Here is a 57,671-nt window from a genome sequence, read left to right as displayed (position 1 = left end):
CTGGAACAAAGGCTTGGACGAAAAAGCCTTGTGCTTTCAACCAGCGGTTCTTCTCCTGAAACCAGTCAGCATCCAGTCCTGTTTCTGGTCGGGGGTAATAATTGTGCCAAGCTTCCAAACGAGTAAAATCAGCTCCATACGTCTGCAGCTCTCGAATGTCTTTTTCCGTTAATGTACTGGCATTCAAACTAATGGTCATTTCTTTTGAAAAAGCAGCGATTTGTTGATTGTCGATGGCATAGTCCATTCGTAAACCAGTGACACCGATCTCCCTTAGTTCCGCCAGATTGTCGATGGAAAAGCCCGCTTCTGCTAAGGCGTTTCCAGAAATATCTACCATTAAAGACAGCTGATGGTCTTTTGCGAAACCTCCCAAGTCCGTCAGACGCTGCCGATAGGTACTGCGATCGTCTTCTGGTATGTGCATGGAGGTGAAAATCCCTTTAAAGCCTGATGCCATCGCAGTCATCTGCTCAAGTTCTGCTGCCGTCAAGTCTTCGTTCATAAATACAGAAAAGCCGAACATCTCTTTGCCTCCTTGGTGAGTCACTATCGTGATACCGTTTTCTATAAAAGCATTATAACTGATTCTCTTCCTGTTCGCAACTATATTTCATAATTAAATCATCAATATAGAAATATCGTTTCATTTAATAAGAAAGCTTTACCGTTTAAACTTTCTTATGCCCTTCTTTCTGCACTTGTGGTACACTTTATTAGGAACGAAACTTGCTTTCGTCATTTTTACATAGTAGGAGGAATCACATCATCAATGATTACAATGGATGATATTATTCGCGAAGGCAATCCAACCTTGCGTGAAGTAGCAAAAGAAGTACCATTTCCTTTGAGCGAAGAAGATATCGCACTAGGAAAAGAAATGATGACCTTTTTAGAAAACAGCCAAGACCCAGTCAAGGCAGAAGAACTCGAATTAAGAGGTGGTGTTGGTCTAGCAGCTCCTCAATTAGATATTTCAAAACGAATCACAGCGGTCCTCGTCCCTAGCAGCGATCCAGAAAAAGCAGAACCTGATTTTAAAGATGTTCTTTACAATCCTAAAATTCTAAGTCATTCCGTGCAAGAAGCTTGTTTGGGTGAAGGCGAGGGCTGCCTGTCCGTGGACCGTGAAGTCCCTGGCTACGTGGTACGCCATGCCCGGATCACGATCAGCTATTACGACATCAACGGCAAAAAGAAAAAAGTTCGTTTAAAGAACTATCCTGCGATCGTCGTTCAGCATGAGATCGATCATTTGAACGGGGTCATGTTCTACGATCATATCAATCAACAAAATCCTTTTTCATTGAAAGAAGGCATTTTAGTCATCGACTAACTAAAAAGTCTCTACCGACATTTTGCGGCAGAGACTTTTTTTTCTTCTATATTATTGAGTATCCTCTGGATATCTTCCTTCAAGGTTTTGGCGTTAATTGCCTTTTGCTAGGCTTTCTTGATGATCGGCTTTGATTTTTTCTAATAACGCCGGTTGTTCAAAAAGATCTAACGCGGTCAGCGCTAAAAGTTCAGCCGCGATAGCGATCGACTGCAAGCCTTTTTCACTCTTGGCAGCGGCTTTGAATTCTTCCGAATGACCCGCAATGTAGTCATCTGAAATCGAAACGGTGGGTTGGATCGTCGGGATCACTTGACTGACATTGCCGACATCAGAAGAACCAAGACTTGTTTTGGCTTCCGTATCGATCTCATCGGCAGGTACGCCCGCTTCTTGGGCATGGGCAAAGAAAATCTCATCAAAACTTGGTGTCACGATCACATCATCGACGGAGTTTTGGAACAAGCCGAATTCATAGGTCGCTCCCGTGGCTAAAGCGGCTCCTTTGACGATGTTTTCGACTTTCTCGTAGACATCGTTCAAGGTCGCTCGATTGGCTGCTCGTAAATAAAAACGACCGGCTGCATATTCTGGCACGACATTGGCTGCCACGCCACCATCGGTGATCACACCATGAATATTGACGTCTTTTGGTAAGTGCAGACGCAATCCATTGATCCCGTTAAAGACTTGCAGCAATGCTTCTAACGCGTTGATGCCTTTTTCTGGTGCAGCTGCCGCATGGGAAGCTCGACCATAGAACTTGATATCCACTGGATCATTGGCTAATGACGCTGTCGTTTTGCCATAGCGATGGGCTGGATGGACACAAAGAGCGGCATCGACATCATTGAAGAACCCTTCACGGACAAAACTGCCTTTAGCGGAACCATTTTCCCCACCTTCTTCTCCTGGCGTCCCATAGACTCGAATCTCCCCGCCTAGCTCATCGATGAAAGGTTGCAGGGCACTGGCTGCTAAGACGGAATAAGTCCCGAAGAGATTGTGCCCACAAGCATGACCGATCCCTGGTAACGCATCGTACTCAGCTAAAAAGGCAATCGTTGGGCCCGGTTTTCCACTGACATAGCGGGCATCAAAGCCGGTACGATGTCCTGCGACATCCTTTTTAACAGCAAAGCCTTCTTTTTCTAATTGGGCGATCAGGGCATCGGCTGAGTAAAACTCATAGTTGCTGACTTCTGGGTGATTATGGATATCTAATGCCAAGGCTTGATAAGCGGCTAAACGCTCTTGGATAAATGGTTTAATCGTTGCTTTTGTAATAGTTGCTGTTGTCATAATCAAATCTCTCCTTTTTCTTACATGGTTTTTTTCAGTGTTTTTATCAAATTACATAGCACTTATTTTGCTCCAAAGGTTTCCCAAGCAGGAACACTTGATCCTTTTGACGTTTCCTCGATGACTTTTTTCGTATCCTCTGTTTGGTAAGCAGCAACCACTTTTTGGTAAACTTCATTGTCTTCATCTTCTTTACGGGCGGCAATGATGTTGACGTAAGGACGGGCCGTTTCATCAACAGGCTCTAAAAAGATTGCATCTTCGGTAGGCACAAATCCTGCATCTACCGCCATGCCGCTATTGATAACAGAAACATCGACATCGGAAAGTGCCCGGGCTGTTTGCGCTGCATCAAGTTCCGAAATTTCTAAATTCAAACGGTTTTCAGTAATATCCGCGACCGTTGGTGTTTGTCCGGCTGCTTCATCCACTTTGATCAATCCAGCTGATTGTAACAAGAGCAATGCCCGACCACCATTGGTCACATCATTCGGGATCGCAACTTTAGCTCCTTCAGCCAAGTCGTTGACATCCGTCACTTTGTCGGAATAAATGCCTAATGGCGCGTTGACTGTATTGCCGATCGATACGAGATCGGTACCAAATTCTTTATTATAATTGTCCAAGAAAAATTGGTGTTGGAATGAATTGAGGTCAATGGAACCATCAGCTAATGCTGCGTTGGGTTGATTGTAATCAGAGAATTGGACATATTCTAAATTGATGCCTTCGTCTTTTAAACGATCTTTGACATCATCCCAGACATCGGTGTCCGCGCCAATCACTCCTAATTTCACAGTGACTTCTTCTTGATCAGTGGCTGCGGCACTGCCATTGTTTCCGCATCCTGTAATAAATAATAATGCTGCCCCTAAGACGATTGATTGTACGATTTTTTTCATTTTTTCTTCCTCCATAGACTTGCTTGTTTTTTTATTTGTACGTAAGTGGTGGTCAGTGTGATACTCGTTTAATGAGTAGGTTGCTGACAAATTGACTGATAAAAACGAATACTAAGATGATCAAGGTCGCCATGATCGTGACATCGGTCTGGAATCGGTTGTACCCGCGGGTGATGGCTAAGTTACCTAAACCGCCAGCGCCAACTGCTCCTGCCATGGCGGTCAATCCGATCACATTGATCACGGTCAATGCAGAGACCCGAATGATTCCCGCCACGCCTTCTGGCAAATAGACCCGAAAAATGATGCCGAAAGGACTGGTGCCCATCGCTTCGGCTGCTTCCACGACACCGGGGTCAACTTCTAGCAAGGCAATCTCGATCTGCCGAGCAAAGAAAGGAATGATCCCAGCAATCAGAGGAACCAATGCTGCTGTTTCGCCGATCGTCGTTCCCACAAGAAATCGGGTAAAGGTTCCTAGCAACGTCAATAAGATAATAAAAGGGATCGAGCGGACCACATTGATGACCTTATCGAGAAATTCAAAGAGTGGTCGATTTTCTAAAATTCCACTCGGTCGAGTCACTACCAGGACGATCCCTAACAAGATGCCTAAGATGCCCGCGATCAAGGAGGTCCAAAAAACCATATACAAGGTTTGGATCGTTGCTGCGACAAATTCATCTTGGATCGCAACAACATTGGGAAAATATCTTTCTAATAAGGCAGCCATCTAAAATCCTCCTTTAATCACATTGTTTAATGGTTCTGCATGATTTTCTTTTAAAATATTGGTGTACACTCCTTGAGACTTCAAATATTCTAAGGCATGTTTGCGCTGTTGGTACTCTCCGGATAAGCTAACGACCAAGCTGCCGATCGGCACTTCTTGCAAGATCTCCACGTTACCGTAAAGAATATTGGTGGTCACTTTGTAGCGACTGTACAATTGGGCGATCAGTGGTTCATTGGTTTGATCCCCCACGTAGGACAGCTCCACCAGCCATTCATTCGGTGCCAAGGAAGAAAACTTCGAACTGCCGAGGATCGTTTCTAAGGCTTGGTCGATGTGCGTCGCCGTTCGGATGAAATCTTTGGTCAATGGTTTTTCTGGTTGGCTAAAAATCTGAACGCTCGAACCTTGCTCAATAACTTCACCGTCTTCCATCACTGCCACTTTGTTGCAGATTTCTTTGACAACTTGCATTTCATGGGTAATGATCACGATGGTCAAACCGAGAGTCCGATTTAATTTTTTCAACAAAGCCAATATCTGTAAGGTCGTTTTCGGATCAAGGGCGCTAGTTGCCTCATCGCACAGCAAGATCTCTGGATCATTTGCCAAAGCTCTGGCAATGGCGACCCGCTGCTTTTGCCCTCCAGATAGTTGGCTAGGAAACGCTTGGGCTTTTTCTTCCAATCCAACAAGCGTCAGCAGCTCGGTTACTTTTTGATGACGTTCCTGTTTGGACCGTCCCCCATATTTCAAGGAAAAATCCACGTTATCAAAAACATTGCGGCTGTCCATCAAGTTGAAGTGCTGAAAGATCATTCCGATCGTTTTCCGTTTTTCTCGCAGGTCTTTCGCAGAAAGTGTGGTCAGCTCCGTGCCGTTGACGACGACGCTGCCGCTGCTTGGGCGCTGCAATAAGTTGATCACACGGACGAGTGTACTTTTCCCGGCGCCTGAGTAACCCACGATGCCGTACACGTCCCCTTTGTCGATCTCGATCGATACGTTTTTGACCGCTTGGATCGCGGGTTTCTTTGATTGATTGAATGTTACTGATATATCTTTTAATGAAATCATCGTCTTCCCCCTAGTTCTTGTCTTTTTCAATAAAAAAAGGCATCCTCAAACAAGTCACCTGTGACTTGTTTGAGGACGCCTTTTTGCGTGTTACCACCTCAGTTTAAGCTGTACTCGCATACAGCTCCTTTTCGAGTACGATCATACTCTAGCCAGATAACGGTCGCTACCGTCGTCGCCTTGCAAACTACTGCTCGGAACGAATCACTCCTTGGCCATTTTCTAAAAGTCGTTTGATGCTTCTTTTCAGCTACCGAAGCTCTCTGTTGAAAAAACGTGCTTTTGTACTTACCAATTCTTCGTGTGTGGTGCTATTTGATTTTTGTGTATAAAAAAAGTCCTTTTACCAGCGTTTGCTAGTAAAAGGACGAATACTCGTGTTACCACCTTTTGTTTAGAAGGTTTCCCTTCCCTCAACCCAACGTCTAGCCGTGCTAGAGATTGGTGCACTTTGTAACGGTAGTGCGCATCCGTGATTGCCTACTTATCGACAATCAATCCTCCAAGGCCATTTTTCATCGCTTCTGACTTGACTCTTTCCACCAACCAGAGTCTCTCTTTAAAGTATCCGCGGTTACTTTCCTTCTCAACAGATTCATTATTCTTGTTGAGTTGTACTTTACTGGAAAATGAACGTCTTGTCAACAAAAAATCACAATTTTTTCATCTAAGTGTTCCCCAAGACTGCCGATAGCGTCCTTGCCAGAATGGTTTACGCCTCAATTTTGATAGAGCATGCCTTTTTCTGCTAACTGTTGTTTGGCTTTTTCCAGAGCCGCAGGATCGGTATAACGCAGCGTATGCAAGTGCACCCCGTTGGTTAAATCAGAGAGCAAGCGGGCTTCTGCATGTTGGGTTTTGTTGATGAAATCAGTCACGTCTTGGTCTGTTTGAATCTGCAAATTGCCAGTGATCTCTCCATAGATTTCATGTTCAACGATGACATCGACCACTTCCACGCCACAAGCGACAAAAATCCGCAATTCTTCTTCGGTTTGTTCAGGCCGATGCTGCACCGCTAGCTTGCTGACATGCCCCGCCTCATTCAACAGTGCTTGCAGTCGATAGCCGCGAGCAGTGGCCGCGATCGCTTCACCGGCTGCTCGCAGCAAGGCAATGTCCCCAACGATGATTTGGCGACTGACTCCTAGTGATTCTGCCAGTTTGCTGGCACTGATCGCTTTGTCCGCTTGCTTCAATGCCGCTAAAATCGTTTCTCGACGTGTTGCTCCATCCATACTCATTCCTCCAATTGATTCTCTTGATAGGTTTTTGAGTGTTTCATAATTGATTGAAACATGGCTAAAATCGTTTCCTCATAGGCTTGATTTGAAATCGCCTGCCGAATATTTTCCAGCACTTTCTCTTCACGATTTTCATCTAAAACCGGCAACTGACTACTTTTCTTCAATTGCACGATTTCATTGACTGTACTCATGCGTTTTTCTAAAAGATGCGTGAGCTGCCAATCAATGTCATCGATCGCCGCTCGCTGAACAGCCAAAGGATCTTGCTGGTTGTTTTCTTCTTCCAAGTCGATCGTCTTGATGACCCGTGCCGGATTTCCCGCCAGCACAACATTGTCTGGGAATGATTTTGTGACCACACTGCCAGCCCCCACCACGACATTGTTGCCTAAGCGGACCCCTGGCAAAATCGTGGCCGCGCCACCGATCCATGCGTTGTCGCCAATCACGATCGGTGCTCCTAATTCTAAGCCGCTGTTTCGTTTGACCGGATGTAATGGATGAGTCGCCGTAAACAACCGAACATTGGGTGCCAGCATACAATTGTCACCAAAGGTAATCGGGCAAACATCTAGTAACACACAGTCGTAGTTAGCATAGAAGTTTTTGCCGACAGAAATATTGTAGCCATAATCAAAGCGGACATTCGGTTCGATATAGATTCGACCAGTCACAGAGCCGAAAGTTTCTTTTAGTAACTGCTCTTTGATTTTTGTATCAGTTTCTTGGTTGATCAGGTTCATTTGTTCACGGGCATATTTCCGGTCTGCCACCAATTCTGGATCTGGGGAAAAGTACAATTCGCCAGCAATCATTTTCTCTTTTTCGGTACGTTGTGTCATATCATAAACTCCTTCATTCAATTTTCTGGAAAAACGTTTCGGCTGCTGCGGTCAACATGCCATATTCATTCGGGATCGCCAATGGTTCCTTATTGATGACCAACACCTGCTGGCTGTAATCGACTAGCCCTGCAAAAGGATAGACTTGCAGCGAAGTCCCCACGACCACCGTCAGGTCGGCTTGAGCAACGGCCTGAATGGCTCCTTCAATGGTTTCATCCGTAAATCCTTCCCCATAAAGCACGATCGCCGGCCGAATCTGACCGTCACATCCTGCATGGTGCCAATCCTGCAAATACGCTTGCCAAGGTACCGGATTACCGCATTTTCGGCAATAACAGTTGTACAAGGAGCCGTGAAAATCGATTCTTTGGTGACTCCCCGCTTTTTCATGCAGTCCATCGATGTTTTGTGAAACGACCCAAACTGTTTTTTTCGTTTGCAGCGCAGCCATTTTTTGATGAATGATGTTCGGCTGGGCCTGAGGATGGTAGAGGTGCTTGACGAACTGATAAAATGTTTCCGGTTCGTTTTCTAAACAGTCATGGCTTAACAAATACTCTGGCTGGGCCAGTCCTTGATAGACCCCTTTTAAGGAACGGTAATCAGGAATGCCCGATGGGGTTGAAACACCGGCACCCGTCAAAAAGGTCACGGATGATGCGGCGGTGACCGTTGCGATTGCTTGCTCAATAGATACCTTCATCGTTCTAACTTCCTTTATGGCTTTTCTCTTATTCTAACCGAAAAAGAACCGTTTTTGCGAAAAATCAGCCATTTTCTTTTTTAAAAGCAACTAATGCTTTTTCTTGCGGAATTGCTTATAATAAATGCAATAAATACAAGAAGAATGGGAAAACCAAATGAAAATTTTGATTATCGAAGACAACAATGAGATCAGCGAAATGTTGGCTACTATTTTAGCAGCTGACTATACCGTCCAGCAAGCCTATTCAGGCACGGAAGGTCTGCTGCTTTTTCAGCAAGATGCTTTCGACTTGATTTTGCTAGATCGAATGCTCCCCGGTAAAGATGGGACACAAGTCTTGCAAGAGATTCGCCAAACCTCCACGGTCCCCGTCATTATCTTGACTGCCTTAGATGAACCAGCCGATGTTTCCACCCTTTTGCTGGCGGGGGCCAATGATTACTTGACCAAACCCTTCAATGTCGAAGAATTAAAGGCACGTATCATTGTTCAATTGCGAACAAACAAACAACCCCCTCCAGTTGCCAGCAGCCACTCGTATAAAAACATTCAACTGTTGCCTGACTCGTTTCAGCTGCAACGAGGAGAGGCAACGGTTCAGTTAAAGAAAAAGGAGTTTGAGATTTTTTCCCTGCTCTTAGCGAACCCCAAAAAAGTTTATACCAAAGAAATGCTCTATGAAGCTGTTTGGCAAGAACCTTACTACGGTGAAGAAAACACGATCAATGTCCATATCAGCCATTTACGCAGCAAAATCAAAACACTCGATCCAGATGAAGCGTATATCGATACTGTCTGGGGCATCGGCGTCAAGCTAGCTTAAAAAGGAGGAACCTCATGCATATACTTCAGTTTTTCGCCGCTCTGATCGTTGTGTTATTGTTTGGCTATTGGTTTTTCTTACTATATGATCTAAAAAAGTACCACCAGCAATTAACAAGAATCAGCGAAATCGAAACAAATCAAGAGATCCATTTACAGACCCGCGTCCCCGCTTTAAAAGCGATCGCCTTGTTAAACAATCAGATACTTAGAAAAAATAAGCAGCAACACTATCAAATGCTGCAAGAAAACCAGCAGTTGGAACAAGCCATTCAAAATATCTCTCACGACTTACGCACACCTTTGACGGTCGCCAGCGGCTACACACAACTGCTGCAAGCCGATGCGACCCTCACCCCGCAACAACTACAGCTGCTGGATAAAGTCAGCAGCAACCTAGAAAAAGTCGAAAATCATCTGGAACAGTTGTTGACCTATCAGCGTCTCAAAGACAATCAGCTCGCTTTGACTTTGGAAGAATTCAATCTTTCTCGTTTATTGGAAGAAGAACTGCTCCAGCTTTATCCTTCTTTTGAGGAAAACCATTTATCACTGACGGTTGCGATCCAACCCAACATCATGATCATTTCAGATAAAAAAAGCTGGCAACGAATTTTCCAAAATGTCCTTGGTAACCTGCTGGAACATGGCAGTGAAACGGGGACGATCCGCTTGAATCAGCAAGGAAATCGCATCGTTTTCCAACAGGAAAATCAGCTGAGATCACCGATCCAGCACCCAGAAAAATTGACCCACCGCTTTTATACCGAAGACCTTTCACGGCATAAACAGCAAGCCGGACTTGGTCTGTATATCATCGCGGCATTGACTAATGCATTAGACGGCAAGATCCAATTGGATACAACCGAAGAGACGTTTCGTTTGACCCTTTTTTGGCAGCAGTCCGTTGAACCCCACTAACTCATGGCTATACACAAAAAACACCCAATCGCTCGACCTTCACTAGTCGATACGGTTGGGCGTTTTTCTGCTCTTACAATTCTTGTCTCTTAAACACCAGATGCGCAGCCAAGAGGCAAAGCAATAAACTGATCAGGCTCCCAAGAAAAATGGGTTGGACTGTTTCCCATGTTTGGAAAGTAGTCATGGTCACCATCTCTAACCCGCCTTGAAAGTCCAAGTATTCTAAAAACTTCCAGTTGGGTAAAGAGATTCGGGCAATAGCAAAGGCCATCGGAATAAAAATCGTCGCCAACACGCTGACCGCTGTATTTTTGGTCAAATACAAAACTAGCACTGCAAAAGAGGAAGTCGCTAATAAAATCAGTACAAAACTAACGAAATAATACAACAAGTTTTCTATCTGTGAAAGGTCATTATAACCAATCCCCCCAATAACCGTTCCCGCTACAAAGCTCACCAAACAAATCGCGACGATCTGTAAGACCAGCACCAATGTATAAACCAAGAATTTCCCAAAAAGATAAGCGGGTTTGGAGACACCAACGGTAATGATATTCTTCATGGTCCCTTTCGTGTACTCACTGCCTAAGACCTGCATCACCAATGGCAAGGAGTAATACAGCAACATGGAAGACAAACTGGTCTGGATCGCCAGAAAGCCAGTCATTTCCGTAAGGCTGCCTGCTGTTTGCGTACTATCCCCAAGAGTGACCCCTACACTACCATTGGAAACAACGGATAAAATCACCAACAATAAAATAATTCCTTCTGTGATCCAAAAACTTTTACTTCTTGATAAACGATACAAATCGGCTCGAATAAAATTCAACATCTTAATTTCCCCCTTCACTTGTTACTAACTCTTTGAAATACGACTCTAGATTTTCCCCTTCAAAAGAAATCCGGTCGATAGCGATCCCTTCATAAACCAGCTGACGGACCAGGTCACGAATCAACACATTCTCTTGATAAATATGAATTTTGTGGTCACTGACGACTTTATATTCGGAAATCAGCTGACTCTCTAGCAAGCGGCTAGCTGTGGCTACATCATCCACTTCTAATTGAATAAACCGTTTCGCCATCAGATCGAATTCGTGTTTGGTCATCTCTTTGATCAGACGCCCCTCACTAATGACCCCAAAACGTGTAGCGACTAAGTACAACTCTTCTAAAATATGACTGGAAATCAAAATCGTCATGCCGCGTTCTTGATTCAATCGTAAAAGCAGCTCCCGAAACTCAACGATCGCTACAGGATCCAGGCCATTGATCGGCTCATCTAGTATTAGAAAATCCGGTTGGTTCAATAAAGCGATGGCTAAGCCTAGCTTTTGTTTCATACCCAAAGAAAAATCACGGTATTTCTTGTGGCCAACATTGGTCAATCCGACAAACGCCAATGCTTTACTGACCGCCTCAGGTTCCACCACCCCGCTGATTTTGCAATAATAGTTCAAATTTTGCTCTGCGGTCAATTGGTCGTAAGCAACTGGGGTCTCAATCACATTACCGACCCGTTTCAGCATCTGAGTGTACACTTTGCCGCCTTCAACATCAAACAACTGCAGACTGCCACTAGTTGGTTGGATCAACTGAACGATCGCTTTTAATAGGGTCGTCTTCCCAGCACCATTTCTCCCCACCAATCCATAAATATCTCCCTTAGCGATCGTTAGATCGACATCATGTAGCGCCTGCTGTTTGCCGTAACGTTTGTTTAATCCTTTGATTTTAAGAACATTTTCCATTTTTACTTCCTCCTTGCTTGCTTCTGTGCTTATTCTAGCAAGCAGATCTAAATCAGCTATTAACTAATTATTAATTGATTCTTAACTCGTAGTTTTCTGCAAAAAACAGTTTATTTCTATTATACACAGCTGAAAATGAACCGATCTAGAAAAACCGTCCCTTTTCAGCAAACCAACCAATAGCAGATGATCTTTTCATTACTGCTTTTGCTCTTTGTTTTTTGCCTCACAAAGAAAGAGATTCCTTCATGACAAGGAACAAAAAACGTGGTAAACTAGTCACGAATCAAAGTGAGGTGAAATACATTGGTAGCAGCTATTATTTATTGGGCAATGATCATTATCAGTTTCGGTTGGTTGGCAGTCAGCTTATATTTCTCTATCTTCTATTTAGCACGTAAAGAAAATGGCAATTTATGGGCATTCGGCTTTTTAAATGTCATCACAGCAATCATTCAAGCCATCGTCCTTGTGGTTTACCGTACCTTCGGACAAGATTGGGGCGTTACACAATACTCAAGCCTCATCTATCTAGCACTTGGCTTATTGCTTGCTTTGACAGTCATCCAAGCTGTTTTAGGCCGTGAACCAAAAGCGAAAGTCGCTTAAGGGTTCCAATAGACACTCGTAAAAACGATCCGCTTTCTCTTTGATAAAAATAGGGAAATGGTCGTTTTTTTGTTAAAAAGAATTGACATTTGGGTGCTTTTCTTCTAAACTCTGAGAAGAATCAAATTAAATACGAGTACCCTTTAACATTTAGGTAGAGGTCGCGAGGTTCATTAATCCTGCTGAGTGAAGCAACACGTTTACAGCAGAGCTAGGGAACATCGCCGAAACAAGGTCGGTTTTGCTTGCATCGATTTTGTTGGGCCGCAAATGAACAATTTGCGGACTGTCTTAGCTTGTCTAAGTTGCGCTATGTTTTGTGAAAGGTTTGTCGACGATGACCTGTCAACAGCCGTTTTCCAATCATGGAGTACGGCTGTTTTTTTGCTTTTTCATCCTTACCTGCTTGTCCAACTCGTGAAAGGAAAGAGAAAAAATGAAAAAAAATAATTGGATCTGGGCAGTCTTCGCCCTCTGTCTAACCCTCATTCAGCTGCCCCTAACCGTGCAAGCGGATGACCAAACGCCTGCGGAACAATTCCGTGTCGGTATGGAGGCAGGCTATGCCCCATTTAACTGGACGCAAACGACGGACGCCAATGGTGCCGTGCCGATTTCTGGGGAAGAAGGCTCGGCGTTTGCCGGCGGTTACGATGTCCAGATCGCCAAACGAATCGCTGAAGGCTTAGGCAAAGAATTAGTGATCGTCAAAACCCAATGGGACGGTCTGCCGCCAGCTTTACAAGCGGGGACTATCGATGCTGTGATCGCTGGTATGTCACCAACTGCCGAACGTCGCGAGCAAATTGATTTTACCGATCCTTACTATGAATCAGATTTGGTGGTAGTGGTTCGTAAAGATGGCGAGTTCGCCGATGCCAAAAGCCTCGCTGATCTTTCGGGGGCAAAAATCACTGCCCAGCTGAATACTTTCCATTATACGGTCATAGATCAAATCCCTGAGGTCCAAAAAGAACAAGCCATGCGGGACTTCTCCTCCATGCGCGTTGCTTTAGCTTCGGGTATCATTGACGGCTACGTCAGCGAACGTCCAGAAGGCGTCACTGCCGTCGGGGCAAATCCTGATTTGAAGATGGTCGAGTTCGATGAAGGCGCCGGTTTTGAAACCAACCCAGAAGACGTCCAAGTAGCAGTCGGGATGCGCAAAGGCGATCCCGATGTTGAAAAAGTCAATGAGATCCTTGCAGGAATTTCTGAAGAAGAACGGGTTTCCCTGATGGATCAAGCAGTTTTAGATCAGCCTGCAGATGCCAGCGGAGAAACAGCGGATCAAGGTCTGATCGCTGATTTTAAAAAAATCATTGATGATTACGGCATGCTCTTTTTACGAGGCGCTGGCTTGACCTTATTCATCGCGATCCTTTCAACGATCATCGGATTGATTATCGGTCTTTTAGTCGGTATCTTCCGGACATTGCCGCTTTCAGAAAATCCAGTAGGACGTTTCTTCCAACGCATCGTCAATGGTTTACTGACCATTTATATCGAAGTTTTCCGCGGCACCCCAATGATGGTTCAAGCAATGGTTATTTTCTACGGAACTGCTCTAGCCTTTGGTGTCTCCATGAATCGCACGCTGGCAGCCGTGCTGATCGTTTCTATCAATACGGGTGCCTACATGTCTGAAATCGTTCGTGGGGGGATTTTTGCTGTAGATGACGGCCAATTTGAAGCAGCTCAAGCCATCGGAATGACCCATTGGCAAACCATGATCAAGGTCGTGTTGCCGCAAGTGATGCGCAATATTTTACCAGCTACCGGGAATGAGATCATTATCAATATCAAAGATACTGCCGTCTTAAGTGTCATCAGTGTTGCAGACCTCTTCTTCCAAGGTACATCAGCCGCTGGAACGAACTTCCAATACTTCCAAACATTTGCGATCATCGGTGTGATCTACTTAGTCTTGACCATCAGTGCCACCCAGATCTTGCGCTTTGTTGAACGCAAAATGGATGGTCCCAGTGCGTATGTCAAATTAGAAGACATCAACCCGAACGAATAAGGAGGAAGAACATGTCAGCAATCATTGAAATTGACCATTTAAAAAAGAGTTTTGGCGACAACGAAGTCTTAAAAGACATCAGTTTGTCTGTTAATAAAGGAGAAGTTGTCACGATCATCGGTTCTTCTGGTTCAGGAAAATCTACACTTCTTCGCTGCATCAACTTATTAGAAAAACCAACCAGTGGGCAAATCATCTACTTAGGTGAAAATGTGCTGGAAAAAGGCTATGACTTGCCGAAATACCGTACGCATCTAGGAATGGTTTTCCAATCCTTTAACCTATTCAACAATATGAATGTATTAGAAAACTGCGTGACGGGCCAAGTCACTGTTTTGAATCGTGATCGCAAAGAAGCAGAAGCGACTGCCAAAGAAAATCTGGAGCAAGTCGGTATGGCTCAATATGCCAATGCCAAGCCTTCCCAGCTTTCAGGTGGACAAAAACAACGAGTAGCCATTGCCCGTGCCTTATCGATGAATCCGGATGTCATGTTGTTTGATGAGCCGACTTCTGCGCTAGATCCAGAAATGGTCGGTGAAGTGTTGAAGACCATGAATACGTTAGCTCATACTGGCTTGACAATGGTGATCGTTACCCACGAAATGGGCTTTGCCAAAGAAGTGTCTGATCGGGTCATCTTTATGGATCAAGGTGTCATTGCCGAACAAGGGACGCCTGAAGATATCTTTATTCATCCAAAAGAGCAACGCACCAAAGAATTCCTTTCCCGTGTGTTGAATTAATTTTCTGTCTTGAAACACTTAGCAGTCTTCTTCCGAGCTTTTTCGTCCTTTTTCAGTAAGCTTGGAAGAATTCAATGCTAAGTGTTTTTTTATTGCAGGAGGAGTAATTGTCAGAATTTATCAAAAAATCACAAAAAACCATTGCTATTTGTTAGAAACTTTGTTATTTTTTTTAAAACTAAGGAATTATAGGAGCTTTCATTTATGGAAAAAAAGTTACAGTTTAAGGATTACATGTATGTTGGATCAATGCTTTTCGGTCTTTTCTTTGGTGCCGGAAATCTGATTTTCCCCGTTCACATGGGACAAGAAGCTGGCGCGAATGTCGGCTTAGCCAACCTTGGCTTTTTAGTTACAGGGATCGGCTTGCCATTTTTAGGGGTCATTGCTATTGGCGTTTCCCAAAGCAGCGGTGTTTTTGAATTAGCTTCTCGGATCAATCGCCGCTATGCAATGATATTTACGATTTTGCTTTATTTAGTGATTGGGCCATTCTTTGCTCTGCCTCGTTTGGCTACTACTTCTTATGAGATCGGGATCGCTCCCCATGTTTCATCAGACATGCAAACTTGGTTATTGGCGTTGTTCTCTGCCCTATTTTTTGGAGCTGCCTGGTGGTTTTCACGCAAACCTAGCAAAATCTTAGATTATGTAGGGAAGTTTCTAAATCCCTTGTTTCTGGTCTTACTAGGAGTTTTGCTCTTTTTTGCCTTTTGGCAACCACTAGGAACCATCAGCGATGCGCCGATCTATCCTAGCTATCAAAGCGATGCTTTCTTTACTGGTTTCACAAACGGCTACAATACTCTCGATGCGCTGGCATCTTTAGCCTTCGGGATCATCATCGTCTCAACGATTCGCAATATGGGGGTTGAGAAACCTGCGACGGTCGCAAAAGACACGATCCTTTCCGGCTCTGTCAGCATCGTGTTGATGGGGATCATCTATACCTTACTTTCTTATATGGGAACCAAAAGTTTAGGCCAGTTTCCCATCAGCGAAAACGGTGGGATCGCTTTGGCACAAATCGCCAACCATTACCTTGGCACTGTCGGCAGTCTGCTATTGGCATTGATCGTCATCTCTGCCTGTTTAAAAACCGCCATTGGTTTGATCACGGCCTTTTCCGAAACCTTTGCTGGATTGTTTCCAAAGCAAAGCTACGGATTCTTTATCGCTTTGACAAGTATCTTACCAGCGATCTTCGCTAATGTCGGCTTGACCAATATCATCGAGTTTTCTATTCCAGTCTTGATGTTTATCTATCCACTGGCGATCACTTTGATTTTGTTGGCGATCATCAGTCCATTATTTAACCATCGTGCCAGTGTCTATCGAATGACGACATACTTCACGTTGATCGCTGCAATCATCGACGGCTTAAATGCGAGTCCTGCAGTGATTACCAACAACGCTTTCGTGCAAGGAATCTTGTCTTTTGCGTCAGATTATCTGCCCTTTTTCCAAATCGGGATGGGGTGGGTCGTACCAGCTGCGATCGGATTTTTGATCGGTTTGCTATGGTCGTGGTTCAAAAAAGACCCTGTTTCAGCCTAAATTAGTTAAAAAGATGAAAATAACCTACCTTTTTTTAAAGGGTAGGCTATTTTTTTGATTAAAAAGACTGACAGTTTCGTAAAAAAAAGATACAATAGAGCCACAAAGGAGGATACCTATGTTTTATGAAGAACTTATGATGGACCCGCAAACATTAATTAAATTTAAAATATTCCGGCGTATGCTGACTCTGCAAAACCCTAGCCACCCAATCGCACAATTGGCAAAGGAAATGGAGTTAAGCTACCAACAAGCTTTTATAGAGTTGACTGAGATCGACCAAGATCTAACTGAGTTAACTCCGGATCATATGTCGATACTCGGTCGTGGCGGTAAATTACAGCCTCAGAATATCGCGGTAACGATCGATGAATACCGCTTCTATTTATTGAATAAAAGCGTTCCGTTCTTATATGTTCTTTACATGCTGAATGAAGACAATCCTACGATCACGGATTTTTGTGCAAAATACGATGTCAGTCGTTCAACGGTGTCTCGCAAATTTGAACATCTAAAAAAACATTTGAAGCAATTTCAGCTTCGCTTTACGTACACTGAATCAAACTTAGTGGGCGATGAGCGTCTTGTGCGGCTCTCCCTATTCAATATCATTTGGTTAGGTACTCGTGGAATAGAATGGCCATTTGCGATCGCTGAGAGTGAGACAGAAAAAATGGTGGATCGATTCACGGAGTATTTCCCAATGACTCATTCTTATCTTGGCCGATTAGAGTTGAAGTATTTCGCCGCCTTGATTCTTTTACGAATCAAAAAAGGGAATTTTGCCAAATACGACAAGCGGTACAATTTCCTGATGAAAAATAATCCATATTTCGATTTTGAGCGTTTGACACAAGTCGTTGATCCTGAAGTTTCAATGACAGACAAACAATTAAAAGGCGAATCAGGGTTTATTTATTTGATGGCGCAAATCTTCCCATTCTACTTGAGTCCTGAAGAAGAAGCTTTGCAACAAACCTTGCAATTCTTTTCAAGCAAACAAAACCCAGTTTATCCGTTAGTCGCAGACTTGTTAGCAGAGATGAAAGCAACCTTCTTTGCTTCACAACCTGGCCTGTTAGACGAGCCATTGGTCGTGGGTAATTTAATCAATGTGACTTTCGGCAACTACGTTTTCCGTCAGCCGTTTCCAAATATCTATCGCTTGCTGACACCCTCGATCAATCGCGGGTCTGCTGAAGAGCAGCTGCAGCAAAAAATCGATGAATTCTTAACGAACTATCGCGAAGAATCAGCGGTGGACTATATCAATGATGAAAACCAAGAGCAGATGGCAACGATGTATACCCACGCCCTGCTGCCGTTTTATGATCAAATCCGTTATTCGAATCGTTTACGGGTAGGGGTTGCGTTAGAAGATAATTTCTTAGTCGTTCAAGGATTGAATCAATTCCTACATGACTTGACCTTCGTAGCAGCAGAACCTTATGATCTAAACCAGCAAGAAAATTATGATGTCATCGTTAGTTCCAATCAGTTGATGAAAAAACTCAAACCAGAAAAAATGAGTTATATTTGGGATTATGCGGCAGACGATCGGCAATACATTGATTTGTATCGTACGTTGAAAAACCGTTTTGATGAAAAGAACCTTTCTCTGTAACCAAACCGTTACGGTTTCTTAAGAACTTCCGAAAAGATTTGTCACAGAATATTCATATTTATCTCGTATACTCTATGTATACCAACAAACAACCCTAACTAACACTTTTTCATTTTTAACTCCTTCCCGTCGGCCACCCACCGACGGGTCTTTTTTTACTTATTTTCGCAGCCAGCAAACTTAAACACTTTCCAATCTTTTCTCCACAAAAAATTCATATTTGGACAGTATAGTATACATAACCCAACAAACAACCCTAACTAACACTTTTCATTTTTACTCCTTGCCTGTCAGCTACCCACTGACAGGCTCCTTTTTTTCTTACGGGTTTTGCCGTATACTAAAGGCAGGAGGTGGCCTATGACAACAGCCATTACGACAGTTGACCAATACATTGCAGCAGCTCCAGCAGAACGACAAGCGATTTTAAGAAAGGTCCGTCAAACCATCAAAGCCGTTTTACCTGAAGCGGTTGAAAAGATCAGTTATCAAATGCCTACTTATCATCAAGGAGAAAATATCGTACATTTTGCCTGCGCCAAACAGCATCTAGGCTTTTATCCCACGCCTTCTGCGATCACGGCCTTCCAAGAGGACTTACAACCATACAAGTCCAGTAAAGGGGCGGTCCAGTTTTCTTTTGCACAGCCGATCCCTTACGAACTGATCGCTGTGATGACCGCTTGGCGACTCGCAGAAGTCAAAAACAAGCACGTGTAACTAGCAATTAAAAAACCGCTATGTCTAATGACGCAGCGGTTTTTTTGCTATGCACAGGCTTGTTTACAAGCCGGGTTTTGTATTCAAGGTGCTAACTTTCAGCACATGATGCAGGGGAATAATCCGCAGCTGCTGACGGTCGCTTTGTAATTTCAAGACAACTTGTTCTTTTGCTACCGTTTTGCCGACGATCCAGCCGGTAACGGTTTCAAAACCACCCAATTTCTCTGTTTTTACTTGCAGCACGACCAGATGCTTGGCAGCGGCTGCCTCTTGCAGCGTTCGCCGGATTTCTTTGACTTTCTCAGACTGATTCTTCTTGTCAGCATCATCACTGAAAAAGGTATCCAGCAACGTTGTGGATGTCATCACAATGAGTTTGCCCAATTGTTTGATGGGCGATGGTTTCTTTTCCATTGGACATTCCTTTCTGCGCGTTGCAGCAGTTTCTAAAACCACACATACGTTCGCATTTCCATGGTTCTATTTTAGCAAATTTTTGATAAAATACAAGCGAACACGCCTTATTTTTCAGAAGAAATAACCTCTAGCCAATAAGGAATCCCCTCTTGCAGCAGTTGATAGGTCTCTTCGAAATCTCCTGTATAATAAGGATCTGGTACTTCCTCAGCCTCTTTGCCAGGAACAACACTCAAATACGAACGGATCTTTGCGGTCGTATCGGCAGGTGCTAGCGCTTGAAGTGTTTCAACATTGTTCGCATCCATGCCGATGATCCAATCAAATGTGGCAAAATCCGCTTCAGTGATCTGCCGTGAAATAAGACCGTCACTAGAGATCCCTGCTTGACGCAGTCTTTTTTTGGTTCCGGGATGAGCAGAATGTCCGACTTCCCATGAGCTGGTCGCTGCCGAATCGATCTGCCAATCCAACTTGTGTTTTGCTATTTCTGCTTTATAAATAGCTTCTGCCATGGGGGAACGGCAAATATTACCTAAACAAACAAATAAAACTTTCGTCATCGCTTACTGCTCCTCTTTTTCATAGATTTGGTGGCCAAAAAATTCCACATCCTTCGCCAAACGAAACAATTGCGTCGCAATCTCTAATGGGGTCTCTGGAAAGTCGTTGTGAATCCAATTTTCCAAAATGCCTCCGCAGCCGTAGGAAAAGAATCGGCTATAAAATAGAATGTCTTGTTTCGTCAATTGCTGCTCTTGATCGACCTCCAAGAACAAGCGCTGAAAAAGCGGTTCTGTGATCTGTAAAAAACCGTTCATTAAGATCTCGCGGTCATAAGCCAGTGATTTGCGGTAAAAGGCCGGCGCTTGTTTCATTGCTTTCAGCATGCGCAAGGCGGCTTCTTCCCAGTTATCAAGGGAGACATCTTCTGTCGTCAAAAAAATCAGTGCATCTTGCCGATAGATCCATTGGATCAAAGCTTTTTTATCAGGAAAATGGTAGTAAAACGTCTGCCGATTGACTTGCGCCTTTTCGGCGATCTCCTGTACGCTGATTTTATTCACTTCTTTGGTCTCACAAAGGGTGATCAATGTCTGGCCAATCACAGCCTTCGTTTGTTTCCCATCCATCATAGGGCACCTCTTTTTCTTCTCTTTCTATCATACCAAATTTTCTACTAAAAAAAAATCCTATCAAATGGTCCTTTTTCACAGACCTTATCCGAACACTTCATCAGGGCAATAGATCCCTGTGTGCTTTTTGCATATGGTAGATTTCTGCAAAAAACGCCTGCCTTCATTTGAGGCAGACGCTGCTTTCGATAGTTAAACGGCAAGATGCTCACTGTGCCGTTTTGGTTTGAAATTGTTCTCTGCGAATCACGCTGATTTTTTCAGTAAAATTGGCCCAATCGATGGGTCTAGGTGGTGCTAGCCATAAAATATGGTCGATCCCCAACGCACCATAAAATGGCAGGTTTGAAAGAATCAGGTGCGTATGATCATCTGGGTAACTCTGGAATTGCACATTCAAATCGAGAATTTTTTCAATATTCTTTTTGATCATCTGGTTGTAGGAATCACCAAACGAAAAATCAACACAGACATATAAAGGAACCAAAATCTCTTTTAGTGGAATCGTAGAAACTAATAAAATTAGGTATCTAAAAAACAAAAACTCTTTATTGTTCCATAAGATCGGTCGATTACGACTTTCTTCCAGATAGTTGCGGCAAAACGCAGCATATTCAGGATACGTCTCAAGAAAATATGTGACATCCATGTATTGGTATTCATAACGAGAACTAAAAGAAAACGACAAGAGCTGGTAATGAATCGTAGTCGTTTCGACATGAAGCAGCGCCAACGTGTCAGTGGTTAGCGAAAACTGCTGTTGGACTGCCTGAATAAACTGCTCGTTTAATTGTTGGATATAGGTTTGTTCTTGGTCGATGTAGCTATTGTTGTCGATCAACCAGCCTTCAACGATCAAGAAGCGCAAAATATCTCGTGCCTCACGTTCTAGGACTTCTTGATCGTTGATCGTCAAGATCTCCTGCAACCAACGCTTCAAATCTTCAATGATCACTAAATGTTTTGGCAAGACTAAATCGTTTTCCACACTGTTTTGCATGAAATGTCCTTTAGACATCCGCGCCAAAACAATACCTAGATAATGTTTCTTGCGAATCCGCATGCGGGCAGACTGTTCTGGATTCAGCCAAGTACTTTCATTGAATCGATCAAAGGTTTTTTCTTTGTCCAAGATACCTTTTGGGAAAGGGGAATGGTTCAAATAATATTCCTTCATAAAAAAGAGAAAAATAAACTCCCGAATCTCACTTTCTTCACCCACCAGCTGAAACTCTTTCGTCACTTCAATGTCGTATTCTTTCAAGATCAGTTTAAACTGTTTAAATTCTTTATAGACGGGATTATGACTTAGATAGTGATTGGTAGCAAATTCGTATAAAGAAGACAATTGCTCAAAAAAGCATTCTTTCAACATAGAAAATTTTAACGCTTGATCTAGATAATAGGTCAGTAGTGTGTCTGAAGTTGCCAGCCCGGAGGCATTCAGTTTAATGACCGTCCCATCGGTCACGATCTCAAATTCCTCATTCAATCCTAGTTCATAAAAATCAAGATTCAATTCTTGAACGGTCTTATTGATCAGAAATTCCGACATGGTCAATTGGTCCATCAATGTTTCCTTCGTTTCAGAAAGAGCGACTGCGTTTTCCAAATATTGCAGCATCATCAATTTTCGTTTGTCCGCCTTATTCAAAAATGTCACAAACATGCGTTTTCAAGCCTCCGTTATTTTTTTGGCCATAAAGAACGTTTCCTGAAAATAGATAGCATAAGCTGGCAAGATACGAAGGTTTGTCATCCCCGTCACCATCCGTATTATTTCCCGGCAGTGCTAAATCGACAGCCAAACGATCCGACGCAAAAACATCTTCTAACATGACTCGTTGTGCTAAGTGCTTCTGTTTTTCCAAAAAACTGCTCTCTGGAAATGCGGATTGTTCCTGTTCTTTTTTCGGAACAGGTTCCGGTTCAGGAGCCGGCGATTCTTTGGATTCTTCCTTTTCTGCAGGCGGTTCATCTGCTTTTTCCGTACTTCCTTCTGGCGGATCCGTTGGGACGATTTCTTCTGAGGGGTCTAGCGGATTATAGATAGTCGCAAAAACAACTTGTTCTGTGACAAGATCGATCATTCCAATAATCATGCAGGCACCAATGACAAAACCAAATCTGCGTTTCATTTCTTCACCCTCCTTATCAACAGAGCTTCTTTTTGATGCTCTTTCTACGGCGCTGAACGTTTCAACAGTTTGTGAACGCCAAGCAGACATCCACTAATTATAAATAAAATAACAAATAAAAGAAACCAATTTTTTTCAGATTGTTGTTTCCATAACATTTCTTGTTTTTGAGCCAACACTCTTGCGCCTTGTGACGTACTGCCCATGGTCGCTGTGTTTTGCGACTGCCCGGCAGTTGCTTGCTCAACAGGAATCGCTGTCAGCACGTAGCGTTCTTCTGTTCGAGTAGGTGTGGGACAAGTAATCAATGTCAACTTTGGTGTCTGGTCATCTGTTAGAACCGACAAGTCGGATTCATCTACGACTTTTTTATCGATAATAATATACTGCTGGCGTTCCTCGAGGTAGGTTACGGACACTTCCATCCCCACCTGTGCTTCTAGCAATTGACCAAATAACAAACTTTGTCTACCGAGATGATGCCCTAAAACGACAAAATTGTTATTTTTTAACAAACGTTCCGGAAACATCACGACACCGCCTTTCAGCAGCTGCTGATTGGTTATCCCCACCAATAGCGGCTGCTGGAACTCGATCGCTTCAATTGCAACAAAGCCGTACCCGGTGATCGTTGCCGACTGCGGAGCCAATACATCCCCTAGAGCCGGCATTTGAATCGTTTCTTCTTCTGGAATCGTTGTCGGCAGCTGGGTCGCTATCGTCAATTCGCTTGTGCGTAATTGCCAACTGACGATGCTTTCTTTTAAAAAAGGAAGTGCCAACAAGAGGATACCTGCGATGATCAAGCCATCGATCAAGTATTTCTCAAGGTGCTCACGCTTCATCCGTTTCATTTTTTTTCTTTCGTCGGTACCATAAAAGCAGCAGTAAGGCGAGCAGCAGCAACAGACCGCCGATCAAGAAGTAAAGCCACGTGTAATCTGTTTCGATCGTCACATCTTTCTTATTAAGATCACGAGCAACATCGCCAGTCACTGTGAATTCTTTTTCGAAGCTCCATTTATAGAGATAGCTTTCTTCCTCGCCTTCTTCATTCTCCACTTTGTATTGTCCTTCATCGCTTTTCCCACCATAGGCCACGGAAGTCAACACATAGGTCCCTGCTTCTAAACGTTGTCCTTCCAAGGAAATTGGGTACGAGAAGTTTGAATTAGGTGCCATTTGCATTCGTGAGGTATCTGAAGCATACAAGACGTCACTATCGCCTTTCTTCTTCACTTCATTGATCAACCGTAAGGAATTTAAGTAAGCTGATTCAGGATTTTGCAACGTAACATTGATGGTATTGCGAGCGTTGACTTGTCCCGGTCCAACATCCAGCAGTTTTAGATCCGGCGTGACTTCTGTTGTATTTTGACGGAGTAAAATCGCAACGACATAGGCATACTCATTCTTGATGGCTAACCCTTGGTCTTCTTCACTGTCAGCAGTATCGGTTTCCGCTGTCGTTTCTTTCAAGGTCAAACCACCGGCAATAACCCCTTCAAACGATTCTGAGGGCATACTGATCTTTAAGGGTAAGGTGATTTGGGATTGTTTCGGGATCGTGATCTCTTCCTCCACTTCAATCAAATCAGCCATATCATAAGGCAAGGTTTCGTCCGCTTCGATGTCGTTTTCGCCATATTCCACGACCCCGTTTAGATTCGTAGTAGCAGAAGCGATCACTGGCGCGATGACGACCTCTTGATCGGTGTCATTGCGCAATTGGACTTCTACAGTTTGAACCGCTCCTGGCTCCATTTTCAAGTCAAAATAAGTCTTTTCTTTATCGATTTGATTCTCTGGAATCACTGGATTGACGGCAAAGTTAAATTCAGAAGCGGTTCCTATGGTTGGTACAAAAAAGAAAATACTTGCGAATAGGAGCGCCAAAAGCTGTTTGATTTTTTTCATGATGGATGTCCCTTCTTTCTATGTATTCTCCTTGAACCCTTTCGAGGTTCAAGGAGAAAGCTGGTACTTATGGGTTGGTTGGTGTGTCTGTTAGTAACCAAGTAAATGTGGTGTTGTATTGGCTGGCATATTTCGTCGTTGAGCCTGGAACTTCCAACTCAATGCTATCCATGGCTGCAGCTAAACTATCGCCCCAGCTCATTAAATAGGTCCCTGCCCCTTCGCCATCTTGGGCACTCATCACTAAGGATTGGGCACCATTTGGATTCAATGTGATCGTTGCGCTCACATTTGATGGTTTTGGTGACAATGAAGGAGTTACCACAGTTCCCTTCGTCAAACGAATTTGCGCAGCAGTCAATTCTTGATCTTCCGCTGTTTTGAACTGACCATTTTGGCGAACATTCAATGTCCAACCGCTCTCTGTTCCCCGATTGTCTGTCACTTGGACAAAATTCGGTCCTTCTTGATTATCACCAACTGAATCCACATATTTTTGAGTTTCCGCATGGTAGATCTCTGTTTTTGAGGTGATTTTTTGTGTGCCAAAGTAAAGGCTTGAAGCAAAATCAATCGATAGCGGTCCGTTCGTTCCCGGATTTGGTCCATCTGGGTCCGTTGGATCCACTGGTTTGATTGGATTTTCTGGATCTGGATCCGTTGGGCTGATTGGATTAGTTGGATCCGTATTTGGTTCAAAGGTGATTTGTCCATTTGAGTTGTATTCTGCACTGTCCGCTGCTTGTGCCAGCACTGGTGCTGCTAGGCTTAAGCCTAATACTGAGAGAAATGCTAGTGTTTTTTTCATGTCTATACTCCTTATCCTTCCGTTCCTGGTGTATCTGATAATACCCAAGTCAATGTAGTCGTGTAGCTAACGGCATCTTTTGGGGTGCTGCCTGGTACAGAAAGTGCGACTGCTTTGGTAATATCGGCTTGTACTTCTTGATCATCTTTGTCTATTTCAGTGATCGACTCAACACTTCCCCAAGCGTTGACCCATGTTCCAGCACCTGTTTGCTTTGCTGCAGTCATCACCACTGATTCAGCACCGGCTGCATCCAACGTGATCGTTGCTTCTGCCACGGGAGCTGTGACGCCAACCGCATTTGATTTAACGGCAGGACTTGTTAGGGTGATGACAGAACCTGTCAATTCTTTATTCAAGGTCGTCTCATTTTTAAATTGACCATTTTGCTTCACAGACAACCGCCAACCGGCATTACTACCGCGATTATCAGTTACTTGGACATAATTGGCAGTTTTTAATGTAGAAGCTGTGCCATCATCGTTCAAGTACCCTTGTGCTCGTGCATAATAGACTTCGTTTTTATTAGAGATTTTATTGACACCAAAATCTAAGCTAGAGGCATAATCGATCGATAATGGGCCATTCGTTCCAGGATTTGGTCCATCGGGATCGGTTGGATCCACAGGATTGACCGGGTTTTCTGGATCTGGATTTTCTGGATTGACTGGGTTCGTCGGATCAGTATTCGGAATAAAATCAACCGCCCCATTTGAGGTGTAAGAAGCCGCTTCGGCTGCTGAAACCTCGGTTGCTGCACTCGCTGCTGCCAAGACGGCAAGACTTACAAAGACCCATGCTGTTTTTTTCATTTCTATTTGACACTCCTTTATCTGTTTTACTGAAAATCAGTGATTTTAATTGCTTTCAGGGACATTCTTTAAATTCCAAGTCAATGTCGTCCGATACTCTTTGGCTAATTTTACGGAACTGCCTGGTACGTTTAATTTTACTGCCGTTGACCCTTCCGTTGCATCGTTCCCAAACTTGTAAATCCAAGTTCCCATTCCTTTTCCGACAGGTGCATTGACCAAGGTGATTTCACTATCGGGTACAAAGGTATGACTTGCAGTAACTGTTGGTGCATACTGCATATCGGTGACTGAAGTTGCTGCACCTGAGGCGATCGATAATGAAGCGCCGACTAGCTCTTCGTCATCAGCCGTTTTGAATTGTCCGTTTTGCACAACACTCAATGACCAACCTTCTTGCGTTCCTCGTTTATCTGTTACTTGCACATAGTTTGGTCCAGCAGCGCCAGCTGTGAACTCTTGCAGCTGTGCGTAATAATCTTTTGTTTCAGAAGTAATCAGTTGGTTGCCAAATTGAAAACTTGAAGCAAAATCAATCGATAATGGTCCAGCTGTTCCAGGATTTGGTCCATCTGGATCGGTTGGATCGACGGGATCCACTGGTTTTTCTGGATCGGTCGGATCAACTGGATTGGTTGGATTCGGGTCCGCTTCAAAAGTGATTGCTCCATTTGAAGTGTATTCAGCGGCATTAACGGTTGTTGGTAACAGAGCAGTGCTCATCAATAGAATGCCTGCCGTCAAGAAAAGTTTTTTCATTTTTTGTTCTCCTTTTGATTAAAATGATTCCTGCTGCCAACAAAACGACAAGACCACTGCTTTGATAGCTATTGAAGTGATCTGATCCTGTTGCCGGCAGAATATTGTTGCCTTTTTGATTAACTTGTTTATTCCCTGGCTGTTCTTTTACGGGCTCTTCTGGCTCCTCAACTGGTTCTTCATAGACGCCGAAAAAGGAAGTAATGCCATTGCTGTCATAAGCACCTGCTTCGGCTGCTGAAACGAGCTGAGGAAATATTAATAGACAGCCAGCAATAATACCGATCATGATTTTTTTCATTTGTTTTCCTGCCTTTATGGGTTGCCCGGTGCCGAAACCAGTTGCCAGCTCAAGGTTCCTTGATAGTCCCCAACTTTTTGCTGTTCGACTGGAACGGTAAGCTTGATTCCTTCATTCTGACTTTCGCCCCAGTGCTGATTCACGACGTATGTGCCATTTTCTGTCAATTCCGTTTCCTCGATGATCATTTCCCCACTGGTTATCATCTGTTCTTGACCGTTTGTCACAAAGCGGAAGACATCGGTTAATTGATCTGTCCCATCCGTTAATGGCTGTTGCTCTTTGACCGTCAAGCGCCATGGACTCCGTTCGGACCCTCTCGTATCTTTCACCGCTAGCTCACCTGTGATCGTTGGCCAATAATCTTGTGTTTCTGTGGCAACTTTCTGCTGCCCAAAATCAAAGTCTGTTGGCACACTGCTTAAAATAAGCTCGCCGGCAACTGCGACATTGACGACTTTTTCTGCCCGTTGACTGCCTGCTTCATAATGGTAAGCCGTTGATACATTTTTCAACAGCTCATCTTCCGTTGCTTGCTGGATCGCGGCAAAAGCTTGCGGATCGACAGTCGGTGGTATATTTGCCCGATTATCTGCAAAAATCGTGGTTGCTTGGGTATAGTCTGCCAAAGCGGCTTCATCTGTCAGCGCCGTTGCTTCTGGTAAGGTCAAACGGACATCTTTTGCATAGACGGCAAATTGCCGATCAGCAGAAATGACACTTTCATTTTTGACCACCACCAGATTCACGGTAGTTTCTGCCTGATTCTGATCGTTTTCCCCTACTGAAAAAGTGATCGCTTGTTTGCGGTAGACCGCTGTTTCTAACGGTTCTTGAATCGCAGCTAAGACCTCATCTGTCAGCGTATCCTTAAAGAAAGGACGCCCGCTGGCTTCGAGATAAGTCACGGCTTGTTCTTTGGTCAGCGATTGTGCCTCTTGCTCTGTAAGGATCACATTGCGGGCTTGGACTTCCGCCTTATTTGAGTAGCGGACACTAATATCGTAACTATACTCCCCATCAGGACTCGTCCAGTCAACTGGCTCTGAATCTGGTTGTTCCGTCAACTGCTGATCCGTGCTATCCAGCTTGCTGGATTTGATTTGCCCCGCATAGACCCATGAACCGGACGTTTGGGTTTCTGGTGTAAACGTCAATGTTGGCAATTCCGTTACCGTGTAGGGAATCAATAAACGCCCTTTTTGCACCTGTGTCCCCGCCTGCTCAGTTCCCCATGCTTGCAAGGTCAGCGGCGTATTGTTCTCTTTGACTGCCGTTACATTGTGACTAATGGCGCCAATCCCGTTAGCGACTCCCGGTGTTTCGACTTCGTAGTTAATGATCGAACCTGGTATCGCAATACCGTACCCGTTGGCTGCATTGGTCACATCGTTGTCCCCGATGAAGGTTTTCCCAGTCGCTTTTTCGATCCCGCTGAAGTTGATTGGCGTGATCGCTGCAGCATTAGCAGCAGTTGGATTTATAGTCAGTACTTGATAGGCACTAACCGCTCCAAACCACGTCCCTTGACTGTTGACTCGAGAACCTGCATCATTGGTCGTCGTTTTCAGCCACGTTAAATGATCTTTGTCCGTATCTGGTGTTGCGAAATCTGAAAGATTGATTCGCCCCGTTCCCGGCGGTGACTCAATCGTCCCTTTGTCTTCCACCGTTAACTTCGCGCCTGAAATCAAATTCGTTGCAGAAGAAATACCGATACCGGCATCCTTGGAAAGATGGATGTCACCGAACTGATGATAGGTCGTTGCGTGATTCGCAGCAGTGGCTGAACGGCCATTTTTGATGTCTCCCCCATTGGCCATTAGCTTGATGCCGTTTGTCACATTCAATTCGGTAAAGTTGACGATTCCCAGACCCGTCACAGCGATTGGATCAGTTTGATAAGAAGCTGTCCCATCGACATTTTCACCAAAGCTCATCTTCACTTGATTGCTGCTGTTGGCTACGATCGTGTTCGTAAAGTTGTCTGACGCATTTCCGCCTGAAATCCCATTGATACTTTTGGCTCCTTGAACCCGCATTTCGACATCTCTTAAAATTTGGCTGGAAGAAATATTGGAATAGTACGTGGTGTATAAATTCCCGATACTTGATCCTTCTGCCTGGATATTCATATAAATTTTGCCGCTTCTTGTATTGCTAGCAGTCCGTCCACCATCGCCATAGATCGTTGCACCATTCAGTGCATCTGAGCCCGGCTTTGTGTATATGTTCAATGTAATCGTATTGGAGCTGTCGGTCCCAACGATATTCGTACTGTTAAACGGATTTCCACCTGAGATATTCGTTCCTGAAGGAAGAGCAAACTCACCATCGTAATCTCTCAAATCCAATGTCAAACTAGCATTTCCTAATAACCGTCCATTGTTCGTAACACCGCCTGAAAAACCATTAGACCCTGTACGCGGGGTGCCTGAGAAGTTCCCGCCAAACACTCGATTATCTGAGTTTCCGTTAATGGTGTGGGAAGAAGCGACACCATAAGAAGCACCGAGTGAAGCATTGATCACCCCATCATAAACCGTTACTGCGACATTGCCGGTCACTAATAAGTCATCCCAGCCGCCACCAGATAAAAACCAGTCTACTTGCCCATTATTTACTGTCGTTCGTCCATCTCCGTAAACGCGGCGTCCAGTATACCCTGTTCCTTCTAGCGTATCGACGATCCCCGAATTCAAAGTATTGGAAGAATTCCCCTCAATGACACCTGAGAAGGAGCCACCGTAGGTCCAGCGAGCAACCGTGTTATTTAAGATCGTTTTGGTATTTCCTTTAATATAGATATCCCAAGCCGTACCAGGATAACCACCGCCACCAACGATGTCCCAACCAGAGGCGTTTCCTCTTGTTTTGTTGGTTGTTGAGTAATCTAGATTCGTTGGTCTGGTTCCTGTGTAAGCAATCCCATCTCCACCAGGACTACCATCCGAAGTGATCGTGCCAACTTCAATCGTCGTATTTCCTTCAACATAGCCGCCTCGACCAGCTGCCGTCGAATAAATCGCGCCATTTGAAAAGGAACCACTGACTAGATGAGAAGTGATATCGCCATAAACTTTAAAACTTGCCGCTGCTTCTGCCAGTGCTGCTCGTTGTTCCGGGGTATAATTGTCATACGTCGTCGTATTCGAAGCCCCCATTGAACTTTGAGTCAAGGTACTAACGTTGTTTCCCCCGCCGCCGTTAAAATCACCAATCCCCCCGACGCTCGCACTCGGTCCTGCTTTCACGGTGTTAACGATGTTCCCTGTGATGGTACCAGTATTCCGATTGCCACCTTCAAATTCACTACGTCCAGTGGAATAACTGCTAGCATCTAGGTTAGTCACGATGGCATCCTTAGAACGATCAGAGCCAATGTTGCCATAAAATGAACCGCCTATGAAACGATTGGCTGTGCCTGACCAACCGCCTGCACCAGAGATCGTACTGCGGATGGTGCCACCGATATTTCCATATTGAACGCCACCAGTAAAAGCACTTAAGCGAAAGCTTGTATTGGTCGTCTGGATCGTCGTTTCAACATTTCCTGTCACATTGGCTGTATTGGAAGCATTTGTTCCAAGACCACCGCCATAATAACTGCCTAATGTCCCATTCAAGCGATTGATTGCAACATTCGTGTTCCCATCAATCGTACCAATATTGGCACCTCCTGCAATCGTACTGATGCCGCCCACCGTATTATTTACGACAATCGCTGTATTCCCAGTCAATGTACCACCGCTTTGATTCCCACCATAGATGTTCCAAGTTCCAGAGCCTGTCGCATTTACAGTGATCGTCGGATTTCCAGTAAGGTCGCCATTGTTGCTTCCTCCATAAATAGCTAGGCCATTGCCGGTGGAACCACCGTTCAAGGAAAGACTATGCCCATTCATGTACATTCTCGTCCCCGTATAGTTGAGGTTTCGAATCACTACATCAGAACCGAAGTAGATGTCCGTGCCAAGTGCAACTGTTCGACTACCAGAAGTCAACGTTGTCGCATCTGTGATGGGATCATCGCCATGACCTGTGATGATCAAGCGGCTGACTTTTCCTTGTAGTGCATAGAAAGTCATGTTGGTATTATCAATTGTGGCTGGAATCGTCTTTGAAGTCAGATTCGTTGGCAGTGACAACGATCCACCCGAACCAACATACAAAGCAAATTCTTGGCCATTGCCGTTTTGATACATATCGAACAACGCTTGACGAATCCCTTCAGCACTATTGGTGTATTCTGCATATGCTGAATCATCTCCAGCTGGACTTGGTACAGCGATCACTTTCGTTTTATCGGCTTCTGCAATGATCTCTTTGATCGATTGTTCTGCCAACGAGATGTCCGCCGCTCTTGCCTTAACAGTCGGTTTAAAAACAGCGGTCAAGGTTTGATTCTCCGTGAGAATCAATTCGGTCAGCGCTTGACTTGTATAGACCGTACCGTCTAACGCCCATCCTTCAAAATTCCTATCATCTTCAAAAGCCGGCAGCTCACTTTCTTTTAATGCTTCCCCTTTATTTTTGCTGAACTGGATGCGAGTTTTTCCGGTAGCAAATACATGCTCAGTATCTGTTAGAAAGGTCACCTGGACTTCTTCTACAGCTTCGGATGACTCTTCTGTCTCAGAAGAAGATGTCTCAGTGGTTGCTGCAGTCGAATCTGCCGAAGCAGCTTCGCTAGATTCTTTTATTTCCGTTTGATTGGTTTCTTCCTGATTGTCGGTTGATGAAGCGACCGGCTCAGCAGAAGAAATCATTTGTTCTTCACTTGTTTTTGTAACACTTTCGGCTTGTGCCACTACCATTGCATATGAAAAACACGGACCTGATGTTAGTAGAAAAACAAGTAAAGTTGTTAAAAACCGTTTCACTTTATCCCTCCTATCTTAAAATAATAAACGTATCGCGCAGTGCACGCCCTGTGTTACAACTCTTAGTTTAGCGAGTTGACGAAAGAGAATTATAATTCTTTTTTTCTTCCATTCAAAATTATGATTATAATTGTTTTTTCATAATTCCAATTTTTGTAACTTCCACATCTTACAGCTATTAACTACTCATCAATTAAAAAAAGCTCAAATTATCAAGATGAATCATCGACTCTTTTCAAAAAAATGCTTTTCTCTTTCATAAATCATACAAAAAACGAGGGATAAATCAACACTATAAATTAAATTAAGATGAGAAAAATAAATAGAAAGTTAAAATATTTGACAAAAACTAATGTTCCAAAGGTCTTTTATATAAGCCAAAAATAGTAAGTTAAAAGAACGCTTCCCGTCTTCTCTCCGTAGTTAATGATAATGTTATAATCAAAAAATGAATAAAAAACGTTATTTAAAAATTTCAGCACACATAAAATAACAAAATAAAAAATATTATTTTTTTTATAAATCACTGATTTCGATAAAATAAGTAAAGTTATTTTTGAAATAACGCAAAAAAGAGACTGTGACAAAAGCCCATAAAAGAAAGCCGCAAGAAAGGCTCTATAATTTATGGGACTGATGAGTCAAAATTGATTCTTCAGCCTCATTTTCATTTTCGGTATTAAAAAACATATCGTTCTCTAATATGATTAAATCACGACAAAATAAACAAACTAAGAGGACGATAAGTGGTATGAATGATTCTATCAAATATGAATACAAAACAAGGAAAGTAATATTCAAAAAAATCTGAGCTAGAATGAGTTTCATCCTGCTCAGATTTATCTTTTTGCATATTAGCCTCTATTGAAAATAGCTATTATTCTCCAATGACTTGTGCGTATACATCGTTGCAAGATGTTGCCTCTCCATTAGCAAATGATACTGAATAGATGATGCCTCGGCTTCATTTGTTGCAGTAAAGTTTGTTGCTCTTATTGTAATTCCATCAATTTCCTTTTCCATAATCTAATCTGGTGGAATTGACGTATAATTCGCAATAAATGAATCAATTTTTTCACTTAGATCTGATACTTTTGGAGAATCAATTGATGATGTCGTTTCTGATGAATGAGTTTCATTAAGCAAAGAACTGCAAGAAGTTTCTGTTTCACTTGCTATTAGACTTTATGAGGTTGACTCTTCGGTTTTGTTATACGAATCTTCAAAGGATGTTTTATGTAGTTTTACATTATTCAAAAAACCATCTATAGCTACAAAGTACTCAATTGATTCTTCATCATCATTCAGGAAAAATGTCATATTGTTTTTATACTTAAATTTTATTAATTCGGGAAAAATATTTTTTAGCTCATCATCAGACACTTCAATATAAAATCCATTTCCAGACTTTTTCACTGTGTAAGGAAAACCAGGTGAATTATAATCATCATTTCCATAATCGATTATTTTTTTCTTTATCTATTCTAAAAGAAAACTCTCCTTCCCCTCGTTAGCAACACCATACCAATCACCATAGAAGTCTTTAGCTGGATCTACAGATAGAAAATAGCCCCCTACAAATCCAATTATAACCAACAAGATAAACCCTAATATTTTTATACTTTTTTCATAAATCCCCTATTATGTTCCTTTTTTAATAATACAGTATAACGAATATTATGCATTGAAAATCAAGTTTGTGCCGCAAAGAACGAAGATTTACTTGCATATTATCGTATTCAACTTTGTTCAATTTTACATCCTTTCCTACGTATTACAAAATTGTCAGGATATAAATATAACTTAAAATGTTTTTTATATATTGTAGCATGGTATATTAAATTTGTTAGTAAAATAATAATTAAAAAGGAGATTAAAACAATGAAGAAGTTTTTAATTAGTGTAGTGTTTGGTATATCAGTTTTAAGTTTTGGTCAAATAAATGGTTATGCAGATGAGAATGGTTTTGAGATAGATGAAACTAATCAATCATTAATTAATGAGGCAATATCCAATGAAGAGTCCAATAGAGATTATATTGATGGTGTAATTAGAATGTTTGAAGATTCTGATAGTGCTGAAGAGTTCAACGCATCTTTAAATGAGAGTTTAACAGTTTTAAATTCCTATGATGCCGAACAAGATGCATTGTTGGAAGAGTATAAAGCGGACGTTGCCGAATCAGTTGATCCTTTTTATGTTGAACCAAAGTCTAAGATAGGTGCTAGATCATCGGTAACTCCTGCAAATCCAGTTTATGCGGCTGCAATTGCTGCATACAATAAAGGTATATCAATGGTTAAGAAAAAAGGTCATAATCAGACTGCTGCTTATATGAATCACGCCATTATTTCTGCTGAGAATTACTATTGGAATCCAACATGGAAACCTTCGACATATGTTAATAAAAACGATAGCTGGGCAAAGACTGTAGACGGCGAGGAGTTAATGACCGCTTATTATTCTAGACTTAAAAAAGAAGCATTTTCTACAGGTAAAAAATCTGGTTCTTTCTCAGGAAGTTATACATTTCTAAGCGGCCAACTTCACACAGCATTACGTGGAGTTAGTTACACAGTAACTTATAAGAAACAAGCCAATGGAAATTATTGGACTCAAGTAAAGGTTACGGATATATTTGATTTCAAATGGGAGCTAAATGGTTATGATGGCAACTTCGAGGTGGGATTTGGAAACAATTATTGTTATGCAATGCAAAGAGCAGGCTTTATCATTCCTTATAAAATCGAAGTGATCCACGAAGTTTCTAGATAGTATAAAAAGAGATGAGCTCTACGCTTATCTCTTTTTGTTTAAGATATATATAATGGATTTTACTAGTGCACCCAAGAAAAGTATCAGGGCTAATACCTTAAAAACTACACCAAGTTCCCAGTTGATTGATCCTTCTCTTAAAAGCTCCTGTTTTTGGGATTTGCTTAGTCCTTCAACGCTTACAGGAATCCAATTTACACTTAAATAGACACCTATAAGTAGCGAAATCATTGAATATATATATAGGATTCTTATTTTTAAACCTTTTAAAAAGTTAATCATCTTAGCACTCCTTTACAAACTATTATATCAGAAAGCTAGCTTTAAATAATTATCGCTAATATAATTTAATAATTTGTGAGTACTTTTTATAAGAGGTTACTTTTGTCCGACCACTTGGTTATGTTAGCTATTTTAATATTCCTAATTTTATCATAGCCAACCTTATTACCACCAACATATATTTCTAGTTCATCATGCCCCTTAAATATGGCCAACTATATCAGGAAAGTAATTCTCATCTCGATCATGCGCTTCAATTTAGATAGCTACTGATTTGTTCTTGAGTGTTGCCTGATTTAAAGTTTCGGCGATCTCATTAACATCCATCTGGAACTTTTGAATTGGTTTACTTCTTTCAATAGTTCTTTCTCCATCAATTGCTTTGGTATGTTCTGTAAGATAAAATCCTCCCCATTTCACCATTCCTTTTTCAACTCATTTTCCTTTAATGGATCAATTAAATAAATGATCCACCATCCACAAAAGTGGTATAAATATGCTCGTCCGCCACTGGTTCCCCTTGGATCGATTGTACGATTTTCTCAGCTGCAACCATCCCCCATCGATGTTTCGAATAGGAGATCGTCGCTAAGCGCGGCTGCACAAAAGCGCCTAATTCCGTGTTATCAAACCCGATGATGCGGATCTCTTTTCCGATGCGATAGTCGGTCTCGCGGACATATTTGTAGACCCCGATCGCCATTTCATCATTGAAGGCAAAGATATCAATGGGAAACTGGGGATCATTTGCTAAGAGCTGTTTTGCCGCTCGATAACCAGATGGTTCCGTGAAGTCACCAGGAATGACTTCATGAGGAATACCAAAGCGCGTCAATTCTTTCGTACTGGCTTCCAAGCGCTCCCGACTGTCGTAGCCTTTTTCTGGCCCTGCTAAGAGAAACACTTTTTGGCTTTGTCCAGCGATCAAGCGGTCGATCGCCAGCGCCGCCCCTCCTTTGTTATCTAACAAGACTTGATGGATATTTTCATGAGACAAGACACGGTCTAACACGACGATTTGATGCCCTCGTTGAGCATATTGCTCGATTTCCTTTGCTGGAAACGTCCAATCCAAAATGATGGCACCGTCCACCATCCGCTCAGGAATAAACAAGTGTGACTTCTTGCCGCTGCAGACGATCATTTCATAGCCGAAAAGTTCCAGCCCTTTCTTGATGCCATCTAGCAATTCCCCATAAAAACTTCCGGCATAATCGGCGAGATAAACACCGATGATGTTGGTTTGTCTGCGTTTCAGTGTGCGAGCAGCCATGTTCGGAACATAGTTCAATTCGTTTGCGATCGCTTGAATCCGCGCACGGGTTTCCTCGGTCACTTTTGGACTGCCATTCAACGCATACGAAACGGTGGATATGGAGACACCCGCTTTTTGGGCAATATCTTTGATTCCTACCATGGCTTCTCCTTTCTTAACGATAGATATCGATCGTATTGGTTTGGTTTTCGTTTAATTGGGCGCAAAGCGCTGCTTTCTTCAGGACAAACGCACCTTGACGGTAGCGATTTTCCGTAAACTCAGTGGACATTTCTTCCCCGTTGATCAATACTTTCGGCGTACTTGCCGAATGATAGACGATTTCGACTGGCCGATCAAAGAGTCGATATGTCAGAGTCAATCCTGCTAATTCCGCTGGCAAGACAGGATCAAGTTCAACATGATCAACAAAGGTACGAATGCCTAACACATTGCTGATCAACTGATTCATATAGATCCCCGGTCCACTAGAATAGATGCGCCAGCCGCCTTTGACGCCGACTGCTGCCTCCTTAAGTTTACCAAAATTTTCTTGGGCTTCAACCCTTGTTTTGAAATCGCCATCAGAACTGCTGAAATACGCATTTGCTTGACGGATCTCCGCGTTTTCGACCCGTTGAGCGATCTGGATCGGATTGATGACCCCAAGCGCTTGCCAAGTCTCTTCTTCTCGGCCTAATTTCGCCATCGCTTCGGTAAAGCGGATGTGGGCATGAACGTACTGCAAACCGATTTCTCGTCCAAAGTTGGCTGCTTGTTCTGCTCGCTTGAAATTGGTGCTGACACCACCCGCATAAGTCGCTGGATGATTCATCAAGCGCACCCCATCTGGAAATTGCAAATGCTCCTTGATGATCGCCACATGATGCTCGGCTTGTTCGGGAGATAACAGCTCCCCGATCATGCTTTGCTGCATCGGCAGCAAGCGGTATTGGATACCGGTTTTCTTGTCAGTCGGATGGACCATCAGTTCCACGTGCTCGCTATCTTCCATATAGACAAATCCTGGCAAAGTCCCATCAGCTAACATGTATTTTTCAAAGTCATGTTTGATTCCCGCAGACAGTTCCGTTAAATGTTTGGCATACTCTGGGTCAACTGACTGCAACTGGTTGGCTAATTTTTTCAATACTTCATAGGTCAAGGCAACGGTCCAGCTGCTGGCCATTTGTTTCTTCAACTTACTGTTATTTGGCTGCAAGGTGTCATCCCAATCGCCATCACCATAACAAGACAGGTACGTTCCTTCCAAAAAGTTCGCTTCGATATACGCCACTTCTTTTTTCAAATGATCAAACAAAGAAGCATTGGTTCTGGTTTTCAAGAAGGTTGTGCGATCCGTATAAGGCAGTTCTTTTTCCAAAATCGCAAAATCTTTGGTTTTTTCGAGATAGTCACTAACGACTTTCATTGGCCAAACGATCACATCTCCGTGGCTCTCATCGGCTTTTTGTTTCTCATAGCGATCAAACATAAACCATTGTGGCCAGTTGCCGTCATCTGCAAATTGATTTTCAAACAAATGCTCGATGATGGACGCCACCATCTCAGGACGATTGAGGGCTAAGAAATACTCAGTCGGTCCTTGGGAAACGTCTCGAGTCCCCCAAGCAGCACCACCGTACTGTTCAAGGCCATGAGGAGACAAGTAATGAACAAGCATATTGTGGGTGTACCAACGTGCCAAGTGATTGAAGGATGCGACATCCGCCTGCGAATGTTTCAATTCAAACTGATTCAACAAATCATCGACAAAGGCCGTATAGGCAGTGTCTTCTTGCTGGCGATCTAACGTTTCCAAAACAAAGGGTTCACCAGTCAGTGTGCCTTGGATCACGAAGGAAACCGTCGCCTGTTCTGCAAAGGTCAATACGGTCGTGCTATCGTCGGCTGCCACATTGAAAATCGTTTCATCGGTTAGTTCAAAAGGTTGTGCTGCATGGAGATAATACGTCAATTCTGGATAAGTTTCCGCAATCGGTGAATCCGCTGTTCCTTTGATGGTGAGCAATTGCTGGTCTTGCGTAATGGTAACAGTCGGTACCGCTTCATCGATCCCCATCACAAATTGATTAGTGATGGCCCAGGTGTAAGCACGACCTTGTTCACTAGTGATGGTGGTTGCAATCGTGCGTCCATTTGCTTTCGTGAAGGTCGTTACTTGAATGACATCATCCGCTGTTTTGTAGTACCACGTCGCCGAATTTAAGCCCATTTCAAAGGCAGATGGCATCGTTAAAATCCGCCATTGATCGCCGTCTTTCAGATAGATCCGCTGACCGGAACGTTTGAAAAGATTCAATGAGTTGCGGCTATTACTCAACAATTTGTTCATGTTCGTATTGCCTAATACGATTTGGGAGTTAAACATCCCCGTCATGTAAACAGTCGTGCTCAAAATGGGTTGATCGACGATCAACTCTTGTCCGCTCATCAAAATATGCCCATGGGAGCGTTCCATCTGCCCTTCCTTTTCCTTCAACACGACATGGTGATAATCAGGGGTAAAAAAGGAATAAAGCTGTTGGTCAACGATTTCCACTGCTTCTTGCTGAGGAAATCGCTCGTTGATTTCTTCTGTGGTAAATGTCAGCCCTGTGAGCGGTCGACCGAAGTTTTTTCGAGCCTGCGCCGTTGCCTGCAACGAGTCAAAGGACAAGGCTTGATACGTTTCTTTCAACGTTTCAAGTGCAAACTGCGGTTCATTGACTGCCGTCGCTTGATTGGCTTTGACCGCTGCGTAAAAAACGATTTCCGTAGGTGTCTCACTTATTGTCAACCATTGCGTTTGCAGTGCCGTATAGGCAAATTCGTATTGATACACTTCATTGGCTAATGTCTCTTGGCTGAGTGCAGCTGGTTGATTCGTTTCTTTGTAGCTGCGACCGAAAAATTGATAGCCATCCGTCGAGAAGCCTTTTAAGGCTTGGAAGCTGCCCTGTTCCACCAATGGAAATTGACCATTTTGTGGTTGATTTTGGCGAGAAGATAGCACGATTCGATCCTTATCATGGCTAACATGATGGTCGATATATTGCGAAACATAGGCTTCATTGGATTGAACAGCCCCTTTGGCTGCGTTACCAAGATCTTGTCCGTAAACCAATTCCGCTTCCCCAGAACCACTCAATTGAACTCGCCAGAACCAGCAATCTTGTGCCAATTGGAAATCTACTTGGTAACTGATAGACTGGTACGTTCCAGTCCAAGTCAGCTGTTTGTCTGAGTAAGCAAAGGCACTGTCAGCATTTGAGCCGATCAAGGGAATGAAGTGCCATTCCCCCGCTTCACGCAGTCGTAGATAGATTTGATTCAAACTGCCATCTAGCGCATTCCCATTCAATTGATTGATCATCACATCGTGACTTTGGATCTCATATAAATCACCGTTTGGTAAAAACGTCACGGTCGTATTTGCATTATTCATCACTATTTTTTTCGTCATAGAAACCTTCCTATCTTACCTAACTAATTGCAGGGTTGTTTGTTGGGTGTCTCGGCTGTTCCCACCAATCATGATGTGGAATTTCCCAGGATCACTGCTTGCTTGTTGGTTGCTGTGGACATAGCGCAGCAGTTCTTCCGTGATCTCAAATTGAACGGTTGTTGATTCGCCAGCTTCTAGCCAAATTTTCTTAAAGCCTTTCAGTTCTTTCACTGGGCGAACCACTTCACCGACTAAATCGCGAATGTAGCATTGGACCGTTTCCCAGACCGCTGCTGTTCCTTGGTTCGTAACAGTGATGGATGCCGTGACTGTTTGATCTTTGGTCATGGTCGGCTGATCCAACGTCACCGTAGAATACGCAACTGGGCTATAGCTCAAGCCGAAGCCAAATGGATATTTGGCATAATTGGAGACATCCAAATATTTTGAGACATATTTTTCATCCGGTGCACTTTCATATGGACGACCGGTATTGTCAACGTTGTAATACACAGGGACTTGTCCAACGGTTTCCGGGAATGACATACTCAAGCGGCCGCTTGGATTGTATTCTCCCCACAAGATCTGAGCAAGTGCGTTTCCGCCTTCGGTTCCAGGGAACCAAGCCTCGACGATCGCTTTGGCTGCATCAACCCCTTGCAAGTCAAGAGGACGACCGTTATAAAGGGTTACGATCAATTGCTCGTTGTATTCTTTCAAGGTTTCAACCAAGGACAATTGGGCTTGCGGCAATCGAATGTCGCTGCGACTGGCAGCTTCACCGCTCATCCATTCTTGCTCTCCTAGCGCTAAGACAACTTTATCCGCTTCTTTCACTAATTCGATCGCTTCTTGGATCGCTGCTTCAGACGGTGCAAAATAATCAAAGGGCTCTTGACCGATCAACAGATCCGCGCCCAAGGATTGAGCCCCCGCCACTAATGTCACCACTTCTTCTTGTTTCCCTTGCCAAGACCAAGCACCTAATAGATCACGGGAGTGAGCACCCGGGCCCACGATCGCCACTTTTTCGGTTTTCTGCAACGGCAGGACACCTTCATTTTTCAACAACACCATTGATTTCTTTGCGATATCGCTGGCGATCTCTCGGTGTTCTTGAGACAGAACAGTGGCTGCTTCAGCGGCTTCATCAGCACCGCGGTATGGATTTTCAAATAGACCTAGTTCATTTTTCAAGGTCAAGATTCTTAGCACGGCTTCATCGACTAAGGCTTCCTCAACGGTGCCTTCTGCGATCAGCTCTTTCAAGTTATCAGTGTAGCAAGTCGTCATCATCTCGATATCGACCCCAGCTTTGATGGCTAATTCAGCGGCGTGTTTTTCATCTTCCGCTGCGCCATGGGCGATCACTTCTTTGATTGCTGCCCAGTCAGAGATCACAACGCCTTCAAACCCGAATTCTTCTCGCAAAACATCGCGGAAAAGCCAGCGATTGGCCGTTGCTGGAATACCGTCCACCGTATTGAAGGAGGTCATCACCAGTTTGGCACCGGCATCAAGGGCCGCTTTATAGCCCGGTAAATAACTTTCTCGCAGTTGGCGTTCTGACATATTGACCGTGTTGTAATCGCGACCGCCGATAGCCGCACCGTAAGCCGCAAAATGTTTGACACACGCAGCTACGCGGTTGAAATCCGTTCGCAGATCATCCCCTTGATAGCCTTTGACAAAGGCTTCAGCGAAGCGACTGTTCAAGTAAGGATCTTCCCCCGTCGATTCCATGACACGGCCCCAACGTGGGTCTCTTACTAAGTCCACCATCGGTGAAAAGGTCACATGCAAGCCAGAAACAGCTGCTTCTTTGGCAGATACTTCCGCCATCTTCTCCGCTGCTGCCAAATCCCATGAACTACCTAATCCTAATGGAATCGGGAAAATCGTCCGAAAGCCGTGAATGATATCCGCCATCAATATCGTCGGGATATTCAAGCGGTTATTGGCGATATACTCTTTTTGGACGCGGATCGCTTCTTTCGCACCAGAAACACCTAGCGTTGTTCCCGCATTGTTGATGTTCTCTTGTGTCAGTCCTAAGTCGCCCATTGGGCCGGTTTTCTCTTCTGCTTTATCTGAATAAAAAGCCGCTGCCAGTTGCAGCAACTGATCGATTTTTTCATCTAAGGTCATTTCTGAAAGTAGTTCGGTTAATTTCTGCTGTTCCATTTTTATTCATCCTTTGCTTTCTTCAAATTGGACTTCTGCTTCTAAAGGGAAATGATCGGAGGGAAAACGACGATCACAAGAATCCGTTAGACAGGCGGTTTTGACCACCGTGAAGCCTTTCGTATAGATATAATCAATTTCTTCTAGTTCTTGCCATGGTAACGTATAAATAAAATTTTGATAGGAGCCTTTGGGTCCGTGATGAGGCTTTTGCCCATGATCTTTGGCATTTTGAAAATGCTGCTCTAAGTACCGATGCACCCGCTCCGTTGGCTCCGCATTCAAGTCGCCCATTAGTAATACAGGGTAGCGTTCGATCTGATCTGCCAGCTGCTCAAAGATCACTTTCATCCCTTCAAAACGAGCCATTTCTGAAATATTATCTAAATGGGTCGTGATGACAAGAAACGGCGGATTCTTTTTTTCCTGTAAGACTGCCCAAACACATAAGCGTGAATACGCAGCTTCTGGATGAATACTTGGTTCAGTCGGTGTCAATGACAACCAAAACGAACCTGAAGCTAATAACTCGAAAGCCTCTTTTTGATAATACAGTCCAATGCCTTCGCCTAAGCCATCACCATCTCGTTCAGCAGTGACGGAAGCATACTGCGCTAACTTTGCTAAATCTGCAAATTGGCTGGGACGAGCTTCTTGGATCGCCAGAACATCCCAGTCGTAGTAATCGATCAAGGAGCAAACCGCCTCCGATCGATAGTGCCATTGCCATTCTTGGTCATAGTCGGTATCGACTCGTAGATTGTAGGTTGCTACTTTCATCTTCATTCATTTCCTTTGAGTAATTTTTTGATTTGCTGCATTTCACGACGGATTTGTTTCGCTTCGCCGCCGCCATGCCCTTTATTTAAGTAAATACGCAATTCTTTCGGTCCAGGAATCTTTTTATAGGAAACGAAGAAATCTTCCATGGGACAGATCGGATCAGCACTGCCGACCGATGTATAAACAGGACCAGTTATCTGATGAGCAAAATACTTCAAATCAAAATAACTCATGACTTGATAGATCGTTTCCCGCATTTCTGGAAATTGTTCGATATACTCTTGAATCACCTGGTAACTTCCTGTTTTTTGTTCGATCCGATGGACAAGATTGGAGTGGCTTGGCACATCGGCAAACGTCGCAAAAATCGGGACGTTCGTTAATGCGTTGACCAATAAGGCGATGCCGCCTCCTTGCGAGCCGCCTCTTAAAATAATCCGCTGCGGATCGATTTCCGGTATCTGTTGAAGGACTTCTAGTGTGCGCAAACTATCTGCGACCAATCGCTTCATATAAAAATCTTCTTTTTTCAAGATGCCGCGTCCAAAAGGTGCTTCATGCTGCGTGGTTTCATAGGGAACCTGATCTTGCGTGCGTCCCCCTTGTCCACGATTGTCGATGACAAGACAGCCGCAGCCGATCAGTAACCAATGAGCGAATTGGAACGGTTCTTGCACATGATTCATATAGCCTAAAAAATCAATCACGATTGGACAATCTGCCGCTTGTTCTGGCAGCAGCAGATGCCCATAGATCGTTTCATTACCAAGACTTTGAAAAGAAATCGTAAAACAATCGATCCCTTTTAGCAAAGGTGTTTGTTTGGTTCTTTCAAAGGCTAGCGGAAGGGCGTCAAGTTCTTGTTGGACCGAAGCCCAAAAACAGGATCGATCAGTTGCGGTCGATTCAGTCATTTGCCTCTCCCCCCTTCGCTAATACTTTATTGAAAAACAACACCTGTACAAAGGCTGAGCCTGAAATGCCTAAACAAACAAATAAGAATAGGTTTACTTTGCTGCACAATACAAAAACAATGATTGGGATCACCAGTAAAATGATCGCATTCGCCGTACTGCTAAGAACCGCATACGCCGTTTCTTTCGCTGTTTCTTGCAATGATTGCGCAAACAAGCTGTACAAGAGAACGAACACGACGAGATACAGCGCAGCCAAGCTGACGAGAATCACGGCTAAAACGCCAAAGTAAGGTGTAAGCATCATCAAGGAATAGATCAAACCGGCAAAGACTGCGACATACGCCATAACAAGACCTTCTAAGAAGAGACCACGTTTGAGGTTTCTTAAGAATGCTTGCTTGTATCGTTGCCAAATCGGGACATCTCGTTCCTTGTACAATTGATCGATCGTCTGATACAGCGCGATCAATGCTGGCCCTGCGAGAATCAGCGTCATTGCTGGAATCATAAAGAGAAAACTAACAATGATCATATCTGCTAGAAAAGCAAAGACCCGATAGTACCATCCTTCATAAGAAAATAGTCGATTCATTATGATCCTCCAATCAAAACTTGCTGATTTGTGCTGCGGGTGCTGCGTAAACCTGTTTCTTGCCTTCTTGTGATTTTGGGTCGTTTCTCAACGTACGGGTTTCTGGGTTGCAGGTCTCACTGCGTGAGCCAATCGCAGTGCTTCTTTGTATGGACACTACGCTCCCTGCAGTCGCCTAGTACTTTTCATCATCTGCTCGTCTCCGCTTTCGCTTCGCCTACAGTTGCACTAAGTAAAACACACTAAGTGCAGCTTGCATGTCTCACTACGCGAGCCAATCGCAGTGCTTCTTTGTATGGACACTACGCTCCCTGCGGTCGCCTAGTACTTTTCATCATCTGCTCTGTCTCACTACGTGAGCCAATCGCAGTGATTCAAAGTAAAGGGAGAGGAAAGGTCTTTTTTTGGCTTCCTTTCCTCTCCTATGGGGGTTATTCTAGTCGTTCGCGGTTTTCGGCCATTTTTTCAGTTTTAATGTCTTTGATTGCGTCCCAGTTGTTTGAATCTAAGAAGCTTTCAAAGTCGGTTAGTGTGCTGTCAAATGTTCCTTCATCTTTTGAACGAATCAATGAGATGATCGTGCTGTTGATTTTGGTTTTGATGGCTGTGTTTGAACGTGCTTCTGCAGTTCCGGCATCTGGATCCGTATTTTCGATCACAAAGTGTGGATACAATTTGCCTTCGCCCCATTCTTGCATTTGAGTCAACGCATTTTCGGTTTTGACTTTCAGTGCATTGACACGGTCGTTGTTAAAGTAGTTGAAACGGCTGATACCATATTTTTTGTTGTAGCCTTCGTTGTCGGTTTGTTCCATTTCTTTGATTTCTGGCAAGTAATCGATTTTGCCTTCATCGTTGTATTCATACGTCACGCCTTCAACACCGAATTTTGTCAAAATTTGTCCTGGTTCATCGATCAAGTACGTGAAGAGTTGGGTTACTTTTGCTGGATCCGCCGCATCTTTTGTGATGTAGTTGATCAACCAGCCAGAGATTCCTGTTTGGTTCAAGGTTGCTTCACGACCAGAAGTGCTGGCAGGTCCGTCGATTGCGATGTACCGCGTGTCAGAGTTTTTCATGAATTCAGTGAAGTTCCCACCTTGTCCGCTCGTTCCTGCGACTAAGATCGTTGCATAGTCCCCTTGTTTTACTTTTTCATCATAGGTTGGACCGTCATCGGTAAAGCTGTCATCACTGATGTTGCCGTCACGATACACTTGATTAAAGGTTTTCAACCATGAGATATATTCTTCATCTAAGTTACGATCGTAGAAAGCACCATCTTCATCTTCTAACGGAACACCTAAGAAGTCTTGCAATTTATCTAAGAATGGTCCTGCTGTTTCGCCGATCGTTGTGAAGCCCATTGGTGTCAAATCAGGGAATTTCTCGCTGATTTCTTTCATGACTTTCACATAGTTTTCTGGAGTCGAAACATCTGGTTTGCCCAATGCTTCATAGACATCTTCACGGATCACAAAGTTATCGTTGACGGGAATATTGCCGCTTTCGTAGTCCGCTGCTGTGTTGGAATAGTTTGGATAGCCATAAGTTTTGCCATCATCTAAAGCAAACCATTTGAAGGTATCTTCGGTCACGACATTCATCAAATACGGATCGTATTGTTCCGCTAAATCGTTTAATGAGTATGCCCAGCTATCAGCTTTTGTGGCTGCTTGACTGGTTTTATCCATCAACGTCACGATATCAGGCATATCACCACTTGAAATCAAAGCATTTAATTTCGAATCATCACCTGAAATAAATTCAATATCAATGTTCAAATCTTTTTTGATTTGGGCTGTCGTCACATCTTCACCAAATGGCAAAGCTGTCCAGTCTGAATTGATGTACCATGTGATCTTGGTTGGTTCTTCTTTGGTATCGAGTTTCCATGCTGGTGTCTTTTCATCTAACTCATACCGATCTTTGATAGAAAAATCCGAACTGCTGGCATTGTCTGAGCTGCCGCCACATGCTGCTAAGCTAAGTAATGCTGATGCTGCCAATAAACCGCCTACTACTTTTTTCATGTCTATCCCTCTTTCTATTCTTTTACTGCACCGGCCATCATACCGCCGATAAAGTGTTTTTGAAGCAATGGATATATAATTAAAATTGGCACTGTCGTGATGACGATCGTAGCCAACTGAACCCCACGGGTCGTTGCTTGGACGATAAAGTCGGTACTACCGCTTTCAGTCATCGTACTCAAGTTGGATTGGACGATGATTTCATAAATCTTCATTTGCAGCGGATAAAGATACTCTTTTGTGATATACAGTTTTGTTGTCATAAAATCGTTCCATTGGCCAACCCCGTTGAACAAGATGATGGTTGCCAATGCCGGTTTCGTTAATGGTAAGAAGATTTTATAAAAGATTTGGAATTCACTTGCACCGTCGATCTTCGCCGATTCTTCGAGTGAAGGCGGAATCTCACGGAAAAAGTTCATTAAAATCACGACATCATAATAGCTGAACAAAGCTGGAATAATGTAGACCCAGAAAGAATCCAGTAATCCTAGCGAGCGAATCAGCAAGTACGTTGGAATCATCCCACCACTGAAGTACATGGTGATGACCCCCATCGTTGTATAAATGTTGCGGCCAACCAAGCGTGATTTACTCAATCCGTAAGCCACGATCGCACAAAACAAGGTATGGGTTGCAGCCCCAAGAACCGTTTTTAACACTGAGATCAAGAAGGCACGGGGGATACTTGCGTCGGAAAAAACTTTCCGATAGTTTTCCCAGGTAAAGCCTTTGGGCCATAACACGAGGCCGTTGCCCGCTAATCCAGAACTAGAAGACACGGAGGAAACCAAGATATTCCAAATCGGTACAATGATCATTAACGAGAATAAAATCAAGATCACGGTATTGAAGAAGTAAAACCACGTGTTTTCTTTTGCTTTTCTTTTGATCATGTTTTTTCCTCCTATAAGATAACTGAATTGCCGTTGTTCAACTTGCGGGTCACTCGATCCGTGATCACCAATAAGATGACGGAAATGACCGCGATCCCCAAGCCGACAGCAGTTGCATAAGAGAAATCACCTTGCGTCAACCCCATTTTATAAACAAAGGAGTTGATAACTTCTGAACGGTTTTGGTTCTGTGAATTCATCAAAACTAATGTTTGATCTAGGTTTGACCCTAAGATACCGCTCACATTCAGAATCAAGTTTAAGGAGATGATCGGTGTCAGTAATGGCAATGTGATCGAACGAATCTGTCTTAGCTTGCTGGCACCATCGATTCGTGCGGCTTCATAAAACGTTGGATCGATCCGCGACATACCTGCCAAGTAAAGAATCGTTCCCCAGCCGACTTCTTTCCATAGATCAGAAAGGACTGCGATCCACCAATATTTGCTTGGATCCAATAGATGATTGACCCCTTTGTCCATCAATCCTACGGACATCAACACTTGGTTGATAAAGCCGTTCGTTGACAGCCAAGAGATCATCATCCCACCTAGCACGATCCATGAGAAAAAATGGGGAATGTATGAAACCGTTTGAATAAATTTCTTCAAGCGGCCATCTTGCATTTCAAAAATCATAATGGCTAACACAATCGGGATCGCAAAACCTAATCCTAATTTCAATAAGCTGATGGCTAACGTATTTCTAACTGCTTCCCAGAAAAAACTGTCATTCATAATGATACGGAAATTCTCTAACCCAACCCATGGTGCTGATGAAATCGTGTCAATCACCGTATAGTTTTTGAAAGCGATTATAATTCCGTAGATCGGAATATAATTAAATACGATCATAAATGCCACGCCGGGAAAAACCATCCAGTGAAGCTGCCGTTGACTATAAAACTTTTGCAGTTTACTCATACACAAAATCTCCTTCTTTCTATCCTCACAACACTACGTATATCTCCACATTTTGGTGAAACGTTTCTACAAAAGATTATATCCGCTGCCATTCGAAAATGCAAGCCTTTCCAATTATTTTTTTCAGGTTTTCTTTTTTCACAAATTTCGTTGAGTTCCTCACAAACACAAAAGCTATTATATCAACATTTTCATAAGAAATCATTTTTCCAAACACTTCCGTTTAATCAAATTTCACAAATAATGTATTTTTTCAACATCTATTGATTCTCAGAAATTATTAAAAAATAAAAAGAAACGTTTCACCAAAAGCACAAAAAAGCAGCAATCATCGTTGATTGCTGCTTCGTTCTAATCACTTCTTTGGGGATAGCCAAAATGGTCATAGGCTAACGGTGTTGCGATCCGCCCACGCGAGGTACGTTTCAAAAATCCTTTTTGGATCAAAAACGGTTCGTACATATCTTCCACTGTTTCAGTTTCTTCCCCGATATTGACAGCGATCGTACTTAATCCCACCGGGCCGCCTTGGTACAATTCGATCATCGTGCGGATCAATTTCTGATCGATATAATCCAAGCCAGCATGATCGACTGCCAAAAGTGCCAATGCCTGGTCAGCAACGGTGCGATCGATCAACCCATCTGCTTGCACTTGCGCATAATCGCGAACTCGTTTAAGCAAACGGTTGGCGATCCGCGGGGTGCCTCGTGACCGACGGGCGATTTCGATCGCCCCTTCTTCCACGATATCCGTTTCAAAGATGGACGCAGTCCGCTGCACGATCTCTTTTAAATCATGGTCTTCATAATATTGCATATGAGAAATGATCCCGAAACGATCCCGTAGTGGCGCCGAGAGCATCCCCGCCCGCGTCGTTGCGCCGACTAAGGTAAATGGCGGGAGCGGAAAATGAACTGGGTGAGCCGTTGTCCCTTGCCCCACCATGATATCCACATAAAAATCTTCCATTGCCGAATAAAGCATTTCTTCGGCGACACGAGGCAAGCGATGGATCTCATCGATAAACAGAACATCCCCCGGCTGCAGCTCATTCAAGATCGCAATCAAATCCCCTGGTTTTTCGATCGCAGGACCGCTGGTCGTCTTGATTTGCACCTGCATCTCGTTGGCGATCACCATTGCCATCGTCGTTTTCCCTAAGCCTGGCGGACCATATAAGAGGACATGATCCAACGCTTCTTCTCGATTTTTCGCCGCTTGGATATAAATCGAAAGCTCCTGCTTGACTTTGTCTTGTCCGATATATTGGGCAAGGGTTTGCGGACGCAAGGATTTTTCGATGATCTCTTCTTGTTCAGTACTTTCTGGCGAAACAATTCGTTCATCCATCGTCTACTTGCTCCTTACTTTTTCATCATCAATCGGAGAGCTTCCCGCAAGTACTCATCCGTCGATTTTGTCGTATTCGCCGCTAATTGTTTTTCGGCTTTCTTGACTTCTTTTTCGCTATAACCCAATGCTTTCAAGGCTTCCATTGCTTCATCTAAAGCAGTCGTTGCTACGCTTAGAGGAACGATCGCTTCTTCTCCAACCAGTTCAGCCACTTTGCCTTTCAAGTCTAGGATCATTTGCTGCGCCGTCTTTTTACCGACACCTGGGAACTTAGTCAAATAATTGACGTCCCCATTTTCGACTGCCGTGATCAACCCTGTATGGTCTTCATTGGCCATGATTGCTAACGCACTCTTTGGTCCAATGCCTGAGACACTGATCAATTTTAAAAACAACTGCTTGCCTTCGATCGTGGCAAAGCCGTAGAGACTATGAGCATCTTCACGAATCACTTGGTGCAGATAGATTTTTACTTCTTGGTTCAACTTGCCGCTAAATGAATACGGATTGCCAAAAGCGATCTGATAGCCGATGCCATGGGTCTCAACGACGATATACGCCGGAAAGATATCCGTTACTTTTCCTATGATATATTCGTACATGTGCTTTCCTTTCTGTACATATGTTCCCTTTATTGTAGCACAGACGAGAGGGCAAAAAAAGGACTGCGAACGAAGGAAAAGGCTTAGCAGGAAACAAACGGAGGAAAAACCGTTGTTTCAGTCGCATTTTTTCAAACGAGACATGCTGCTGCGTCTTTTTTTCGCACACAGTTCCTAATACTTACTCAACGAGTGATTTGAATTCGCCATAGCCTTTTTCATCCATTTCTGCTAAAGGGATGAACTTCAATGCTGCCGAGTTGATACAATAGCGCAAACCGCCTTTGTCCTGAGGACCGTCTGAAAAAACATGTCCTAAATGAGAGTCAGCTTCTTTGCTGCGGACTTCTACCCGATGCATACCATGAGAAAAATCGGCTTTTTCTTGAATATCTTGGCGACTGATCGGCTTCGAAAAGGAAGGCCAGCCACAACCGGCGTCATATTTATCAGTAGAAGCAAACAGTGGTTCTCCGTTGACGATATCAACATAGATCCCTTTTTCATAAAAATCATCATACTCGCCAGTAAAGGGGCGTTCAGTTGCATTTTCTTGGGTCACCGCATATTCGATCGGTGACAATTTTTCTTTTAATTCTTTTTTATCTGTCATTTTTTCACCTGCTTTTCCTCTAGACTCATCCTGTATGCTCTATCATGCCTTTTTTCTTAGCGAATGTAAAATGACTTGCTCAAATTGTTTAAGGGTTTTGCAGCTTTTGCCAACGAGTCGTTGGTTCCGCAAAATGGTAAAAATGCGGTTGGTCTTTTGTATAGATTTCTTCGGTTAAGACAGCTTCTGGCATGTTGCCAAACAACCCAGCCGCAAAAAAATAGGTGTGTGCTTCTTTGAGGTAAAAGAACAGGCTCGAGCCGCATTGACTGCAAAATCCTCGCTGTGCCCACTTAGAAGAATCATAACGTCGCAGCCACTTCGCTCCTTGAAGAGCCATCTGGTTCTCAGAACATGGCGCAAGAGCAAACATCGGTCCGCCGTGAAATTTCTGGCAGAGACTACAATGACAAACCGTGATTTCTTTCGCAACTCCAGTCAAGTCAATCGTGACTTTGCCGCAAAGACAACTACCAGAAACATCCATCCTTATTCCTCCTCCATAAACTCTTGCAACAACTGATAGACCGTAGTGACAGGAAACCCTACAATTGTATAAAAATCGCCGTTTATCGATGAGACAAATACTTTGGCCGCCCCTTGGATCCCATAGGCGCCCACTTTGTCTTGGTGCTCATCTAAGGCAAGATACTTGTCGATCTCTTGATCGGTCAAGGAACGAAACACAACTTCCGCCGAAACCACTGCTTGGCGCAGCTGTTCGCCTTTTTGCAAAACGACGGCGGTATGCACCCAATGGGCACGTCCGCTCATTTTTCGCAACATCGACCGAGCATCTTCACGGTCGGCTGGCTTTCCTAAGATTTCTTCATCCACCACGACCGTGGTATCGCTCGCGATCACCAGATCTTCAGGATATGCTTGCGTAATAGCCGCCGCTTTTTCTGCTGCCATCCGTTGGACATAAGGGATCGCCGCTTCGTTTGGTCGGACCGACTCGTCGATATCCGCTGGTATGACCGCAAATTCCGGGACTAACTCCGCTAATAATTCTTTGCGTCGCGGCGACTGTGAAGCCAAAATAATCATTCCATGCCACTCCTTGCTCGATGAGGATCTTGAATCCGTTTGAACATCCGCTCCATGTCGCTGTTGGTGAAATGGATCAGCACCGGGCGACCATGGGGACAGTTGAAGGGATTCTCGCATTTCGCTAAATCTTGCAACAAGATCCGGGCTTGTGCTTCATTCAAATAATGATTGGCTTTGATGGATCGTTTGCAGCTCATCATGATCGCGGTTGCTTCACGAAACTTTTTGACACTGACACTTCCTGTCGTCAATAACATATCGATCATTTCGCGGATGATGGCTTCTTCTTCACCGCTAGGGTACCACGTCGGGTGCGCTCGGACGATGAAACTATTGGTCCCAAAAGATTCCAGATGGATCCCGACTTCTACCAGCTTGTCACTTTGTTCTTGTAATTGCAGTGCATCGCTGTTGGGATAATCCAAAACGATCGGCACTAACAACTCTTGCAGGTCATTGGTCACTTCGCCGATTTTTTCGCGGTAATACTCATATTTGATTCGTTCTTGTGCCGCATGCTGGTCGACGATATATAGCCCCGCCTCGCTTTGGGCAAACAAATAGGTCCCATGCATCTGCCCAAAATAATCCAGTTGGGGAAAACGCTCCTTCGCTGGTTCTTCTTCCAACAACCGTTCGACCGTTTTCAGGTAGTTGCGGTCATCCCCATGCATTTCAGGGTGCAGAGTCGCTTGATTTTGCAGATCTTGCGCCGTAAGCTCTGGCGTCTCTTCCGAGAGAAAGGCTGGCGCTTCTAGCAGCGGCGCTTTTGTTTCCATCTGATCTTCCACAAATGGTTTTCGGACAGGCTTATTTGGCAGCGTCTCTTCCAAACTGCGAAAGGTTTCCTCGGTTTCTTCCAACAGGTTTTCGCTAGATTCCTGTGGCATTTCTGGAAGTTTTCCACCTTCCTCCACAGGTTTTTCCACAGAGTTATCCACAGTCTGTTGATAAGTACTGCCCTGAACCTCAAATTTCCCGGTTTCCCGATTATAAGACAAACCAGAAGTCGAATTTCCTGCTGACTCCAGTTCCAAGCCAAGCTGCTGGGCTTTTGGCTGATCGGCAACTTTTTTCTTAAACCGCAGATTGTCAGCCGCGTTAGGAATCAAATTGATTTCCCGCAGCGCCTCATTGATGGCTTTACTGATTAGTTTCGTTAGCTCTTCTTCTTTTGACAAACGAACTTCTTGCTTAGTCGGATGGACATTGACATCGACTAGCAAGGGGTCCATTTTGATTTCAAGGACAGCTAATGGAAAACGACCGACCATCAATTTTGACCCGTAACCGGCTACGATCGCTTTATTCAAAGCAAAGTTGCGAATATAACGACCATTGATGATCGTGGATAAATAGTTGCGGCTGGCTCGGGTGACTTCTGGCAGTGACACAAAGCCAGTGACTTTAAAGTCGAGGTCCTCAGTATCGATCGCAATCATTTTTTTGGCCGTTTCCACTCCGTAGATCCCGGCGATGGTTTGTTTTAACTGCCCACTTCCAGTGGTGCTCAACATCTTATTGCCTTCATGAACGAGGCGAAAAGCCACTTCTGGATGGCTCAGGGCGATCCGATTGACGATATCGCCGATGTTCGCAAGTTCCGTTTGCAGCGTCTTGACATATTTCAAACGTGCCGGTGTATTGTAAAAGAGGTTTTCGACAGTGATCTTGGTTCCTTGTCGCAAGTTGGCAGGCAGATGCTCTTCAACAGCGCCGCCTTTTAAGCGCACAAAGGAGCCTTGTTGGGCACCTTTGACTGCCGTTTCAATCGAGAGGATCGAAACCGAAGCGATACTAGGCAAAGCTTCCCCGCGAAACCCGAGGGTACGTATTCGAAACAAGTCATCTCGATTGTGGATTTTACTGGTGGCGTGGCGTTTAAAGGCAGTCAAGACATCCTCTTCTGCAATTCCTTCGCCATTATCGATGACTTGGATTTTACGCAAGCCTGCTTCTTCAATAAAAATATCGATTTGGGTACTGCCGGCATCCACGGCATTTTCAACTAATTCTTTGACGACAGAAGCCGGTCTCTCAACAACTTCTCCTGCCGCGATTTGGTTCGCCAGACGTTCGGATAGCTCTTGGATCTTTCCCATCTGCTGACCTTCTTTCTAAATTCGTTTTTGCAGCTCGTACAATGTATTCAGAGCATCCATCGGGGTCATTTCCAACAGATTCAATTTCTTCAATTGATCGATGACGCCGATTTCTTCCGTAGATACTTCACTAAACAACGACAACTGCTGACTTTCTTCGACGACTGGTTTTGGCTGTACCGTCGGTTCATGTTCTTCCAGCGCTTTTAGGATCGTCGCTGCGCGCTGTAAGAGTGCACTTGGCAGTCCAGCGATTTTGGCTACATGGATCCCATAGCTTTTATCTGCGGGTCCTTCCATCATCTTATGCAAGAAGACAACTTCGCCTTCTTTTTCAACGGCACCGACATGGACATTGCGTAAGTGTGCCAATTCCTCATCTAAAACCGTCAGCTCATGATAATGGGTGGAGAAAAGTGTTTTGGCATGAACTTCTTTGTGGATATATTCAATGATGGCTTGTGCCAATGCCATCCCATCATAGGTCGCAGTCCCACGCCCTAACTCATCAAACAAAATCAAGCTGTTAGGTGTTGCATGACGCAGCGCTTGGTTGGCTTCCATCATCTCTACCATAAACGTACTTTGACCGGCGATCAGGTCATCGCTGGCACCGATGCGAGTAAAGATCCGATCAAAAATCGGCATCTCTGCAGATTTTGCCGGTACGAAACAGCCGATCTGCGCCATAATGACTAGCAAGGCAAACTGCCGCATGTACGTACTTTTCCCAGACATATTTGGTCCTGTGATCAACAGGATCTCTGTTTCTTCATCCATCACGATACTATTTGGAATGTACTCTTGGTGACCAAGGACTTTTTCCACTACAGGATGACGGCCATCGATGATCGATACTGCTCGTTTTTTCGCTACTGTCGGCCGCACGTATTGGTAGCGTTCCGAAACCGTGGCGAAACTTTGTAAGACATCGACCGCACTGACGGCTTTGGCTAACTTTTGTAGACGTGTGATACTCTTTTTCACTTCTTCACGAACGTCAAGAAAGAGGCGATATTCCAAATCCACCGATTTTTCTTCGGCTTCTAAAATCAAAGTCTCCAGTTTTTTCAACTCGGGTGAAATAAAGCGTTCCGCATTGGCTAAGGTTTGCTTGCGCTCGTAGCGAGAGGTATCTAAATTCACTAGATTGGCTTTCGTGATCTCAATGTAATAGCCAAAGACGCGGTTGAACCCAACTTTCAGGTTTTTGACCCCCGTCGCTTGACGTTCGTTGGCTTCTAATTCCGCCAACCATTGCTTGCCATTACGCATCGCCGTACGGTATTCATCTAATTGTTGATGGAACCCGTCTTTGATGATGTTGCCTTCCGTGATCTGTAACGGGGCATCTTCATCGATCGCCGCTTCGATCAGTGCAACCAAATCATCTAGGGGCGTTAATTCCAGCAGCAAGTCATTCCACTCGCCACGGTTGATGCCTTGCAGCAATTGCGCGATCAAAGGCACTTGCTCCAAAGAAGATTTCAACTGCAGCAAATCGCGGCCATTGACATTTCCGAAGGCGACCCGTCCGACTAAGCGTTCCATGTCATAGACTTTCGTCAGCGCTTCTTGCAGATCTGCTCGCTCAAAGAAACTGTCCAGTAACGATTGGACCATTTCTTGGCGGGCAGTGATTTTCTTTGGATGGATCAAGGGACGGTCCAACCATTGCTTTAACAAACGGCCACCCATTGCGGTTTTTGTCTCGTCCAGCAACCACAAAAGAGTCCCTTGTTTTTTGCCAGTTCGAATCGACTGCGTCAATTCTAAGTTGAATTTGGAATAATGATCCATTTTCAAGGCATGATCGGGCTGATATTCCACGGCTTGTTGAATATGCGCTAAACTGCGTTTTTGGGTGATCGCCAAATAACTTAGCAACTTCCCTGTGACTACTTTTTCTAACTCTTGGGAGAGAGGTTCTGTTAAAAATTGAAATTCGGCATTTTCTTCCAACGTTTCTTGCTTAGAAAACACGACATTCAAGCGATTGGTCAGTGTTGTTTGCAATGACTCAGGGATCTCGCTGCACAAAACGACTTCTTTCGTTTGCAGAGCGGCGGCCTCATTGACGACAGCTTCTTCATCTTCCAATTGCGCTGCTTTTAATTCACCGGTACTTAGATCGACATAGGCAAAGCCAAAACGCTCCCCTTGCTGCAAAACAGCTGTTAAAAAGTTGTTTTCTTTGGCGGATAGGCCTTTACTGTCCATCACCGTTCCCGGCGTGATCAGTTGAACGACTTCGCGTTTGACCATTCCTTTGGTGGTTTTTGGGTCTTCCACTTGCTCACAAATCGCTACTTTGTAGCCTTGCTCGATCAAGGTGTCGATGTAATTGCTGGCGGCGTGGTAAGGCACCCCACACATAGGGATCGGTTCCTCCGCATTTTTGTTGCGGCTGGTTAACGTCAGTTCTAAAATTTGTGCTGCCTTGACAGCATCCTCATTAAATAATTCATAGAAATCTCCTAAACGATAGAATAAAAAAGCATCTTGGTACTGAGCCTTGATGCTTAAATACTGTTCCATCATCGGGGTATTTTTAGTTTTTTGAGGCATTGGTTTCATCCTCCTCGATGGCTTTATTCATTTTCTTTTGGATCTCCGTCGTGACATATTGCAGCAATTCATCTGCTTGCAGTAACGCTTGGCGATAAGCAACCACTAAGGGGTGCTGCTCGTATTCGTTTGTCAATGACGCATAACGCTGCTCCGCAGCTTTTTTTGCTTCGGGTTTCTCATAATGCTCAAATTGAACGATTTCTTTTTGCGCTTGCTTCAGCGCTTCTTCCAACTCCAGTAGCCCTTGGTTTTGCAAGGCTCGTACTTGAATTTCTTGAAATTCTTGAACGATCGGATGATTAGACAAAAGCTTTTGCAAAGCAGCCAACTCTTGGGCAACGTTTGATTCTTTGGTTAATTGCTCTTCCATGCTTCTCCTATTCTGTAAACGGGCGATCTTCACTGATTTGGATCGGACGGATCGATTTTGCTTTACCAGTGGCTTCATCAATCTCAAGCAAGCAAGCCGACAAAATACTGCGGCCTTTTTCAATCACTTCAAACCGTTGCGGCAACGCCGTCAAAAATTTTTCAATGACTGGTTCGCGTTTCATTCCCAAAATCCCATCATAAGGACCAGTCATGCCGACATCTGACAAATAAGCCGTTCCTTGGGGCAAAATCCGCGCATCGTTGGTCTGTACGTGGGTATGCGTGCCGACGACTGCCGAAACTCGGCCATCCAAATACCAGCCCATCGCTTGTTTTTCGCTAGTAGTCTCCCCATGAAAATCCACAAAGATAAACGGTGTACGTTTGCGGGCAATCGCAACCAATTCATCCATTTTGCGAAACGGATCATCAAGGTCTACCATGAACGAGCGAGCTTGCATGTTGATCACCGCCAACTCAATGGTGTTGACTTTCACAAACACCATGCCGACCCCCGGTGTTCCCTCTGGAAAATTGGCTGGACGAATCATTTTCTTCGCATCGCCAATAAATTCAAAAATGTCACGGTTGTCCCATGTATGATTGCCTAATGTCACGACATCGACACCATCTTGCAAAAATTTCTTATAAATTTTACCAGTGATCCCACGACCCGCCGCCGCATTCTCGCCGTTCGCGATCGTCACCTGTGGTCGATACGCCTTCTTTAATTTGGGAAGGTACTCCGTGATTGTTTCTCTTCCTAATGAACCAACTACATCTCCAATGAATAATACCCGCACACATTTTTCC

At 43.9% G+C, this 57,671-nt stretch carries 53 protein-coding genes, 1 riboswitch and 1 other annotated feature (1 of these 55 cut by a window edge); of the genes, 10 read left to right on the top strand and 43 right to left on the bottom strand.

Annotated features, from left to right (window positions below):
• Positions 1-526 carry the beginning of a DUF871 domain-containing protein gene (locus IGI86_RS01925; protein ID WP_034878114.1) on the bottom strand. Its footprint begins 539 nt before the window's first position, so only the first 526 of its 1,065 coding nucleotides appear in the window; the start codon lies at positions 524-526; the stop codon falls past the left edge of the window.
• 246 nt (positions 527-772) lie between these two features.
• On the opposite strand from IGI86_RS01925, the gene def reads away from it, so the two are divergent.
• Positions 773-1,336, top strand: coding sequence for a peptide deformylase (gene def / locus IGI86_RS01920; protein WP_008376209.1), 564 nt, complete (start codon positions 773-775; stop codon positions 1,334-1,336).
• Between the two features lie 93 nt (positions 1,337-1,429).
• Here def and IGI86_RS01915 read toward each other — a convergent pair whose 3' ends face one another.
• The 7 genes from IGI86_RS01915 to IGI86_RS01885 all read right to left on the bottom strand — a co-directional run bounded on the left by IGI86_RS01915 (position 1,430) and on the right by IGI86_RS01885 (position 8,145).
• Positions 1,430-2,638 (bottom strand): M20 family metallopeptidase, encoded by a 1,209-nt coding sequence (locus tag IGI86_RS01915; protein ID WP_005232314.1) that lies wholly within the window; start codon positions 2,636-2,638, stop codon positions 1,430-1,432.
• Between the two features lie 62 nt (positions 2,639-2,700).
• The gene (locus tag IGI86_RS01910; protein ID WP_008376213.1) at positions 2,701-3,540 is read right to left on the bottom strand and encodes a MetQ/NlpA family ABC transporter substrate-binding protein; all 840 of its coding nucleotides are present in this window, start codon (positions 3,538-3,540) and stop codon (positions 2,701-2,703) included.
• Between the two features lie 52 nt (positions 3,541-3,592).
• Positions 3,593-4,273 (bottom strand): methionine ABC transporter permease, encoded by a 681-nt coding sequence (locus IGI86_RS01905; protein ID WP_005232318.1) that lies wholly within the window; start codon positions 4,271-4,273, stop codon positions 3,593-3,595.
• Positions 4,274-5,350: a methionine ABC transporter ATP-binding protein gene (locus IGI86_RS01900; protein ID WP_005232319.1), complete on the bottom strand. Its 1,077-nt coding sequence runs from the start codon at positions 5,348-5,350 to the stop codon at positions 4,274-4,276. It lies immediately after the preceding gene.
• A gap of 360 nt (positions 5,351-5,710) precedes the next feature.
• Positions 5,711-5,949, bottom strand: a binding site (T-box leader).
• 120 nt (positions 5,950-6,069) lie between these two features.
• Positions 6,070-6,594 (bottom strand): transcription repressor NadR, encoded by a 525-nt coding sequence (locus tag IGI86_RS01895; protein ID WP_016619644.1) that lies wholly within the window; start codon positions 6,592-6,594, stop codon positions 6,070-6,072.
• On the bottom strand, positions 6,591-7,439 hold the full coding sequence (locus IGI86_RS01890; RefSeq protein WP_008376222.1) for a chorismate mutase: 849 nt from the start codon (positions 7,437-7,439) through the stop codon (positions 6,591-6,593). Before IGI86_RS01890 ends, IGI86_RS01895 begins: the two co-directional genes overlap by 4 nt.
• A 13-nt stretch (positions 7,440-7,452) precedes the next feature.
• Complete coding sequence (locus tag IGI86_RS01885; RefSeq protein ID WP_005232325.1) at positions 7,453-8,145, bottom strand: NAD-dependent protein deacylase; 693 nt, start codon at positions 8,143-8,145, stop codon at positions 7,453-7,455.
• 157 nt (positions 8,146-8,302) lie between these two features.
• On the opposite strand from IGI86_RS01885, the gene IGI86_RS01880 reads away from it, so the two are divergent.
• Together IGI86_RS01880 and IGI86_RS01875 are read left to right on the top strand one after the other, a co-directional pair.
• Positions 8,303-8,971, top strand: a complete 669-nt coding sequence (locus IGI86_RS01880) for a response regulator transcription factor (RefSeq protein ID WP_005232327.1) — start codon at positions 8,303-8,305, stop codon at positions 8,969-8,971.
• Between the two features lie 14 nt (positions 8,972-8,985).
• Positions 8,986-9,891 (top strand): sensor histidine kinase, encoded by a 906-nt coding sequence (locus IGI86_RS01875; RefSeq protein WP_086299019.1) that lies wholly within the window; start codon positions 8,986-8,988, stop codon positions 9,889-9,891.
• A gap of 73 nt (positions 9,892-9,964) precedes the next feature.
• Here the strand turns inward: IGI86_RS01875 and IGI86_RS01870 are convergent, their stop codons facing one another.
• The gene (locus tag IGI86_RS01870) at positions 9,965-10,726 is read right to left on the bottom strand and encodes an ABC transporter permease (RefSeq protein WP_080555166.1); all 762 of its coding nucleotides are present in this window, start codon (positions 10,724-10,726) and stop codon (positions 9,965-9,967) included.
• A gap of 1 nt (position 10,727) precedes the next feature.
• Positions 10,728-11,645: an ABC transporter ATP-binding protein gene (locus IGI86_RS01865; RefSeq protein WP_008376231.1), complete on the bottom strand. Its 918-nt coding sequence runs from the start codon at positions 11,643-11,645 to the stop codon at positions 10,728-10,730.
• 306 nt (positions 11,646-11,951) lie between these two features.
• Here IGI86_RS01865 and IGI86_RS01860 point away from each other — a divergent pair, with 306 nt between their 5' ends.
• The 6 genes from IGI86_RS01860 (at position 11,952) to IGI86_RS01835 (ending at position 18,927) form a co-directional block, all read left to right on the top strand.
• Positions 11,952-12,254, top strand: a complete 303-nt coding sequence (locus IGI86_RS01860) for a hypothetical protein (protein ID WP_005232333.1) — start codon at positions 11,952-11,954, stop codon at positions 12,252-12,254.
• 147 nt (positions 12,255-12,401) lie between these two features.
• A riboswitch (Lysine riboswitch) is annotated at positions 12,402-12,575 on the top strand.
• Positions 12,576-12,690: 115 nt separating this feature from the next.
• Positions 12,691-14,280, top strand: coding sequence for an ABC transporter permease subunit (locus IGI86_RS01855; protein ID WP_005232337.1), 1,590 nt, complete (start codon positions 12,691-12,693; stop codon positions 14,278-14,280).
• Between the two features lie 11 nt (positions 14,281-14,291).
• Positions 14,292-15,026 (top strand): amino acid ABC transporter ATP-binding protein, encoded by a 735-nt coding sequence (locus IGI86_RS01850; RefSeq protein ID WP_005232339.1) that lies wholly within the window; start codon positions 14,292-14,294, stop codon positions 15,024-15,026.
• Between the two features lie 204 nt (positions 15,027-15,230).
• On the top strand, positions 15,231-16,583 hold the full coding sequence (brnQ, locus tag IGI86_RS01845; RefSeq protein ID WP_008376239.1) for a branched-chain amino acid transport system II carrier protein: 1,353 nt from the start codon (positions 15,231-15,233) through the stop codon (positions 16,581-16,583).
• Positions 16,584-16,701: 118 nt separating this feature from the next.
• Positions 16,702-18,207 (top strand): helix-turn-helix domain-containing protein, encoded by a 1,506-nt coding sequence (locus tag IGI86_RS01840; protein ID WP_005232342.1) that lies wholly within the window; start codon positions 16,702-16,704, stop codon positions 18,205-18,207.
• Between the two features lie 360 nt (positions 18,208-18,567).
• Positions 18,568-18,927, top strand: coding sequence for an iron chaperone (locus tag IGI86_RS01835; RefSeq protein ID WP_430617685.1), 360 nt, complete (start codon positions 18,568-18,570; stop codon positions 18,925-18,927).
• Between the two features lie 63 nt (positions 18,928-18,990).
• Here IGI86_RS01835 and IGI86_RS01830 read toward each other — a convergent pair whose 3' ends face one another.
• The 12 genes from IGI86_RS01830 to IGI86_RS01775 all read right to left on the bottom strand — a co-directional run bounded on the left by IGI86_RS01830 (position 18,991) and on the right by IGI86_RS01775 (position 32,101).
• Positions 18,991-19,344 (bottom strand): hypothetical protein, encoded by a 354-nt coding sequence (locus IGI86_RS01830; RefSeq protein WP_005232346.1) that lies wholly within the window; start codon positions 19,342-19,344, stop codon positions 18,991-18,993.
• Between the two features lie 107 nt (positions 19,345-19,451).
• Positions 19,452-19,910: a low molecular weight protein-tyrosine-phosphatase gene (locus IGI86_RS01825; protein WP_005232347.1), complete on the bottom strand. Its 459-nt coding sequence runs from the start codon at positions 19,908-19,910 to the stop codon at positions 19,452-19,454.
• A gap of 3 nt (positions 19,911-19,913) precedes the next feature.
• The gene (locus tag IGI86_RS01820; RefSeq protein ID WP_005227190.1) at positions 19,914-20,483 is read right to left on the bottom strand and encodes a TetR/AcrR family transcriptional regulator; all 570 of its coding nucleotides are present in this window, start codon (positions 20,481-20,483) and stop codon (positions 19,914-19,916) included.
• 208 nt (positions 20,484-20,691) lie between these two features.
• Positions 20,692-22,152, bottom strand: coding sequence for a helix-turn-helix domain-containing protein (locus IGI86_RS01815; protein ID WP_016611450.1), 1,461 nt, complete (start codon positions 22,150-22,152; stop codon positions 20,692-20,694).
• Positions 22,130-22,621 (bottom strand): hypothetical protein, encoded by a 492-nt coding sequence (locus tag IGI86_RS01810; RefSeq protein WP_016611451.1) that lies wholly within the window; start codon positions 22,619-22,621, stop codon positions 22,130-22,132. Before IGI86_RS01810 ends, IGI86_RS01815 begins: the two co-directional genes overlap by 23 nt.
• Positions 22,622-22,665: 44 nt before the next feature.
• A complete protein-coding gene (locus IGI86_RS01805) occupies positions 22,666-23,466 on the bottom strand; it encodes a class A sortase (protein ID WP_016611452.1) in 801 nt (266 codons plus the stop codon).
• On the bottom strand, positions 23,456-24,538 hold the full coding sequence (locus IGI86_RS01800; protein WP_016611453.1) for a DUF916 and DUF3324 domain-containing protein: 1,083 nt from the start codon (positions 24,536-24,538) through the stop codon (positions 23,456-23,458). The genes IGI86_RS01805 and IGI86_RS01800 overlap by 11 nt, the downstream gene beginning before the upstream one ends.
• A 67-nt stretch (positions 24,539-24,605) precedes the next feature.
• The gene (locus IGI86_RS01795) at positions 24,606-25,346 is read right to left on the bottom strand and encodes a WxL domain-containing protein (RefSeq protein ID WP_005232357.1); all 741 of its coding nucleotides are present in this window, start codon (positions 25,344-25,346) and stop codon (positions 24,606-24,608) included.
• An 11-nt stretch (positions 25,347-25,357) separates the two neighbouring features.
• Complete coding sequence (locus tag IGI86_RS01790; RefSeq protein ID WP_086332927.1) at positions 25,358-26,158, bottom strand: WxL domain-containing protein; 801 nt, start codon at positions 26,156-26,158, stop codon at positions 25,358-25,360.
• 45 nt (positions 26,159-26,203) lie between these two features.
• Positions 26,204-26,917, bottom strand: a complete 714-nt coding sequence (locus tag IGI86_RS01785; protein ID WP_016609549.1) for a WxL domain-containing protein — start codon at positions 26,915-26,917, stop codon at positions 26,204-26,206.
• Positions 26,850-27,218 (bottom strand): LPXTG cell wall anchor domain-containing protein, encoded by a 369-nt coding sequence (locus tag IGI86_RS01780; protein ID WP_008376260.1) that lies wholly within the window; start codon positions 27,216-27,218, stop codon positions 26,850-26,852. Before IGI86_RS01780 ends, IGI86_RS01785 begins: the two co-directional genes overlap by 68 nt.
• A 14-nt stretch (positions 27,219-27,232) precedes the next feature.
• Positions 27,233-32,101, bottom strand: coding sequence for a hypothetical protein (locus tag IGI86_RS01775; RefSeq protein ID WP_430617684.1), 4,869 nt, complete (start codon positions 32,099-32,101; stop codon positions 27,233-27,235).
• Between the two features lie 1,881 nt (positions 32,102-33,982).
• On the opposite strand from IGI86_RS01775, the gene IGI86_RS01770 reads away from it, so the two are divergent.
• Positions 33,983-34,876, top strand: a complete 894-nt coding sequence (locus IGI86_RS01770) for a hypothetical protein (RefSeq protein ID WP_430617683.1) — start codon at positions 33,983-33,985, stop codon at positions 34,874-34,876.
• A 24-nt stretch (positions 34,877-34,900) separates the two neighbouring features.
• On the opposite strand, the gene IGI86_RS01765 is transcribed toward IGI86_RS01770, so the two are convergent.
• The 21 genes from IGI86_RS01765 to IGI86_RS01665 form a co-directional block, all read right to left on the bottom strand.
• Positions 34,901-35,158, bottom strand: a complete 258-nt coding sequence (locus IGI86_RS01765) for a hypothetical protein (RefSeq protein WP_008376271.1) — start codon at positions 35,156-35,158, stop codon at positions 34,901-34,903.
• Positions 35,159-35,416: 258 nt separating this feature from the next.
• Positions 35,417-35,581 carry a hypothetical protein gene (locus IGI86_RS01760; RefSeq protein WP_016609543.1) on the bottom strand — a complete coding sequence of 55 codons (165 nt, stop codon included), beginning with the start codon at positions 35,579-35,581 and terminating at the stop codon, positions 35,417-35,419.
• Positions 35,582-35,615: 34 nt separating this feature from the next.
• Positions 35,616-36,575, bottom strand: coding sequence for a LacI family DNA-binding transcriptional regulator (locus IGI86_RS01755; RefSeq protein WP_430617682.1), 960 nt, complete (start codon positions 36,573-36,575; stop codon positions 35,616-35,618).
• A gap of 13 nt (positions 36,576-36,588) precedes the next feature.
• Positions 36,589-39,879, bottom strand: a complete 3,291-nt coding sequence (locus IGI86_RS01750; protein ID WP_430617681.1) for a GH36-type glycosyl hydrolase domain-containing protein — start codon at positions 39,877-39,879, stop codon at positions 36,589-36,591.
• A 15-nt stretch (positions 39,880-39,894) separates the two neighbouring features.
• Entirely contained in the window at positions 39,895-42,045 is a 2,151-nt protein-coding gene (locus IGI86_RS01745) for a glycoside hydrolase family 3 N-terminal domain-containing protein (RefSeq protein WP_139959856.1), read from the bottom strand.
• Between the two features lie 6 nt (positions 42,046-42,051).
• The gene (locus IGI86_RS01740; RefSeq protein WP_139959858.1) at positions 42,052-42,831 is read right to left on the bottom strand and encodes an endonuclease/exonuclease/phosphatase family protein; all 780 of its coding nucleotides are present in this window, start codon (positions 42,829-42,831) and stop codon (positions 42,052-42,054) included.
• Positions 42,828-43,742 (bottom strand): acetylxylan esterase, encoded by a 915-nt coding sequence (locus IGI86_RS01735; RefSeq protein ID WP_086316813.1) that lies wholly within the window; start codon positions 43,740-43,742, stop codon positions 42,828-42,830. The genes IGI86_RS01740 and IGI86_RS01735 overlap by 4 nt, the downstream gene beginning before the upstream one ends.
• Positions 43,735-44,337 carry a DUF624 domain-containing protein gene (locus IGI86_RS01730; protein ID WP_086316812.1) on the bottom strand — a complete coding sequence of 201 codons (603 nt, stop codon included), beginning with the start codon at positions 44,335-44,337 and terminating at the stop codon, positions 43,735-43,737. Before IGI86_RS01730 ends, IGI86_RS01735 begins: the two co-directional genes overlap by 8 nt.
• Positions 44,338-44,350: 13 nt before the next feature.
• Positions 44,351-44,494 (bottom strand): hypothetical protein, encoded by a 144-nt coding sequence (locus tag IGI86_RS01725; RefSeq protein ID WP_172634707.1) that lies wholly within the window; start codon positions 44,492-44,494, stop codon positions 44,351-44,353.
• Positions 44,495-44,768: 274 nt separating this feature from the next.
• Complete coding sequence (locus tag IGI86_RS01720; protein ID WP_008376282.1) at positions 44,769-46,370, bottom strand: sugar ABC transporter substrate-binding protein; 1,602 nt, start codon at positions 46,368-46,370, stop codon at positions 44,769-44,771.
• Positions 46,371-46,384: 14 nt separating this feature from the next.
• Complete coding sequence (locus IGI86_RS01715) at positions 46,385-47,266, bottom strand: carbohydrate ABC transporter permease (RefSeq protein WP_005227173.1); 882 nt, start codon at positions 47,264-47,266, stop codon at positions 46,385-46,387.
• A gap of 11 nt (positions 47,267-47,277) precedes the next feature.
• Positions 47,278-48,189, bottom strand: coding sequence for an ABC transporter permease (locus IGI86_RS01710; protein ID WP_005232388.1), 912 nt, complete (start codon positions 48,187-48,189; stop codon positions 47,278-47,280).
• A gap of 351 nt (positions 48,190-48,540) precedes the next feature.
• Entirely contained in the window at positions 48,541-49,542 is a 1,002-nt protein-coding gene (gene ruvB, locus IGI86_RS01705; RefSeq protein ID WP_301389418.1) for a Holliday junction branch migration DNA helicase RuvB, read from the bottom strand.
• A gap of 14 nt (positions 49,543-49,556) precedes the next feature.
• A complete protein-coding gene (gene ruvA / locus IGI86_RS01700; protein WP_005232405.1) occupies positions 49,557-50,147 on the bottom strand; it encodes a Holliday junction branch migration protein RuvA in 591 nt (196 codons plus the stop codon).
• A gap of 181 nt (positions 50,148-50,328) precedes the next feature.
• On the bottom strand, positions 50,329-50,760 hold the full coding sequence (msrB, locus tag IGI86_RS01695; RefSeq protein ID WP_008376288.1) for a peptide-methionine (R)-S-oxide reductase MsrB: 432 nt from the start codon (positions 50,758-50,760) through the stop codon (positions 50,329-50,331).
• A gap of 88 nt (positions 50,761-50,848) precedes the next feature.
• A complete protein-coding gene (locus IGI86_RS01690) occupies positions 50,849-51,247 on the bottom strand; it encodes a GFA family protein (protein ID WP_430617680.1) in 399 nt (132 codons plus the stop codon).
• A 2-nt stretch (positions 51,248-51,249) separates the two neighbouring features.
• On the bottom strand, positions 51,250-51,810 hold the full coding sequence (locus IGI86_RS01685; RefSeq protein ID WP_430617679.1) for a Maf family protein: 561 nt from the start codon (positions 51,808-51,810) through the stop codon (positions 51,250-51,252).
• A complete protein-coding gene (gene mutL, locus IGI86_RS01680; protein WP_301389419.1) occupies positions 51,807-53,915 on the bottom strand; it encodes a DNA mismatch repair endonuclease MutL in 2,109 nt (702 codons plus the stop codon). The genes IGI86_RS01685 and mutL overlap by 4 nt, the downstream gene beginning before the upstream one ends.
• Positions 53,916-53,930: 15 nt before the next feature.
• On the bottom strand, positions 53,931-56,483 hold the full coding sequence (gene mutS, locus IGI86_RS01675) for a DNA mismatch repair protein MutS (RefSeq protein WP_430617678.1): 2,553 nt from the start codon (positions 56,481-56,483) through the stop codon (positions 53,931-53,933).
• Positions 56,467-56,856, bottom strand: a complete 390-nt coding sequence (locus IGI86_RS01670; RefSeq protein WP_008376299.1) for a YlbF family regulator — start codon at positions 56,854-56,856, stop codon at positions 56,467-56,469. Before IGI86_RS01670 ends, mutS begins: the two co-directional genes overlap by 17 nt.
• A 7-nt stretch (positions 56,857-56,863) precedes the next feature.
• The gene (locus tag IGI86_RS01665; protein WP_010748642.1) at positions 56,864-57,661 is read right to left on the bottom strand and encodes a TIGR00282 family metallophosphoesterase; all 798 of its coding nucleotides are present in this window, start codon (positions 57,659-57,661) and stop codon (positions 56,864-56,866) included.
• Positions 57,662-57,671: the final 10 nt, after the last annotated feature.

Source organism: Enterococcus sp. AZ188 (genome assembly GCF_050544075.1).
GTDB classification, from domain to species: domain Bacteria; phylum Bacillota; class Bacilli; order Lactobacillales; family Enterococcaceae; genus Enterococcus_D; species Enterococcus_D entomosocium.
The sequence above is the reverse complement of the archived record's forward strand: the minus strand, read 5'-3'. Positions and strand labels throughout refer to the sequence as shown.

Bases quoted from the DNA above. Each gene is read 5' to 3' on its own strand.
- IGI86_RS01915 (WP_005232314.1), bottom strand. From the start codon at position 2,638: ATGACAACAGCAACTATTACAAAAGCAACGATTAAACCATTTATCCAA.
- IGI86_RS01820 (WP_005227190.1), bottom strand. From the start codon at position 20,483: ATGATGGATGGGAAACAAACGAAGGCTGTGATTGGCCAGACATTGATC.
- IGI86_RS01880 (WP_005232327.1), top strand. From the start codon at position 8,303: ATGAAAATTTTGATTATCGAAGACAACAATGAGATCAGCGAAATGTTG.
- IGI86_RS01735 (WP_086316813.1), bottom strand. From the start codon at position 43,742: ATGACTGAATCGACCGCAACTGATCGATCCTGTTTTTGGGCTTCGGTC.
- IGI86_RS01815 (WP_016611450.1), bottom strand. From the start codon at position 22,152: ATGTTTGTGACATTTTTGAATAAGGCGGACAAACGAAAATTGATGATG.
- IGI86_RS01755 (WP_430617682.1), bottom strand. From the start codon at position 36,575: ATGGTAGGAATCAAAGATATTGCCCAAAAAGCGGGTGTCTCCATATCC.
- IGI86_RS01720 (WP_008376282.1), bottom strand. From the start codon at position 46,370: ATGAAAAAAGTAGTAGGCGGTTTATTGGCAGCATCAGCATTACTTAGC.
- IGI86_RS01740 (WP_139959858.1), bottom strand. From the start codon at position 42,831: ATGAAGATGAAAGTAGCAACCTACAATCTACGAGTCGATACCGACTAT.
- IGI86_RS01810 (WP_016611451.1), bottom strand. From the start codon at position 22,621: ATGAAACGCAGATTTGGTTTTGTCATTGGTGCCTGCATGATTATTGGA.
- IGI86_RS01685 (WP_430617679.1), bottom strand. From the start codon at position 51,810: ATGATTATTTTGGCTTCACAGTCGCCGCGACGCAAAGAATTATTAGCG.
- IGI86_RS01785 (WP_016609549.1), bottom strand. From the start codon at position 26,917: ATGAAAAAACTTTTCTTGACGGCAGGCATTCTATTGATGAGCACTGCT.
- IGI86_RS01895 (WP_016619644.1), bottom strand. From the start codon at position 6,594: ATGAGTATGGATGGAGCAACACGTCGAGAAACGATTTTAGCGGCATTG.
- ruvB (WP_301389418.1), bottom strand. From the start codon at position 49,542: ATGGATGAACGAATTGTTTCGCCAGAAAGTACTGAACAAGAAGAGATC.
- IGI86_RS01835 (WP_430617685.1), top strand. From the start codon at position 18,568: ATGACAACAGCCATTACGACAGTTGACCAATACATTGCAGCAGCTCCA.
- IGI86_RS01865 (WP_008376231.1), bottom strand. From the start codon at position 11,645: ATGGAAAATGTTCTTAAAATCAAAGGATTAAACAAACGTTACGGCAAA.
- IGI86_RS01780 (WP_008376260.1), bottom strand. From the start codon at position 27,218: ATGAAAAAAATCATGATCGGTATTATTGCTGGCTGTCTATTAATATTT.
- mutL (WP_301389419.1), bottom strand. From the start codon at position 53,915: ATGGGAAAGATCCAAGAGCTATCCGAACGTCTGGCGAACCAAATCGCG.
- brnQ (WP_008376239.1), top strand. From the start codon at position 15,231: ATGGAAAAAAAGTTACAGTTTAAGGATTACATGTATGTTGGATCAATG.
- IGI86_RS01850 (WP_005232339.1), top strand. From the start codon at position 14,292: ATGTCAGCAATCATTGAAATTGACCATTTAAAAAAGAGTTTTGGCGAC.
- IGI86_RS01750 (WP_430617681.1), bottom strand. From the start codon at position 39,879: ATGACGAAAAAAATAGTGATGAATAATGCAAATACGACCGTGACGTTT.
- IGI86_RS01760 (WP_016609543.1), bottom strand. From the start codon at position 35,581: ATGGTGAAATGGGGAGGATTTTATCTTACAGAACATACCAAAGCAATT.
- msrB (WP_008376288.1), bottom strand. From the start codon at position 50,760: ATGACAGATAAAAAAGAATTAAAAGAAAAATTGTCACCGATCGAATAT.
- IGI86_RS01825 (WP_005232347.1), bottom strand. From the start codon at position 19,910: ATGACGAAAGTTTTATTTGTTTGTTTAGGTAATATTTGCCGTTCCCCC.
- IGI86_RS01710 (WP_005232388.1), bottom strand. From the start codon at position 48,189: ATGAGTAAACTGCAAAAGTTTTATAGTCAACGGCAGCTTCACTGGATG.
- IGI86_RS01690 (WP_430617680.1), bottom strand. From the start codon at position 51,247: ATGGATGTTTCTGGTAGTTGTCTTTGCGGCAAAGTCACGATTGACTTG.
- IGI86_RS01730 (WP_086316812.1), bottom strand. From the start codon at position 44,337: ATGAATCGACTATTTTCTTATGAAGGATGGTACTATCGGGTCTTTGCT.
- IGI86_RS01875 (WP_086299019.1), top strand. From the start codon at position 8,986: ATGCATATACTTCAGTTTTTCGCCGCTCTGATCGTTGTGTTATTGTTT.
- IGI86_RS01840 (WP_005232342.1), top strand. From the start codon at position 16,702: ATGTTTTATGAAGAACTTATGATGGACCCGCAAACATTAATTAAATTT.
- IGI86_RS01905 (WP_005232318.1), bottom strand. From the start codon at position 4,273: ATGGCTGCCTTATTAGAAAGATATTTTCCCAATGTTGTTGCGATCCAA.
- ruvA (WP_005232405.1), bottom strand. From the start codon at position 50,147: ATGTACGAATATATCATAGGAAAAGTAACGGATATCTTTCCGGCGTAT.
- IGI86_RS01870 (WP_080555166.1), bottom strand. From the start codon at position 10,726: ATGTTGAATTTTATTCGAGCCGATTTGTATCGTTTATCAAGAAGTAAA.
- IGI86_RS01715 (WP_005227173.1), bottom strand. From the start codon at position 47,266: ATGATCAAAAGAAAAGCAAAAGAAAACACGTGGTTTTACTTCTTCAAT.
- IGI86_RS01745 (WP_139959856.1), bottom strand. From the start codon at position 42,045: ATGGAACAGCAGAAATTAACCGAACTACTTTCAGAAATGACCTTAGAT.
- IGI86_RS01900 (WP_005232319.1), bottom strand. From the start codon at position 5,350: ATGATTTCATTAAAAGATATATCAGTAACATTCAATCAATCAAAGAAA.
- IGI86_RS01765 (WP_008376271.1), bottom strand. From the start codon at position 35,158: ATGATTAACTTTTTAAAAGGTTTAAAAATAAGAATCCTATATATATAT.
- IGI86_RS01805 (WP_016611452.1), bottom strand. From the start codon at position 23,466: ATGAAGCGTGAGCACCTTGAGAAATACTTGATCGATGGCTTGATCATC.
- IGI86_RS01855 (WP_005232337.1), top strand. From the start codon at position 12,691: ATGAAAAAAAATAATTGGATCTGGGCAGTCTTCGCCCTCTGTCTAACC.
- IGI86_RS01910 (WP_008376213.1), bottom strand. From the start codon at position 3,540: ATGAAAAAAATCGTACAATCAATCGTCTTAGGGGCAGCATTATTATTT.
- IGI86_RS01770 (WP_430617683.1), top strand. From the start codon at position 33,983: ATGAAGAAGTTTTTAATTAGTGTAGTGTTTGGTATATCAGTTTTAAGT.
- IGI86_RS01800 (WP_016611453.1), bottom strand. From the start codon at position 24,538: ATGAAAAAAATCAAACAGCTTTTGGCGCTCCTATTCGCAAGTATTTTC.
- IGI86_RS01790 (WP_086332927.1), bottom strand. From the start codon at position 26,158: ATGAAAAAAACAGCATGGGTCTTTGTAAGTCTTGCCGTCTTGGCAGCA.
- IGI86_RS01885 (WP_005232325.1), bottom strand. From the start codon at position 8,145: ATGAAGGTATCTATTGAGCAAGCAATCGCAACGGTCACCGCCGCATCA.
- IGI86_RS01670 (WP_008376299.1), bottom strand. From the start codon at position 56,856: ATGGAAGAGCAATTAACCAAAGAATCAAACGTTGCCCAAGAGTTGGCT.
- IGI86_RS01795 (WP_005232357.1), bottom strand. From the start codon at position 25,346: ATGAAAAAAACACTAGCATTTCTCTCAGTATTAGGCTTAAGCCTAGCA.
- def (WP_008376209.1), top strand. From the start codon at position 773: ATGATTACAATGGATGATATTATTCGCGAAGGCAATCCAACCTTGCGT.
- mutS (WP_430617678.1), bottom strand. From the start codon at position 56,483: ATGCCTCAAAAAACTAAAAATACCCCGATGATGGAACAGTATTTAAGC.
- IGI86_RS01890 (WP_008376222.1), bottom strand. From the start codon at position 7,439: ATGACACAACGTACCGAAAAAGAGAAAATGATTGCTGGCGAATTGTAC.
- IGI86_RS01830 (WP_005232346.1), bottom strand. From the start codon at position 19,344: ATGGAAAAGAAACCATCGCCCATCAAACAATTGGGCAAACTCATTGTG.